Below are 54,555 nucleotides of genomic sequence, written 5' to 3'. Positions count from 1 at the left end.
CCGCACCCGACCGGGGGGACGATGCGACGCCGTCGACGCCGGACGTTCCGGAACGCGACGCCGGCCCCGAGACCGACTGGCATCCCGACACGCGACCGATCACGGCCGAGGAGCCTGCCGATCCCGAGAGCGAGTCGATGACGGACGACGGGTCGGACAGAATCACGCTCGATTTGCGCCCCGAGGCGGACGACGAATCGGACGCCGCCGAAGACGATCCCCACGCCCCCGAACCGAGTTCGACGCCGATCGAAGCCGGCAATCCGGATCTCGAGCACGTGCTGTTCGTCGTCCTCGGCGCGATCGCGATGGTACTCGTGCTGGTACAGCTCGTCACGATCCCGCTCTAACTGTCCAGCAGAACTCGCAATTCGATCGACCGTACTCGGCGGTCGCCGGCGTTATTTGATCTTCTCGCCGAGCGCGGCGTCGCCGTGGGTCGTCAACAGATCGGCCTCCTCGCCCGCGGCGAGGATCATCCCGTTCGATTCGACGCCGAACAGCTCGGCCGGCTCCATGTTGGCGAGTAGCACGCACTTCGTTCCCGGAAGTTGCTCGAGATCGTGTAGTTGCTTGATGCCGGCGACGACCTGTCGCGTCTCGAGGCCGATATCGACCTCGAGGCGAGCGAGGTCGTCTGCCCCTTCGATACCTTCGGCCGTCTCGATGCGGCCGACACGGATGTCCAGTTCCTGAAAGTCCTCGAATCCGATGCGGTCCTCGGCCAGCGCCTCGAGGTCGGTCGTGGCGGCCTCGCTCGTGTCCGTCGCGTCGGCGGATTCGTCCCCGTCGGTGTCGTCGTGTTCGGTGTCGGACTCCTCCGCGTCGGCCCCGGCGGCTGCGACGCGCTCCTCGAGTTTCGCGTTGAGTTCGTCGACGCGGTCGTCCTCGATCTTTGCGAAGAGTTCGCCGGGTTCGTCGAAGTTTCGGGGTGGGGCTTCGAGGGCATCCTCGATGTGGGCGTCGGCAACCGTGCCCTCCTCACCGATCTGTGCCCACAGCTGCTGGGACTTCTCGGGCGTGATCGGCTCGAGGAGGACGCCGACGGCTTTCGCGATCTGGACACAGTCGCGGATGACCTGGGCTGCCTGCTCGGGGCCTCGCGGCTCGTCGCCGCTCGGCTCTTCCGAGGCGCTTCGCGCCTCGCTGTCGTCGTCGGTGAGCTTCCATGGTTCGTTGCGCTGGATGTACTCGTTGCCGAACTGGGCGAGCTCGACGGCCGCCTGGCCGACGCCACGCAGCGAGTAGTCGTTGACGTTCTCGCGCACGTCGCCGATGGCGCCCTCGATGCGGTCTGCGACGTCCGGCGAGACGTCGACTTCCGGGGTCCCTTCGTAGTTGCGGTACGCAAAGAGCAGCGAGCGGTACCAGAAGTTGCCGACCGTCCCCACGAGTTCGCCGTTGACCGTCTCCTGGAAGGCGTCCCACGAGAAGTCGACATCCTGCTGGAGGCCGCCGGTCGTCGTCAAATAGTACCGCAGCAGGTCCGGGTGGAACCCCTCCTCGAGGTACTCCTTCGCCCAGATGGCCCGATTCCGGCTGGTCGAGAGCCCCTTGCCGTTGATCGTGATGAAGCCGGTCGCGGCGACCGCACGCGGGGCGTTGTAGCCGGCGCCCTCGAGCATCGCCGGCCAGAAGATGGTGTGGTGCTGGATGATGTCCCGGCCGATGACGTGGACGATGTCGCCGTCTTCTTTCCAGACGCGTTCCCAGTCGTACTCGTCCGTGCCGACGCGTTCGCTGTATTGCTTCGTCGAGGCGACGTACTCGATGGGAGCGTCGACCCAGACGTAGAGGACGAGATCGTCCTCGTCGTCGCCGTCGGCCGTCCCGTTGGGGTAGTCGATCCCCCAGTCCATGTCCCGCGTGATACACCAGTCCTGCAGGCCGTCTTCGATCCACTGGCGCGGCTGGTTGCGCGCGTTCGAGGTGCCCTCGAGGTTGTCGAGAAAGTCGGTCAGGTAGTCGGCAAACGCCGAGACCTCGAAAAACTTGTGAGAGCGTTCGCGGTACTCGGCCGGGTTACCGGTGATCGTACTCGTGGGATCCTCGACCTCCCCGGGCTCTAAGTGGCGCTGACAGCCCTCGTCGCACTCGTCCCCGCGAGCCTTCTTGCCGCAGTAGGGACAGGTCCCCTCGACGTAGCGGTCGGGAAGGTACTGGTCGGCGTCGGGGTCGTAGGCGACCTGAATCTCCTTCTCGTAGACGTAGCCTTCCTCGTCTAACGTGCGGACGATCTCCTGGGTCAGCTGCGTATTGGTCTCGTCGTGAGTGTGGCCGTAGTTGTCGAACTCGACGTTGAACTTCGGGAACGTCTCCTCGTACTGGTCGTGCCACTCGAGGGCGAAATCCGCCGGATCGACGCCGTCTTGTTCGGCGTTGACGGCGACCGGCGTCCCGTGCATGTCCGAGCCCGACACGTAGGCCGTCTCCTGGCCCAGCGTCTCGAGCGTGCGGTTGAACGCGTCTGCGCCGATATAGCCACGGAGGTGACCGATGTGGAGGTCGCCGTTGGCGTAGGGCAACCCGCAGGTCACGACCGCCGGGCGATCCGTCGGAAACTCGTCGGTGCTCATACTCGATACCTTTCGCTGGCAAGCGTAAAACCCGCCGGTTTTCGCTCGCGGGAGTCTGACTCGAGGCCAGCGGCGACGGTCCTCGAGCGGAGTCGACGTGGTGTCCGTAGCTACCCTTTGGCGACCATAGCGTCGGCCTACCGGGGACAAATGCGGATTACTCGACGGGACGGTCACTGGCTGTTTTGTCGGCGTGGCGTGCGTTCACCGATATGGGCATCGCTGATGCACCACGCGAGCAGTGGGCGACGCGTGTGGGGTTCATCTTCGCCGCCGTCGGGAGCGCGGTGGGGCTCGGCAACATCTGGCGGTTTCCGTTCCAGGTCGGCCAGGAGGGTGGTGCCGCGTTCCTGCTGATCTATCTGCTGTTCATCGCGATCATCGGCTTTCCGGCGATGCTCGTTGAGTTTGTCGTCGGCCGGTACACCGAGCGCAACCCCGTCGGCGCACTCGAAGAGATCGCCAGCGGCGTCTGGTCGTACGTCGGCTGGATCTTCATCGCGACCGGCTTCATCATCCTCTCCTACTACAGCGTCGTCGCCGGCTGGACGATCCGGTACACGCTGCTGGGCTTGCAAGACGGCTACCTCGCCGACGCCGGGGAAGCCGAAAGCCAGTTCGTCTCGCTCGCGAGCGGGCTCGACGCGATCCTCCTGCATGCCCTGTTCATGGCCGTCGTCATCGGCATCGTCGCCTACGGTATCCAACGAGGGATCGAACTCGCCGTGAAGGTGATGGTCCCCGCGATCATCGTCATCACCGTCGGGATGGCCGCCTACGCCTTCACCCTCGAGGGAGCCAGCGAGGCCTACGCCTACTACCTCTCGCCGGATTGGGGCGTGATCGCCGCTGAGTGGCAAAGCATCCTGCCCGCCGCGGCCGGCCAAGCCTTCTTTACGCTCTCGCTCGGGATGGGTGTGATGATCACCTACGCCTCCTATCTCGCCCAGGACCGAAACCTCGCCGAAGACGGCGCGATCATCATCGGCTTCGACACTGCGATCGCGTTCGTGACCGGGCTCATCGTCTTCCCGATCCTCTTTACGGCCGGCATCGACCCCGCCGATCCCGGCGCCGGGGCGATTTTCGTCTCGCTGGCCGCTGCCTTCGGCGATCTCACGCTCGGCTGGCTCCTCGGCACCATCTTCTTCGGCACCGTCGCCATCGCCGCTCTCTCGAGTGCGATCAGTCTGATGGAGGTCGTCGTCTCCTACGTCATCGACGAACGCGGCGTCGACCGCAAGGTTGCGGCCGTCGCCATCGGCGGCGCGATCTTCCTACTCGGGATTCCGTCGGCGACCGACCTCGTCTTGCTCGACCTGTTCGACCTGTTCGCCGATCAGATCCTGCTCGTCCTCGGCGGTCTCCTGCTTTCGATTCTCGTCGGGTGGTCGCTCTCGGACCTCGCGATTGCCGAACTGGGTCGTGGGACCGGCGATCTCGGTGCGTACGGCACCGCCTGGATCTGGGCCGTCAGAATTCCCGTCATCCTCGTGTTGATCGTCGCGCTGATCCTCGGTATCCTCGAGTACTGGGAGTTCCTGACTGGTCCGTTCGCCGAGTGGCTCGGCGACCTGTAGCACGCTCCTCGAGTGGGGTGCTTGGCTCTCTCTGGCGCCACACTCCTCGGTTCCGTACCGACCGAGGGACTTATTCGAGGCGAGACCCTAGTGAAAGTGGGAGAGAGAGCCCGGCTGCCGCGATGGCCGGACCGGCAACGGCCGGCCACCGTACGTGATCCATCCCGTCAGGGTGCATCACGCCCGCGAGGAAAGTCCCCCCACCCGTTTGGGCAGGTGACCGGACGCAAGTCCGGAGCGCGAGACCGCTGGCTCTGGAACAGAAACGACACGTCTCGGCCCGACCGATGACGCGTGCGACCCCGACCGCAAGGAAGGGTAGCTAACCCGCAGAGGGACGCGGTCTCCTGACCGCGAACCGCGAGCGGCCTCAACCGCGCGCATTCCCGCAGTCGAACACCGCGGTTCGAAACCGCAGACCGTGTTCGGTTCTCGATGTGAGAACACAGACCGCGTGGCGGGACACCCGCCGAACGCGTGGCACGGTCGGCTGCGGAGAGACGGCCGAGGATCGATGGAACGGCGAATCCTCACCGGTGCAAGTCCGTCCCGTGGTAGCCCGAACGACCCGCGGTTCGCCGCGGACGGGGCGGACGCTCAGCCGAATGCCGGGTCGAACAGAAGGGGGCTTACTCCTCTCACCCGATTTCTCCCTCGAGAGTGACGACGATGGCGAACGAGGCGATTTATACGTCTCGTCGTCGACCTGGCAACTGTGACCGACATCCACCCGAACCAGCGCGTCGCGGTGCAGGTCGACGCGCAGAACCTTTATCACACGGCACAGAGTCTTCACAGCCGTAATATCGACTATTCGTCCCTGCTCGAGAAAGCGGTGCAGGACCGGCAACTTACGCGAGCGATCGCCTACGTCATCCGCGCGGACGCACCCGAAGAAGAGAGCTTTTTCGATGCCCTGGTCGATATCGGTTTCGAGACCAAGATCAAAGACATCAAGACGTTCTCCGACGGAACGAAAAAGGCCGACTGGGACGTCGGTATGAGCCTCGACGCGGTGACGCTCGCAAACCACGTCGATACGATCGTCCTCTGTACGGGCGACGGCGACTTCTCGCGGCTCTGTTCACACCTGCGCCACGAGGGCGTCCGCGTGGAAGTAATGGCCTTCCAATCGTCGACCGCCGACGAACTCATCGGAGCGGCCGATACGTTTCTCGACCTCGGCGATCGCCACGAGACGTTCCTCCTCTAGACTGGCGTCGGAACGCTTCGAAACGGACGCCCTCATACGGTTTACTGTAAGTCATTTCCGGCGCACCCGCGACCCGGGCGGCGGGTGCGCCGGTAAATCGTTACAGTAATCCGTATCAAGCACTACTCGCGACCGATACCTACGAACCACGAGCGTCGCGTGCGAGCGTCGAAAACAGCAGTCCGATTCCGGCGACGAGCCCGATACCGGTCAGCAACGAGAGGACGGCGGTATCGAGCGACGACGGCGAAACGAACGAGAGGGAACCGATCGCGAGGAGACCGAGTCCGAACGCGATCTGGGTAAAATCCATACTCGTCCTCGAGTTCCCACCGACCGTATATAACCACCGCGGTCTGGTCCGCGATCGATACTGCTGAGCGACACGAATTCGAGAAACTACCGGACAGTAGCATCCCCCTCTCCACGGTATCTCCTCGAGCGGGAGAGATTCGATACGTAGCACTCAAGAGCCGTACATCCCAAATTTGGATAGTGAGTCAGGAAGTCGTCGTCGCACTCCGAGAGCTGTTCGTCGTCTTGCTGGGCGATCCCTTTGCCGTCATGAATACGATCGGGTTGGTCGCGTTCGCACTCGTCGGCTCGTCGAAAGCGATCCGCGAGGAATTCGATCTGTTCGGCATCGCGATCGTCGGGCTCGCGATGGCGTTTGCAGGCGGTGTGACACGCGACCTCTTCGTGACTCGCGTCCCGTTAGTACTGCAGACCCCAACCGAAATCGTACTAGCACTCGGTGGCGTTCTCCTGGCGATCGTGTTGCGGATCGGGTTACGATCGCCCGACGAGCATCCGTTCACGCTCGTGGCGGACGCGATCGGGCTCGCGGCCTTCGCGACGACTGGTGCGATCGTCGCGACCGAAGCGAACGTCTCGGCATTCGGGATCGTAGCCATCGCGACGATCAATGCCGTCGGCGGCGGTGCACTCGCCGACATCCTCCTCGATCGGTCGCCGTTTATTCTGTTCGACGATTTCTACGCGAGCTGTGCCGTCCTCGGTGGACTCTCCTTTCTGGTCGCGGACGCCCTCGGCGCGGGCGCAAGTACCGCTGCCGCGACCTGTGCCGTCGTCACTGTCGGGACACGCCTGGTCGCAGTGACGCAAAACTGGGAGATTCCGACAGTACAGGGATTGGGACTGACTGAGCGATGACTGCGATCGGCGGGCCGAACACTGCGTCTGCGGAGTCGATCTCGAGGGCGTCAGGTTACGACGAGGCTACCACGCGGATACCGAGCGACGCGACCGTCGGTCGAAGGGCTTTCGACCCACCCCGCCCAACACCGACCGATGAGTAACGCTGACGGCGATGCGGATCTGTCGACGCTGCGGACGATCGCTGACTACCAGTTCGGTGCCGGGGCGGGCGCCGCGCTGTTCCCCCTCGAGGAGTCGCCGACGATCAAGCGCACGTCCTCGGGTCGTCCCCAGCAGGTCCACGCCGACGATGGCCGTCTCGTCTCCTTCGGGACCGACGGCCGATTCACGCTGGGGATCGAGGGCGGTCGCCGGCTCGCAGCCGGCCTCGAGTCCCCTGCTTACCGCGTCGTTGTCGACGACGAGAGCGAGCCTTTCGTCCGCGACGAAAAGAACGTGTTCGCGAAGTTCGTCCGCGAGGCGGGCGACGAGATTCGACCGGGCGACGAGGTCCTGGTCGTCCACGAGCGTGGCGAGTTGCTGGCCGTCGGGACTGCCCAGCTCGATGCGGCGGCGATCACGGCGTTCGACACCGGAATGGCGGTGGCCGTCCGCGAGGGTGTGCCCGCGGCGTAACCGGTCGTCGAACGCGCCGAACCGAGCCAGCAGCAGTTCGTTCGTTTCTCGCAACCGATTGGTGAAGACCGCAGAGTAAAAGGTCGCCCGCGTCGTCGGTCCAGCTATGTTTGGAGGAGGCGGCGGCGGATTGAATCCGCGCAAGATGGAACAGATGATGAAACAGATGGGGATCGACGTCGAGGATATCGAGGCCGAGGAGGTCATCATCCGGACCGACGAGTACGACCTCGTCTTCGACGATGCGGAAGTTACCAAGATGGACGCCCGCGGCCAGGAGACCTACCAGGTCATCGGCTCGCCCGAACAGGTCGACGCCGGTTCGGCCGGCGGAACTGCCAGCGAGTCCGACGACGGCGACGCCGGTATCCCCGACGAGGACGTCGAACTCGTCGCCCAGCGAGCCGACGTCAGCGAGGACGACGCCCGCGACGCCCTCGAGGCGAACGACGGCGATCTGGCCGCCGCGATCGGCGAACTCGAGTGAGGGCCGCGTGAGTGGACCCGATGCCGACGCCGACGGCCGTGACTCGAGTGCCGACAGCGACGCCGGCGGGAGCAACTCGAACGATGCCGCCGACGACCGAGCCCAATCCCACGCTGGGGACGACCGAGTGCCGGTCTTGCTCGTCCGCGGCGACCGCGAGTTTCTCGTCCAGCCAGGCGAGGAGATGGGTACCGATCTCGGCGTCCTCGAGGTGCCAGCAGACGTCGAACCGGGCGAGACTATCGAGACGCATCTCGAGGAGGCGTTCGACGTTCGCCGGCTGCGCGGCCCGGATCTCTTTCATCACTTCGAGCGAACCGGCGCGCCGATGGTGCCCCGCGACATCGGGCTGGTCATCGGCGAAACGGGGATCTCACGAGGCGACCGCGTCCTCGACGCCGGCACCGGAACCGGCGTTCTCTCGGCACTGATGGCCCGCGCCGGCGCGTCGGTGGTGACCTACGAACGCAACGACGAGTTCGCCGACGTCGCTCGGGAGAACATGAAACTCGGTGGCGTCGCCGACGCCGTCGACGTTCGGACGGGCGATCTCACCGCGGAGATCGAGCGCCTCGAGGCCTCGAGTTTCGACGTGCTCACTCTCGATACCGGCGATGCGGCGGCCGTGGTCGAGCACGCACCCGACGTGCTGGTCGACGGGGGCTTTCTGGCGGTCTACAGCCCCTTCATCGAGTCGACCCGCGAGGTCGTCGAGGCGGCTCGCGAGGCCGCCCTCTCGAACGTTCGCACTCGGGAGACGATCCAGCGCGAGATGCAGTTCGACGACCGCGGTTCGCGACCCTCGACGGCGCCCGTCGGCCACACGGGGTATCTGACGATCGCGCGAAACGTCTGATACGGATTCCTGTCCCGATCGTTCGATTCCGATCACGAGTACCCGCCGCGGGAGCAACTGCTATTGGCGCGGCCGGACGCGAACGCACACGTCGTCGCCGACCGCCAGCGCGTGGTCCGGACAGATGAGCTTCGCACCGAAGTCCCCGTCTCGAGCGCAAAACGTCGAGAGGCCGGTGATCGGCTCGTCGTTTGCCGTCACGACGACGTCGTCCCAGCCGATCGTTCGGCCGTCCGGACCGACGACCCCGAGTCGGTCGTCGTTCAGTACGACGACGCTTTCGGCTACCCGTTCGGACCGCCCGCCAGTGTGAATGCCGCCACCGTCGTAGTGTGATAGCCCGCCGTCGAGGACGCCGACGCCGCCAGTACCGGTCCGATCACCGACGCGACCGTCGGCGTCGCCGCGGTCGCTCGAGCGCCACTCCGCCCGAAGGCCGACGAACTGCTCGCCCGGCCTCGGGTGGGGCGGGGAATCGAGGACGGCGTAGGTTTCGCCGGTCGCGACGACCGTTCCGGTCCCGTCCCAGGCCAGTGGCTGGACGTCGACACCCAACTCGAGGGCCAGCGAGCCCGACGCCCGATGGAGGTGCTGGTCCGGACGCCGGAAGCCGACGTGGAGGTGGTTGTCGACCCACGGTGCGAAAAACCCTGCTCGAACGAGTCGCCCCAACGAGTCGCCGCGTTCGACCCGGTCGCCGGCTTCGACGGCCGGCTCGACGTGGAGCACGCGGGCGACCAGTCCTGCGAGTGGCGCCGGAGCGACACACTCGAGTAAAATCAGGTGGTCGTGGTCCGTGGCGTACGGTTTCGGCGGCGCGCGGACGGTCTCGGTCTCGAGGACGGTCCCCGTAACCGGGCTCGGTGCGACGTGTGTGCGCCCGTTCTCGAGGGTCCCGGGATAGAGGTCGACGGCACAGCCGCCGTCGTGGGCCGGGTACGGTGAGTTGTACAGCGAGAAGCGCGCGTACTGCTCGAGCAGGGTCGCCGGCAGCGCCGCGTCGATGCGGTCGTCCTCGCGGTCGGTCGTCGAGCCCTGGTCGTCGGTCATTATTGTCGTCGCGTTCGACTCCGTGCCGGGAGCCTTTAGCCCCACCGACCCGAACGCCGAGCTATGCGCGTCGTTCGTGGCCGCGAGCCGTCGATCGCCGCCGACCGCGCCGTCAGTGACCAACTCCTCGGGATCGCTGCCGACGGCGAGTCGGCGGTTCGAGTCTGGACGCCCCACCGACAGGTCGCGTTCGGCCGTCGCGACGCTCGCCTCGAGGGTTACGACCGAGCCCGGGAAATCGCTCGGGACGGCGGATTCACGCCGGTCGAACGCGACGTCGGCGGCCGGGCCGTCGCCTACGACGGGGAGACGACGCTGGCGTTCGCTCGCGCCGACCCCGTCGCCGACATTCGACGTGGCACCGACGAGCGCTACGAGCGCCTGACTGCGGCCGTCGAACGCGCACTCCTCGATTGCGGACTCGAGATCGAGCGCGGCGAGCCCGCAGACTCGTTCTGTCCCGGAACGCACTCGCTGTCGGTGGCCGAGTCCGCAGCCGGCACGGCTCCGGGGAGTCGACAGAAGGTCGTCGGTATCGCCCAGCGCGTTCGTCAGGACGCCGCACTCACCGCGGGTATCGTTCTCGTCGACGGACGCGACGCACTTGCGGACATCCTCGAGGGCATCTACGGCAGTCTCGGGGTGGCGTTCGACCCCGCCTCGGTCGGTACCGTCGGCGCTGCCGGCGGCCCGGCGGATCCGGCCGTCGTTCGGCGGGTGCTCGAAGCGGCGATCGTTGCCGACGCCGAACCGACCGTCGAAAGGATCGGCGATAGTGAGGCTGCGCAGCGGAGAGCGTCGGATACCTCGAGCGAGCCACCGTCCGACTGAGCGATTGGGAGTCCGACCCGAAGACTACACGATCATCGCGATCATGTAGAGGTTGATGCCGACGGCGATCGTCCAGGGAATCGCGAGCCCGGCGGGGATGATCGGTCGGTATGCCTCCGGGAGCAGTGGCCGGCAAGCCAACGCGACGGCGACGGCCCCGCCTTTCAACGCGAGCATCCCGACCACCCCGTGGCCGTCGATCACGCTCCGTGCGACGGGGTTCGACTCCGCGAGTCCCATGTTGAGACCGACGAACGTCGTTACGATATCGCCGACGAGCGACAGGGCGACGAGTACCCAGAGGCCCCGCTCGAGGGCGGCGGGTGTGAGATCGATCGGGAGGCGATGAGACACCGACGCGCCGTCGTAGCTCATAGGCTCCCCACCGGAGTCGAACCGGCGACCTGTCGTGCCAACGGGAGTCCGGGAAGTGCACGCTCGGCTACAGGCAACGTGGGTATTGTTATGACAGTCATAGATTCCAGTATCGGTCGGTTAGACGGTCGAAACGGCGTGGTATACACTGCTTTCTCCTGGCGGTCCTCGAGGGAATGGGTCGATACCGGGGATAGAAAACGCGGCGCTATCTTGATTCAGCAAGAGAGTCCCGCCCTTCCCGCGAGTGACTGGTGTTCAGAGGATCGTGCCGTGTTTCTTCTCGGGGACGGACTTCTCGAGGTCGGCGTAGAAATCGAATCGCGCGGCCAGTTCGTCGCGGAGGGCACTGGGTGGGACGAGTTCGTCGATGACGACCTCGCTCGCCATCCGGTGGACGTCGATATCCTCGCGATACTCCTCGCGGAGTTGTTGCTCCGTTCGTTCCCGCTCGTCGGGATCGTCGATCTCGGCGAGCTTGCGGGCGTAGACGGCGTTGATCGCGGCTTCTGGACCCATGATGGCGATCTCGCCGGAGGGAAGTCCGAGCACGCTCTCGGGATCGTAGGCCGGGCCGCCCATCGCGTAGATGCCCGCGCCGTAGGCCTTGCGCACGACGACGGTCTGTTGGGGCACCGTCGCCGCCGAGGTCGCGTAGATCATCCGCTTGCCCTGCTCTAAGATTCCCTCCTTTTCGACCTGCGAGCCGGCCATGAAGCCCGGCGTGTCACAGAGATAGAGCAGTGGAATATTGAACGCGTCCGCCTTCCAGATGAACTCCGCGGCCTTCTGGGCGGCATCGGGGAAGATCGCTCCCGCACGGTGTGCGGGCTGGTTCGCCACGATGCCGACCGGTCGGCCGTCGATACGAGCGAACGCCGTGACGATCTCCGGGCCGTAGTCGGGTCGCAACTCGAGGACCGAGCCGTCGTCGGCGACGCGGTCGATGACGGCGAACATATCGTAGCCCTTGTTCGGTTCCTGTGGGACGACTGAATCGATGCCGGCTGGCGGTTTCGCCGGATTCGTACCCGCTCGCTGGGGTGGCTTCTCCTCGGCGTTGTCCGGCAGGTAGCTCATCAGCGTGGCGACCAGTTCGCGGGCGTGTTCTTCGTCTTCCGCGACGAGGTCCGCGGAACCCGACTCGCTGGCGTGGACTTGTGGCCCCCCGAGATCCTCGAGGCTGATCTCCTCGCCGGTGACCATCTGGACCATCCGCGGGCTCGCGATCGCCATCGCGGACATGCCCTCGACCATGACGGTGAAATCGGCGAAGATCGGCGTATAGGCCGCGCCGGCGATACAGGGACCGTAGAGGACACAGATCTGGGGGACACGGCCCGAGAGCATCGAGTGATTGTAGTAGTACTTCCCGATCCCCTCCCGGTTGGCGAAGAAGCCGGTCTGCTGGTCGATTCGACCGCCAGAGGAGTCCATCAGGTACAACACCGGCTGGCCGGTCTTCAGCGCTCGTTGTTGCATCCGGAGGAACTTCTCGACGCCCTTGGCGGCCATACTGCCGCGCTTGACGGTGTAGTCGTTGGCCATGAAGTGGACGTCCCGGCCCTCGAACGTCGCCCCGCCCGTGATGAGGCCGTCAGCCGGCAGTCGATCGTCGGTTTCCTCGCCGACACCCTCGGGATGCCAGTCGTCGAAGGCCGCGAACGTCCCGTCTTCGAAGAGAAACGCATCGTCCTCGCCGTCGAACCACAGCTCGAGGCGGTCCCGAACGAACAGTTTCCCCTCCTCGCCGAGTTGCTGTTTGTACTTCTGGGGCCCGCCCTCGAGAATGTCGTCGATTTCTTCGCGCAGACGTCGTTCGCGGTCGGTCGGGCCGTCGGCTGTGGCCTCGTCATTGGCGGTCGTTGTGGCTGGGCGTTCGTCCGCAGCGTCGGTTGGTCGCTGTTCGTCACCGCCGGCTGCGGTTGCCGTGGGATCGTCTCCCTCGCCGACGTACACCTCGATTGCCGTCCCAAGATGTTCGGCCAGCGCGTTCGCGATCGCCGAGGCTTCCGCCTCGGTCGCTTGTTGTGCGATACGAACCTTCATACCGGATGGTGTATCGGCGGCGACAAAAAGCCATATCCCGTTTTCGACGGGCCGAACGACACCCGTTTCGGACGACTGCCCGTTACCGTGACCACAGCGAGAGAGTGAACGGGTCGTGTCCGTGCGACTACGTGTCACTGCGATACCGAGCGCCGACCACCGTCACTCGAGGCTGACCACGAACGAGAGGGGGAGTCATACGGATTGCTGTAACGATTTACCGGCGAAACCGCAGACGGGTCGCGGTTTCGCCGGTAACGACTTACAGTAAACCGTATCAGACGGATTGCTGACCGACTGCCTATTCGACCGCAATACCGCGACCGAACGGCATCGCCAGCCAGCGATCCGCATTCGGGGTCGGTGGCACGACCCATTCGAGAGGGGAGTCGTTGCCTCCGTGGTCACCAACACGGAGACAGTGACGACTCACTGCCGGTTGAAAACAAACGCTCGCGTTCAGTTGTGTGTCTATTAAACGGTTGCCGTCCTCGTATCGATCGCATAGTCGATACTGTGAGACGGTTTCCTGTCGTCAGTGCCGGCGCAACCGCGACCGGACGGCCATTTGGCCGGTAATCGTTACAGCAATCCGATAAGTAATCGGCCCGTTCCTGGCGGCTGTAGCATCCTCATTCTGCTGTCGTCCCGCCATTGGTGTCGGCACTCGCAGGCAGTATCTCTTTTTGGAGTTTTGTACTACCTACCGGTAACTCTCGACCGCCCGGTGTAGGTGAATATTAGCTTTGACCGAACGGGGTGGACCGACAGACGGCATTCAGCCGACGGCATGTCAGGAGACTATTCGGCACGACTCGTCCAACGACTCACCAACCTTCGAGACGGACTCGAGCCGGGGATGGACCGCCGCGAATTCCTTCGGACCGTGGTCAGCGGCGGCTACGTCCTGGGGGTAGCGAGCTATTTAGGTGTCGAGGACTTCCTCTCGGCCGACGAGGGCGAGGTTCCGATCGTCACCGCCTTGGTTCGGTCCGACCCGGACGATCCGTTCTCGCTCGAGGAACGAACTCGGGATGTCCCCGCCGAGTGGTACGCGGCCGTCACGAAAGCCCTCGAGATAAACGAATACCTGGCGACCGTCGGCATGACCGGCTATCTCGGCAGTGCCGTGGTGCCCGGCTCCTACAGCAGCCAGACGGCGTCCGTCTCGGTCGGTATCTCGAGCGAAGGTCGATCGACCCGCGAGATGATCGAGGAGATCGCCGACGGTATCTCGATCAATGCCGAAACGATCGTCGAAGTCGAAGAGATGGAAGACGGCCCACCGTCCACACAGCCGCGAGTGGCCACCAACGTCGACTCCGGCGTCGCCCCCAGCGGGGTCGTCTGTGAGACGCCCTCGAGTATGGCAACGCTCGCGCCAGCGCTGTACGATCCGAACACCGAGCAATCGTACTTTGTGACGGCCGAACACGCATTCGAAGGGGTTTCCGATCCGGTTGGCGAACCGCTCGTACTCCCGATCGACAGTGCGGAACCGGCCCAACTCGGGGCCGTCGAATACGCCTACCCCGTCGAAGACGTGGCGGTCGTGACGCCGAACGGCGACCTCGAACCGTCGAGCACGATCGATACGCCGTCGTCAGCACGGGTACGCGGACAGTACACGAGACTCGGTCTCGCCGATCTCGTCGCACGCGACGAATATCTCGAGAAAGTCGGTGCGTTAACCGGGCACACGACCGGGCGTATCCAGGGGATCGATGCCGTGACCTGTTTTACCGACACGTTCTGCCGCCGCGGCCAGATTCGTTGGGGCGGCGAGATGGACCTCACCGATGGCGATAGCGGCTCCGTAAGCTTCCACGAGGATCCGCAAGGAGCCGCGGATGATGTCCTCGTTGCGGGATTCAACAACGCCAGAACGTGGTGGCCCGGCCAGAGCTACGTCTGGGGCATCGGCGCGTACAAATTGACTGAAACCCATGGTTATCACTTCTGAATGTCCACACTGGCGAACTGGTATCGCCCCGAGCGTCGAATCGACCCACACCGCCGGATTCACCTCCGTCGTCGACGCTTGCGAGGGTACCCACACCGATACCGATGACTGAGTCATCGACAGACGACCGCGGGGCTGCTCGTGGCGGGCCGCTCCGAACGCTCTGGGACGCTGTCGTCCGTTTCGTCGGCGACGCCCTCGTGCTCACGCTCTGGGTTGTCTTCCTCACGCTGGTCTTTCTCGAGACGGCCTGGCCGCGATGGGCCTTTTACGGACTGTTACTCGGCGGCGTGGCGGTCTACGTCTCGATAACTGTACCGTGGATTCGCGGGCGGTCCACGAGCGGCCGGTAGCCACTGCACGCCGAAGCCGTCCGCAGAATACGTCGACCCCGACGCGATGCCTCGAGTGACGGTGGTCGGCGCTCGGTATTGCGCAGTCGACGACGTTAGGTCGGTCGATCTTCGAGGCGGTCGATCAATTCGGCGTTGCCGACGTGGACCGGCGTTCGCTCGTGGAGGTCGTCGGGATCGATCGTGAGTAACGATCGGTGGCCGTTCGAGGACCGACCACCGGCCCGCTCGACGACGTAGCCGATCGGGTTCCCCTCGAACTGGAGCCGCAGTTTGCCCGCTGGACGGGACTCGAGACCGGGGTAGCCGAAGATGCCGCCGTAGGTGAGCACCTGGTTGACGTCGGCGATCATCGCACCGCCGTAGCGGAGCTTGAGTTCGGTTTCGATCTCGCGGGCGAACGCTTCAAACTCGTCGGGCCAGTTGGATACGCCGCCGCCGAAACCGTAGACGACTGGCTCCTCGGGCAGCGTTACGTCGGACTGGACGAGGCGACGTTCACCGCCGCTCATCTCGTAGACCGAGACGCTCTCCTCGGTCGCGAGCACCATCGTCGTGATCGGGCCATAGAGGACGTAGCCCGCGGCAACGAGGGTGTCTCCGCGCGCTGGCAAGGCGGCGTCGTAGACGCCGAAGATCGTCCCCATCGCGTTGTTGGATTTGAGATTCGAAGAGCCGTCCAACGGATCGCACGCGATCGCGTAGGCGTCGCCGTCCGGATCGGCGCCACAGTCGACTACCGTCGCTCGCTCCTCGCTTGCGTACTCGCCGATCCCGTCGATCTCGGTCAGTCGACCCTCGAGCAACTCGTCGGCCCAGATGTCGGCTTCGGCCTGGGTTTCCCCGCTTGGGTTCTCCTCGTCGACGGTGCCGCGTCGTCCGACCAGCCCCTGTCTGATCTCGGTTGCCGTCCGGCTGATCGTCGAGACGACATCTTCGACGACTGGATCGGAGACCGTCATTCTTACTGGGTCGCCTCGAGTGCGGCGTCCGCAGTTGCCTCGTCGTAGATGACCTTCTCGAGCGCATCGAGGATCTGGGTCGGGTTCTCGCGCTGCCAGACGTTGCGACCGACGGCCAGCCCCTTCGCGCCGGCCCTGACGGCTGCCTCGACGGTCGAGAGGAACTCGTAGTCGGAGGTCTTCGAGCCGCCGCTCATGACGACCTTCATGTCGCCGGCGGCCTTGCAAGCGTGTGCCATCGCTTCGGAACTGCCTGGGTACTTGACCTTCGCGATGTCGGCGCCCAGCTCGAGGCCGAGGCGGGTCGCGTAGGAGATGGTGCTCGGCTTGGTGTCGTTTTTGAGCCCCTGACCGCGCGGATAGGACCACATGACGACCGGTAGATCGTGTTCGCGGGCGGCTTCCTGGACGTCGCGGAACTCTTCTGCCATCTCGACCTCGTGGTTCGAGCCGCCATAGAGGGTAAAGCCGATCGCGTCGGCACCGATCTCGGCCGCGTAGTCGACCGAGCAGTTGACCGCGGAGTCGTACTCGCCCATCCAGAGGTTCGAGGTCCCGTTGACCTTCAACAGGAGGTTTACGTCGTCTTCGTAGCTCGGATAGTATCCCTCCGCGATCCCTTTCTGGACCGCCATCGCGCTGACGGCGTCGTGGGTCGCCGTCTCGAACACCGTCGCGGGATCGAGCTTCTCGGGGACCGCCTCGAAGTCGACCGGTCCGTGCTCTAAGCCGTGGTCCATCGCGAGAATCAGTGACTTGTCGTCGCGAACGATCGGAGAGTCGTCGATCGGGATCATCTGTTAGAGGGTCCAACAGGCCGCTATAAATCTCTGATGGTCCGGATTGATTGAGTTTCGTACAGCTGTAGTAAATCGTCTACGGGGCAGGCAACGTCGCCGCACAGCTCATCGAATGCCGACAGTACCAGCCCCGTCTCGATAGCAACAGCCGTGTCTCGAGCAGTCACAGCCAGATTTCGGGCGACTGGGGGCCGTCACTCGAGCAGAGTGCGAGCACTGTGTCGCCACATCCGAACGTGGCGGACATCGAGTTCGAGAACGTCGGCGACTTCGCTCGCATTGATCGTCGCCAAGCGTTCGGCCGAGGTGATCCCACCCTCGGCCAAGGTTTCGGCGTCGTCGGGGCCGACGCCAGCGACCGCCGTTACTGGGGTCGGTCGCGGCCAGGGCCGTTCGGCTGGCTTCTCCCTCCCGATCGTGATCTGAATCGAGGGACCGTCGAACGCCTGCCACTCTTCGTCTTCGCTCGCGGCGATCCAGGCTCGCTCGGCTTCGTCCAGTCCGCGGACTTCGTCCGATCGGCGACCCAAATCCCCGTCGGTCTCGAACGACCACGGCAACGAAAACCGCCGTCGGAGTCGTTCGGCGACCGACTCGTCGACGCCCGCATCGAGCAGCGCTCGGTACGAACACTCCTTGTCCAGAACGGTGTTGGGATCGATCCCGGCGTCCTCGAGGTGGGTCCGCGTCTCGGTCTCGAGCGCTCGAGCTGTCTCCGCGTCCGCAACGATCTTCTCTTCGCTCACGCGGGTCACCAGTCATCGATATCCTCTCACCCGCCAGCCTTGAAGCTTGTCCCCGAGGCGTTTTCGGTCTCGGCTCGAGAGCGCGAGGTGTCTCCGACCCAACACGTCTCTTTTGGGTCCGTCCGGCAGTATTACCTCACCCGCCCTATAACTCGAGCCATGGTTCGCGATCAGATCGACCGCATCGGCGTCGTCGGCGCCGGAACAATGGGCGGCGGCATTGCACAGGTTGGGGCTACCTACGGCTACGATATCGTCATGCGAGATGTCGAGCAGTCTTTCGTCGAGGGTGGTTTCGAACGCATCGCGGATAGCCTCGAGCGCCTCGCCGGACGCGACGCACTTCCAGCAGCCCCCGACACGATTCGCGAGCGAATCACGGGAACGACCGACACCGCGGCTCTCAGTGATTGTGACGTCGTCGTCGAAGCGGCCCCGGAGGAACTCAAGATCAAGCGAGACGTTTTCGCTGACCTCGAGGACGCCTGCGACGATGACATCTTGCTCGCGACGAACACCAGCACGATCTCGATCACGTCGATCGCTGCCGGCCTCGAGCATCCCGAACGCGTCGTCGGCCTCCACTTTATGAACCCCGTCCCGATCATGGAGGGCGTCGAGGTAATCGTCGGGGAGAAGACGACCGACGAGGCCGTCTCGCTGGCCCACGAGGTCGCACAGTCACTCGAGAAAACGACCTGGGAAGCCGACGACAAGCCCGGGTTCGTGACGAATCGCATTCTGATGCCCTGGATCAACGAGGGGATTCGCGCCTACGACGAGGGCGTCGCCTCGAAGGAAGACATCGACACGGGAATGGAACTGGGAACGAACGTCCCGATGGGTCCCCTGACGTTGGCCGACCATATCGGACTCGACATCTGTTTGCACGCCTCGGAAACGCTCGCCGAGGAACTCGGCGACCGATACACCCCTGCCTACCTGTTACGACGCAAAGTCGAAGCGGGCGATCTCGGTAAAAAGACCGGCGAGGGATTCTACGAGTACGACTAGTCGATCGCGGGCATCCGTATTAGTCGTCACCCGAGGAGTCGTCCGCCGATGCCGCCTGGGGGTCGTCGGCGTCGTCTTCCACGTCGCCGCCGAGCTCGATCGTACCGTCGTCACCGCTCTCGCTCTCGGTCGTCGCCTCGTCTGGGCCGTCGGCTGTATCGTCTTCGTCCTCGCCATCGGCTTCCGCGTCGGCGAGTTCCCCGTTCGAGACCGTCACCTGTGCGGTCTGGATGACCTTCTCGCCCATCTCGTAGCCGGGCGTGTAGACGTCGGCGATCGTCCCTTCTGGTTGGTCGCTGTCGATTCGCATCATTACTTCGTGGCGCTGGGGATCGGTTTCGGTTCCGGGCTCGGGATCGATCTCGGCGACGTTCTCGTCCTCGAGGACGCGATCGAACTCCCGCAAGGTCATCTCGACGCCGTCGCGTAGTCCCTCGGCGTCGCCGCTGTCCTCCTCGAGGGCACGTTTCAGGTTGTCTCGAACGTCGAGCAGTCGTTCGACGAGGTCCTCGGTCGCACGATCTTTGATCTGCTGTTGGCGCTTTTTGGCCCGTTTCTTGTAGTTCTGGAAATCGGCCTGTTTGCGCTTGAGCCGACTCTCGAGGTCTTCGGCCTCGGCGTTGGCCGCCTCGAGCTCGTCCTGTAGCTCGCCGATCGTCTCGGCCTGGGCCTGGGCGCGTTCGCTCATGTCCTCGAGTTCCGCACGCTGGTGATCGACGGTGTCGGCGAGGTCTCGAGCCTGCTCGACGATGGAGTCGACGGTCGCGGCCAGCTCGTCGTCGTACTCGGCGGCCTGCTCGACGACATCCTCGAGGCTGACGGCCGCCTCGGGAACGTCGATCTCGGCCGCGTCGTCCACATCGATAGGTGCCGCGACCGTCGGGTCATCGTCGGTGTCCAGTTCGGCCGCTGACTCGGCGTCCCCGTCGTCACCACCGGTGGGAGGCTGCGCCCCATCGGAGACGCTCGAGGAGTCCTCGGTAGGGGCAGTCGATGGATCCGCAACGTCGGCAGCCGAGGGACCGGCATCGTCACTCGAACTCGATTCCGCCTCGTTCGTCCCGTCAGCATCGGCCGCGTCGCCGTCCGCGGGATCGATGTCGGACGGGACACCCTGGGCCTGTCCGTTCGTGCCCTCGTCTTCGCTCATGTTCGGGTCAAGGTCCAGCGGTAATAAAAGGGTTGAGGTCGGCGCTCGATGGGCGATCGAACGTGCGTACGTATATGTCGATCGAGGACCGACATCCGGGCGTGACGCGGCCGTCGATCTCCGATCCGCCAGCCGTGACCCTCGAGTACGAGAGCGGCACGATCCGCCTCGAGCACGTCGCCGAGTCGACCGTCCAGACACTGCAGACGGCGATACCCTCTCTCGAGTTCGACCCGCGAACCGACCACTACCGGGTTCCAGCCCACGAATACGCGTCGCTGCGGCGCGAGCTGTCCGACACCGATTCGTACACCGGTCTCGACGACCGCGTCTGTCGCTTCGAGTCGCTCCCAACTCTCGAGTCAGCGTACGAACTCCGCGAGTACCAGCAGGCAGCGCTATCTCACTGGCTCGAGACCGATCGGTGGGCTGAGATCGGGACGGCGGATGATCGTGGCGAAGCGGGACGAGCCCCCGCGGGCGTCTTCGAGTTACCGACCGGCAGCGGGAAGACCGTGATCGCGCTGAAGGCGATCGAACGCCTCGGGGTCCCGACACTCGTCGTCGTCCCGACGATCGACTTACTCGAGCAGTGGGAACGCGAACTCGAGAGCGAGTTCGACGTTCCGATCGGGCGCTTCGGCGGCGGCCAACAGCGTCTCGAGCCGATCACCGTCTCGACGTACGATTCGGCGTATCTGAAAGCCGATTCCGTCGGCGATCGGTTCGGCCTCGTCGTCTTCGACGAGGTTCACCACCTCGGCGGCGAGGGCTATCGCGAGATCGCTCGCGTCCTCGCCGCGCCGGCTCGGCTGGGGCTGACGGCGACGTTCGAACGACCGGACGACGCCCACGAGATCGTCTCCGACCTCGTCGGTCCCGTCGTTCACCGACTCGATCCCGACGACCTCGCGGGCGAACACCTCGCTCCCTACGACCTCAAGCGCCTCGCAGTCTCGCTCACCCCCGAGGAACGCGAGGCGTACGAGGAAAACCAGGACACCTTCACGTCGTATCTCGCCCAGTCGAACATCCGCATGCAAAGCGGCTCGGACTACCAGGAACTCGTCAAGCGTTCGGGATCGGATCCCAAAGCGCGCGAAGCGCTTCTCGCACGCCAGTGCGCACGCGAAATAATCTACGGTAGCGACGCCAAACTCGAAGCCCTCGCGGACATCCTCGAGGATCACCGCGGCGAGCGCACGATCGTCTTTACGGCCCACAACGACCTGGCCTACGACGTGAGCGAACGGTTTCTGATCCCGACGATCACCCACCAGACCGGGGCCGCGGAACGTCGGGAGATCCTCGAGCGGTTTCGTGATGGAACGTACACGCGGATCGCGACGTCGAACGTGTTGGACGAGGGCGTCGACGTTCCGGACGCCTCGGTCGCAGTCGTCCTCTCGGGCAGTGCCAGCGAACGCGAGTTCGTCCAGCGACTCGGACGGATCCTCCGCCCGACCGCAGACGCCACCCGGGCGATCCTCTACGAAGTCATCGCCGAAAACACGAGCGAGGAACGCGTCGCCAAGCGTCGGCGAAACGGAAACAGATAGTTGCGAGCGACATCGACGTGGTCGATTGCCGGACGACCCCTCACGTGGCCGTAATTCGAACGGTAGAAACGTCTCGACTGATTCGGCGGCTGTATGGAGGTCCTCGGACGGTTGCTGGCGTTGCTCGTGATCCTTCTCGTCGGAACGGGGCTCCGACTGTCGGGCGTCTTCGGTCCGCAGCGAACCGATCGACTGAACGCCGTCGCGTACTACGTCGCGCTGCCGGCGCTGATCTTCGTCTCGACGTACGACCAGGCGATCGACGAGTTACTGACCGTCACGCTGGTCGCGGGATTGCTCCTCGTGTTGTTTACGACGGCGGGACTGGCCTGGGGCGTGCACCGATTGCAAGGCTCGAGCAACGAGCGCCAGAGCGTGGCGATCGTCCAGTCCTATCACTCGAATCTGGGCTATCTCGGGCTGCCGCTCGTGGCCGCGACGTTCGACGATCAGATTACGGCGATCGCGAGCGTCGTCCTCGGCGTCTGCTCGCTGGTACAGGTCCCCCTGACGATCATCGTGCTCTCGACGTTCAACAGCACGGACGCGCCGCTGGCCGAAGAGCTGCGTGGCCTGGTACGAAACCCCGTCCTGCTCGCGCTGGTCGTCGGGCTCGCGGTCGGCTCGAGCGAGATTGGGGTGCCAGAGACCGTCGCAACGAGCCTCGATATCGTCGGCTCGCTAGCGCTCCCGCTAGCACTGCTGTGTGTGGGCGCATCGTTGCAGGTCGATCTGCCGTCGGTCGATTTCGGCGCGACCGGCTCCGTCGTCGCGCTGAAGATCGTCGCCATGCCGGTGCTCGCGTGGGCTATCTTCTCCGCGCTGGCCGTCGATACCGCGACGTTCGTCGCCTCGGTCGTCATGCTGGGAACCCCGACCGCCGTCTCGACGTACGTCTTCGCCGCCGAACTCGACGGTGACGAGGAGTTCGCCTCCTTGAACGTCTTCGCGACGACGCTCGTTTCGGTCCTGACGCTGTTCGTCCTGATCTCGGTGGTGACGTAGCTGACAACGAGCTGCCAATACGGCGTCCCTCGAGTTTTATTCGGCTGATCACTATAGCTAGTAACGTTTAAAACAAAGTGCGCACAAGGGTCCGCTAATGACGAGTAACAAGATTCTCGGTATCGACCTCGGCACCACGAACAGTGCGTTCGCGGTGATGGAAGGTGGCGATCCGGAGATTATCGTCAACGCCGAAGGCGATCGGACGACGCCGTCGGTCGTGGCCTTTACCGACGACGAGGAGCGCCTGGTCGGCAAACCGGCGAAGAACCAGGCGATCCAGAACCCCGAGAAGACGATCGCGTCGATCAAGCGCCACATTGGCGACGACGACTACACGGTCGACGTCGAGGACGAGGAGTACACGCCCCAGGAAATCTCGGCGATGATCCTCCAGAAAATCAAACGCGATGCCGAAGAGTATCTCGGCGACGAGATCGAACGCGCGGTCATCACGGTCCCGGCGTACTTCTCGGACCGCCAGCGTCAGGCGACCAAAGACGCCGGCGAGATCGCCGGCTTCGAGGTCGAACGCATCATCAACGAGCCGACGGCCGCCTCGATGGCCTACGGTCTCGACGAGGATCAGGACCAGACCGTCCTCGTCTACGACCTCGGTGGCGGAACCTTCGACGTCTCCCTGCTCGACCTCGGCGGCGGCGTCTACGAGGTCGTCGCGACCAACGGTGACAACGACCTCGGTGGGGACGACTGGGACCACGCCATCATCGATTACCTCGCCGACGAGTTCGAGGCCGAACACGGGACCGACCTCCGGGAGGACCGCCAGGCGCTCCAGCGGCTCAAAGACGCCGCCGAGGAGGCCAAGATCGAACTCTCCTCGCGCAAGGAGACCGAGATCAACCTCCCCTTCATCACGGCAACCGACGACGGTCCGATCCACTTGGAGGAGTCACTTACCCGCGCGAAATTCGAGTCACTCACCAGCGATCTCATCGAGCGCACCGTCGAGCCGACCGAACAGGCGCTCGAGGACGCCGGTTACACGAAAGACGACATCGACGAGGTGCTGCTGGTCGGCGGCTCGACCCGGATGCCACAGGTCGCCGAGAAGGTCGAGGGGTTGACCGGCCAGGACCCACAGAAGAACGTCAACCCCGACGAAGCCGTCGCGCTGGGCGCGGCGATCCAGGGCGGCGTCCTCTCGGGCGATGTCGACGACATCGTCCTGCTGGACGTGACGCCACTCAGCCTCGGTATCGAGGTCAAGGGCGGCCTTTTCGAGCGACTCATCGAGAAGAACACGACCATTCCGACCGAGGAGTCGAAGGTCTTCACCACCGCCGCGGACAACCAAACCTCGGTCCAGGTGCGGGTCTTCCAGGGTGAACGCGAGATCGCCGAGGAGAACGAACTGCTGGGCGAGTTCCACCTCACGGGCATCCCACCGGCACCCGCCGGAACGCCACAGATCGAAGTCACGTTCTCCATCGACGAGAACGGCATCGTCAACGTCTCCGCCGAGGACAAAGGCACGGGAGAGAGCGAAGAGATCACGATCGAAGGCGGCGCCGGCCTCTCCGACGAGGAGATCGACCGACTGCAGGAGGAAGCCGAGCAACACGCCGAAGAAGACGAGAAGAAGCGCCAGCGTATCGAAGCGCGTAACACGGCCGAGGCGACGATCCAGCGCGCGGAAACACTCCTCGAGGAAAACGACGAGGAGGTCGACGACGACCTGCGCGAGACGATCGACGCGGCAATCGAAGACCTCGAGGAGACGATCGACGACGAGGATGCCGACGCCGACGCCATCGAGGACGCGACCGAGAAACTGAGCACGGAACTGCAGGAGATCGGCAAGCAGATGTACCAGCAAGCCGGTGCCGAGGGTGAAGCGGGCGCTGGTGGCGGTGCCGGTCCGGGTGGCGCTGCCGGCGCGGGCGCCGGACCCGGCGGCATGGGCGGGATGGGCGGTGGCCCCAACCCCGGTCCAGGCGGCGCTGCCGGTGGCGAGGACGAAGAGTTCGTCGACGCCGACTTCGAAGATATCGACGACGAGGACGAGGAGAACTGACACGGACTGCTGTAACCGGTTATCGGCGCAACCGCGACCCGACCGGCCACACCGACAACGAGTTTCAGCAGTTCGTCTGACGCAATCGAGGCGCTTTTGATCGACCCGCTCGAATTGGCGGCTGTGCTGTCGGTCGAACTCCACGTTCACTCCGCGTTGTCCTACGACGGTCGCGACCCCGTCGAGCTCATTCTGGAGCAAGCCGAAGCCGTCGGACTCGACGCCATCGCGGTGACCGATCACGACGAACTCGAGGCGAGTCTCGAGGCGGCCAGACGAGCCCCGGAGTACGGCCTCGTCGGCATTCCCGGCATGGAAATCTCGAGCAAAGCCGGCCATATCCTGGGATTCGGGCTCGAGGAGCCGGTCCCGCCGGGACTGTCCTACGAGTCGACGATCGAGGCGATTCATGCCCAAAACGGGCTGGCGGTGATCCCCCATCCGTTCCAGGAGTCGCGACACGGGGTCTTGGCACGGGTGTCCCAGGAGGATCTGCGAAAGGGCGACGCGATCGAAGTCTACAACTCTCGTCTCCTCACGGGCCGTGCGAACCGCCAGGCGCGGCGATTCGCCGAGGAGCGTGGAATGGCGATGACTGCCGGAAGTGATGCCCACATCAGCGAAATGGTCGGGCAGGCCGTCACGCGCGTTGACGCCGACGACCGCTCGGCCGAGGCGATCCTCGAGGCCGTCCGCGACGGACGAACGTCGGTCGAAGGCAAACGAACGCCCTGGCACATCAGCTTTCGGCAGGCAGCCGGCGGCGTCACGCGCCGGGTGCGAAACGGACTCGTGGGGATCTTCGGATGACGATTCGAGGCGCCGATCCCGCGATCGTTCGTGAGGCGCTCGAGACCGGCGACCCGTTACCGGGCACGACCGGCTTCGCGGGCGAACTCGAGGGGACCCTGGTGCGTGACGTACTCGGTCGAGTGCCACTATCCGTCGAGAGAGCCACTGCATCGCCGGACGCGGAGCAACCAGCGTGGGCGTTTTCCCCTGCCGACCTCGAGGACCCGGTTCCCGTTCCGGCGGGTACCGTTACCGACCTCGAGGCGATTCGACCGACCGATGAGCGTTCCTTCGAGCGGCGATTCTCGCTTCCCGATCCCGAGCCGACTACCGACCGCGACGCCGCGCTTGCGACCCTCGAGCGTGCGATCGAGTCCGCTAGCGAGGGTGTTCAGGCGGTCGACCGAAATATTGCGGTCGCGTTTTCGGGCGGCGTCGACTCCGCGCTCGTCGCTGCGCTGCTCGATGCGCCCCTGTACGTCGTCGGCTTTCCGGACAGCCACGACGTCGAGGCCGCGCGATCGGCCGCCGAGGCGATGGATCGCGAGCTCACGGTCGTCGACCTCGAGCCGGCGGACCTCGAGCGCGTGGTCCCGGAGATCGTCCGCGCTACCGGACGGACGAACGCGATGGATGTCCAGATCGCACTGCCACTGTACCTGGTCGGAGAGCGCGTCGCGGCCGACGGCTACGACGCGCTGGCGGTCGGGCAAGGCGCCGACGAACTGTTCGGCGGCTACGAGAAGGTCGTCCGACTCGATCACCGTGTCGAGGCCGAGACGACCCGTGGCGCCGTCCGCGAGCAGATTCGAAGCCTTCCCGAGCAGTTGCCCCGCGACGTGCTCACGATCGAGGCGACCGGTCTCGAGCCGGTCGCACCACTCCTTCACGACGAGGTGGTCGAGGCGGCGCTCCGGCTCCCCGACGCGTTGCTCGCCGACGGAGAAACCAGAAAACGCGGCTTTCGGACGGTTGCCAGCAACTACCTGCCCGACGAAATCGCCCAGCGGGACAAAAAGGCGGTCCAGTACGGCAGTCTCGTCGCCCGCGAACTCGACCGACTGGCCAGACAGGCCGGCTACAAGCGGCGGATGGACGACCACGTCGGTCAGTACGTCCGGTCGTTGCTCGAGGACGAGGCGTAACAGTAGAGTCGGAGAGTCGCGGAGAAGGTGTGTGAACCGTTCTGTGATACGGATTGCTGTACCGATGTACCGGCGTAACCACCGTCCGGATCGCGGTTGCGCCGGCAATGACTTACAGTAAACCGTATGACGGGTAACGGTTGTAGCCAAAGTGGCTTCCTGCTTCAGAAACGTTTGGTGACCGACTGATCCATTATATTGGCGCTGACAGATCGGCTAGAATGCTGCGACAGTTCGGCTGAATGGCGGCGACAGTTCGGTTGGATTGTACCGACAGCGTCAGTCGGCCGCCGTCGCAGCCGAATCGCTCTCGAGGAGTGCCGAACGCCAGTACCCCTGCAGGTAGGCGCCGACGAACATCCCGGCGATACCGTAGAGGATGATCACGTTGCCGATGCCGAGGCTGGCGTAGGCCGCACCGGGACAGATGCCGGAGAGTCCCCAGCCGACCCCGAAGATACCGCCGCCCACGACGACGTTTCTGTCGAGAGTTTTCAGCCGCCGGCTGTACGGCGTCCCCGTCAGTGGCGCGTCGCTGCGGACCAGTTTCACGCCGAAAAACGTGATGCCGGTGACCACTGCGGCACCGAACATGACGAACAGCAGACCGAAATCCGCGAACTGCAGGAAGGTGAGTACGATCTCTGGCTGAGCCATGTGACTGAATGCGAGCCCGAAGCCAAAGATTAGCCCGCCGACGAACACCAGCGGCATGAACAGCGGATGCTGTTCGTGGTCGGCGCTCATCGCTGACACCTCCCGAGTAGTCGTGTGGTGTTCCCGAGTGATCGTGTGCTGTCCGTAGGTGCTTGCCTCCCGACCGATCGATCGGCGGTCATGGGCTCACCCCCACCGCCTGGACCAGTTGTGCGACGCCGATGGCGACCAGCAGGAAGGTCGCGACGCCGACGAAGGAGGCACTCGAGGCCGAGCCGACGCCACAGACGCCGTGGCCCGAGGTACAGCCCTTCCCAAGGCGAGTGCCGATCCCGATCAGGATACCGCCGAGGAACAGCCGCCAGGGCTGGACGTCCGTCAGCCAGACCGTGAATCCGCCGATGTCTACCAGCTGGCCGGTCGTCGCGGGTTGGTGAAGCGAACTCGAGACGAGACCGGACTGGAAGGTCAGCGCGTAGACGGCCGCGCCGGCAACGATACCGAGCGTGAAGACGACGCGCCAGTCACGCGAGGGGTGATACTGCTGGAATCGCGAGAGGCTCGAGCCGTACGATAGCGTCGACTCGAGAAACGTACTCGCACCGGCCGGGATGCCGGTCCCGAGGTAGATAACGGCGGTCCCGAGACCGACGAGCAGCCCGCCGATCGCGTAGTGGCCGATCCCGTTGGGAAACAGCTCCGCGAGGATCGCCACGGCGAGTGGAAGTGTCGTACTCATCGTTCGAGCGAAGGGAATCCGCGCGTATCAATGCTGGCACTCGCGGCAATGCGTGGGTTCTCCGACGAGAGCAATGATAGCAACCCGTATCAGTCGGCCGCCGGTGGTGCCGACAGCACCTCGAGTTTCCTCGCGGCGTAGCCGAAGACGTTCCGGTAGCCATTCGAGGACATGAGGACGGGATAGAACGGTTGGTCCGCGACCTGTTCGTCGCCGTCGGCAGCGGCGAAGGTTTCGCCGGCATCGACTTCGGTGAAGTTATCGACGAACACTTCGTAGGTGTCCGCTCGCTCTTTGTTGATGACGTCCGTCAGTTCGAAGACGGGGAGCTCCCGTCGCATCGCATCACCGGGGAGTGCGTCGACGGCGGTGAGGAAAGCCCGCGTCAGCCGATCAGCGTTTTGCGCTGCGGTTTCTGACCCCTGGAGCCCACACTCGACTTCGATCGTCTTGATCTTCGAGAACAGGCGACCCTGGGCGAAGTTACTCGTCTCGACCATCGCCGCCACGGGGAGTTGTGGGACGATGTTGCGTGCCGTCTCACTGACGCCGTTGACGATGGCGAAGGGATCGGCATGCGACTGCGTCGAGTGCATCGAGAAGGTAAGACAGTCCTCGAGTTCCGCGACGAGTTCGGCTGCGAGTTGCCCTTCGTGTGTTTGTGCGTTCGGATCGCCCGGGAACGCACGATTCAGATCTTCGTCGACGAACCGCACCCGTCGTTCGAGCGCCGCCTCGTTGGCGACGACGAGCTTGACGGGTCGTTCGACCGTCGGGCGCTCGTCGAGCAGTCGTTCGACGGCGCGAACCCCACAGGGTTCGTCCCCATGAACGCCGGCGACGACTGCGATTTCTGGCGTTCCCGACCCGAGCTGTGCAACTCTCATTGTGTCCTAGTTGGGCTGTACGTTCAAAGGCGATTCGGTTCTCTCATACGTCTGGACAATCGCCGCGTTTCGACGGGCCCGTGTGCCGTCGCCCCGTCTCGGTGGCCAAATCCCGGCGACACCGACACACCTGTCGAACGGTGGATAGAAACTGTCAGGCCGTCGTCCGGCGCGTCTGGAACCGTGAGGGCTTTGATGGCGCGCTTGCAACACCCACCCGTGACCTCGAGCGACGACGGCGGTTACGTACACGATCCGTCCGCGTTCGACGAGGACGGTGACCGCCAGGAGACGGCCGGCGACTCGGGCGACGACGAGTGGGTCGACGACCCGACCCACCCGACAGCAGCCCAACGGGAGTTCGACTGGCGAGGATGGGTGCTGGTCGGTGTCATCGTCTTCGCTTTTGTTCTCTCACCACTCGCAATCTTGTTGTGGCCGCCAGGTCTCAACTACTTCGTCGCACTGTTGATCTTACCGCTTCTGCCGGCGCTAATACTGGCCGTCACTGCAGTCTGGGCGACGACGCGGCCGTAAAAAGCGAGCGGTCTGACGTTGAACCGTCCGTCGTCAGGCCCGAGCGTCCAGCGTCTCCTCGAGTCGTTCCTGTACGTTCGTTCCGTGGACGATGTCCCGATACGGCGCCTCCTCGGTCTCGAGGTACGTATCGAGCAGTTCGACGAGTCGGCGCGTCTGTCGGCGGGTGAAGGTCTCCGTCTCGTCGGCGTCCTCGATCGCGTCGAATACCTCGAGCGTCCACTCGGGTGGTGTTTCGCCGTCGTCGAGGGCGTCGTCGATGTGGGTACCAAGCGCGTAGTGGACGACCCACTGTTCTTCGGTCGAGAGCGAGACTTCGTGCGTCTCGGTTTCCGGTGATGGGGAGCTCATATCGTCACACGGACCGGTTCTGTCGGCCCACGAGGGACAGTACGAAGCAGGGGGTAATAAACATTGGTGCATGATATCACGTGACAAGAGCGGCGACTGCGACACCCACCATCGCCGGTCGTTCCCGTAGACGCCACGGTCCGCCTACCGGGTATCCCGCCGCATCGCGATCTCGAACCACGGACAGAGACGCAGTTGGCGGTACCACTCGGGGTTTTCTTGCAGTCGCTCGTAGGGAACCCACATGAGGCCGGCGACTTCCGCTTCGTTCGGCTCGAGGCGCCGATCCGAGAGCGTCAGCTTCAGGACGGCACAGACCTCGTGTTCGACGCCCGCGTTCTCGAAGTAGCGCTTGTACTCGAAGCGGTCGGTCAAGCGAAGGTCGTCGTACTGATCGGGGCTGATGCCGAGTTCCTCTTCGAGGCGCGCTTTCGTGGCGTCTTCCTGGCTCTGCCCATCGACCGGATGCGAAGCGACAGTGCCGTCCCAGTAGGTGCCCCAGAGGCGCTTATCCGGCGCTCGTTGTGCGAGAAGGATATTGTCGTCCTCGTCGAAGACCAACGAGGTGAACGCTCGATGACGGATGCCGTCGCCCATATGCGCCTCGAGTCGGTTGACCGTCTCGAGTGCGGTATCGTGTTCGTCGACGGCAACGACATCTTGGCTCGCGTTCTCGTGGCGGTCGTCGTTCTGTGGCGTGGTCATACAGCCACAATCGAAACGGCCCGTAAAACCAGTATCGCCTCTCGACGGGCGCCGAATGTGCGATCGATGCGTTGGCCGCCTCCGTCCCTCGCCCGCGTTGTTGATCCCGTCGGGATCGGGCCGATATCCGTCCCCGACGACAGAGAGCGTACCAGGCATCGACGACGAAGCCGTAGTTTGAATATGTAACACTCCCACGGAGTGATATGGCAATCGTTGCGGCGATCGACGACTCCGAGCGAGCGGTCGCAGTCCTCGAACAGGCAAACGAACTGGCCGACAGGTACGATGTCTCCCTTCACATCGTCCACGTCGCGGATCCGGCCGTCGACTTTCGGGAGGAGTTTACCGACGTCTCGGAAAACGCGCTGCGAGCGAGTCGAGTCGCAGACGAGATCATGGAACGAGCCCAGGACACGGCAGCCGATATCGCGTCCGAATCCGCCGAGTACGTCGACGGCCTCGAGGAGTACGAAGCGGTCGGTCTCGTCGGTGACGCGGCAGAGGTGATTCGAAACTACGCGTCGGAGCAAGACGCCGAGTACATCGTCGTCAGCGGTCGCAAGCGACGGCCGCTCGGCCAGGCGTTGTTCGGCAGCGTCACGCAGGCGCTGTTGTTGAACGCGGACTGTCCCGTCGTCGCCGTACCACAGGACGACCTCTGATACGGTTTACTGTACGTCAGTTCCGGTGCACCCGCGACCCGGGCGGCGGGTGCGCCGGTACATCGGTACAGTAATCCGTATGATTGCCACGTCGCTGTACACTCGAAATCGGCTCAGCCGAGTTCCTCGTCGAGGATCAGTCTGGTTTTCGTGCTCACGACTTCGTCCTGATCGCGCGCCTGCGTGATGAGATCGTTGACCCGGCGAGTATCGGCCGCGTCGACGACGAGGACGATATCCTGTTCGCCCGAGACGATCCAGACGAAGTCGACTTCCTCCCACTCGGCCATCCGCTCGGCGACGGCGTTCGTGTCGACATCGACGGCGACGCCGACCTCGATCATGGCCTTGACGTTGCCCGTCCGCGTCGAAATCGTAAACCGTTCGATGACGTCGTCGTCCATCATACGCTCGACGCGGTTGCGGACGGTCCCCTCGCTCGTTCCGATCTCGTCGGCGATCTCCGTGTAGGGCGTCCGGGAATCCCGTCGGAGGATATCGAGGATCTGTCGGTCCAACTCGTCCATGGAGATCCGTCAGTTCGATTGGCGGCTACTTACCGATTACGAATTTCGTAACTCAGCTTCGAAGACAACACTTATGATCGTGTATCCAATACGTAGATCGTAATGACAGCGGCCTACGTTGCACTGGAAGGCGGCCACGTACTCGAGGGACGTGGTCGTGCTCCGGGAACAGCTCGTGGCGAACTGGTTTTCACGACGGCCTACACCGGGTACGAGGAGAGCTTGACCGATCCCTCTTACGAGGAACAGGTTCTGACGTTCTCGTATCCACTGATCGGTAACTACGGCGTCCGAGAAGAACGCTTCGAGGACGACCGCGTCCACCCACGAGCGGTACTCGCGAAGGAACTGACCGACGACGTCGCCGAGTGGCTCGCAAGCGAAGGCGTGCCGGCAGTCGATCACCTCGATACCCGAGATGTCGTCACCGATATCCGCGACGGCGGCGCGATGAAGTGTGGGATCGCCGTCGGCAAGGACGTTACCGAGGACGACGCGCTGGAACAACTCGAGGCCTGCAAAACGATGAGCGAGCATACCGATATCGGTTCCCAGGTCAGCGTCGAGGAAGCGGTCGTCCACGGCGCCGACAACGATGGTCCCGACGTTGCGCTGGTCGACTGCGGTGCGAAGGGCTCGATCGTCGACTCGCTGCTCGCTCGCGACGCGACGGTCCACGTCCTACCCTACGACGCGACGGCCGCCGACGTCGAAGATGTCGACCCAGACGTGTTGTTCGTCTCGAACGGTCCTGGCGACCCCGCCAACTACGAGCAGGCAATCGACCTCGTCCAGGCGTTCGTCGAGGACACGCCCGTCGCCGGCATCTGTCTTGGCCAACAAATCGTCGCCGAGGCGCTTGGCGGCACCACCGAGAAGATGACGTTCGGTCACCGCGGCGTCAACCAGCCCGTCCTCGATCTCGAGTCGGACCAGGTCGTCATGACTACCCAGAACCACGGCTATACGGTTGCAGAGCCGGGCAACCACCTCGAGGTAACGCAGATCAACGTCAACGACGAGACGCCGGAAGGACTCGACGGCGACGAGTACGACATCATCACTCGTCAGTATCACCCCGAAGCGAATCCCGGGCCCGAGGACACGCTCGACTTCTTCGACGACGTGCTCGGGATGGTCGACGGTCAGCACCAGCCAGCGGTGCCCGCCGACGATTGAGCACAGTTCCTGTTGGGCCTCCCGACGAGTAACAGCCCGGACGGTCGAACATATTCGCCGCAGATAGTGTTTCTCGAGTGATCGTTGGCCACATCACATATGGTCGTTGCTACCCGTCTCGGTTATGGATGGAACGTACAATTCTCTGTGTCGATTCGCCGGAGCGGATCGCCACAGTCTCCTCGGCTATCGAGGACCACGAGGATTTGACCGCGATCGAAGCGACGTCAGTCGACGAGGCAACGCAGTTGCTCGAGGACGAACCGGTCGTTTGTGTCGTGACGGCCTACGACTTTCCCGACGGAACCGGACTCGAGATCGTCGAGACGATCAGATCCGAGACGCCACAGACGCCGTGTGTCTTGTTTACCGATGTCTCGCCAGGAGACATCGAGACGAGTTCGTTCGAAGAACTCATCGTCGAGTATCTCAATCGGGACCTCCCCGACGCGACCGATCGCCTCGAGTTCGTCGTCAACGACGTGATCGATCACAGCGCGCAAGTCGGCTTCCTGGCACCCGAAGACGAGGACGAGCGGCTCGAGACGCTGGCCGAATACGATATCGACGAGCTACCGATCGACGAGAGCTTCGACCGTCTCACCGACCTCATCGCCGATCACTTCGACGTCGCCGTCTCGTTCGTCGGCCTGATCGAGAAAGACGAGGAGAACTTCCTCGCGTGTTCCGGCGCAGACTGGGATTCGTTGACCCGCGAAGATACGATGTGTACGCACAGCATGCTTCAGGAAGATGTCATGGTCGTCGAAGACATCGCCGACGACAAGCGATTCAACAAGAACGAACAGCTCGAGAACCTCGGTATCGTCTCCTACGCCGGCGCTAATATGACCGCACCGAACGGACAGGTCATCGGGCAGGTTTGCGTGCTCGATCACGAGTCACGAAGCTACTCGCCCGCCGAACGCGAGACCCTCCAGCAGTACGCCGAAACCGCGATGGAGATTCTCGAGTTGCGACAGTCGGTACTCGAGGCGCGACCGCCGGAGGTGGCCCAATGAGCGTCTCCGGATCGACGGCTTTCGATGTCGAAACACTACCGATCGACCGCGTCGACGACGGCACTTCGATCCTGTTGACCGGCGACGACACCGAGGCGTTGAAGACCGTCTTTTCGCGAATCGTCGCCGCGGACGAAGACGAGCGAAGCATCGTTCTCGCGACGAACGCCGGGGGCCGGGCCGTCCGGCGAACGCTGAGAAACGCGAAATCGGGCGCCGGAGACAGGGCGTCGGTTCTGACCTGCGAAGGGCCCGATCACGACGACGCGGTCACGACCGTCGACGACATCGGCGATCTCACTCGTCTCGGTATGGAGTTCTCGAGTCTCGTCGCTGCGTCACAGCAATCGACGGCACGCTTTCGGGCCGGAATCTTCCTTTGTTCGACGATCTGTAGCGAAGTCGAGGACACCCGATCGGTATTCCGGTTTCTCAACACCAATTTCCTGACGGAACTACGACGCGGCGAAGGGATCGGCGTCTGTGCAATCGATACCAGCGCCGACCTCGAGACCGACATCAACAGTATGATCAGCGGGATGGAAACGTCGTTTTCCGCCCGTATCGACATCAAGGTGACCGGTCGGACCGATGCGACGTTGACCGTTTCCGGGCTCTCGGGGGTCGACGAGACCGTCGACGTCACCCTGTAGCGGACGGATTCGTGTGAGACGCCTCGAGTCGGCCGGTGACCGCGACGCTACGTGCCCCTGTCTTCGAAACCGTAGACGACATCGACGGCGGCGCTTACGCTAACGGGACCGGAATCGATGTCGGTCGCAGGAGCGGCGGCGTCGTCGGCGACATCGGCCTCGGCTGCCACGTCGTATGCCTCCGCTCGAGCGGGGACGACGTCGACGCTTCTCGTCGAGACCGATTTCGTACCCGTGATCGAGACGCCGCGATTGTCGGCGATGTGTCTCGCTTCCTCGTCGGCGTTCTCGAAAGCGTGGTCGAGTGCCTCCTCCCGAAGCTCGACCCGCCGAGCGTCGCTCAGGCCGAAATTGATTCGTCCGATATCGTCGGCACCGGCTCGCGCGAGGGCATCGATGACGTCTCCAACCCGGTCGACATCCTCGATAACGAGTCGAAAACTGTGTGACCCCCGATAGCCGTTTCCGTCGCGCTCGGGGCGGATATTGTACCGACCAGACTCGACGTTCTCGTCTCGAATGCCGAGTTCGTCGAACGTCGCCCGGAGTTCCTCGGCGCGCTCGGCGAGTTCACGTTCGACATCTTCGGCGCTGTCGCCGGTCGCCTCGAGGCCGACGCGTGCGCTCGCTTCGTCCGGTTCGGCTTCGACTTCGCCGTTGGCGCTCACTTCGATGGTCCGATCGGTTCGTCCGTCCGGTACTGCCCCGTCGATACCGCGTGCTGGGTCCCGATCCTGACTTGCGGTGCTCGTACAGCCGGCGATCGCGGTTGCGGCGAGGGCCGATGTTGCGAGGAACTGTCGTCGCTCCATGTCGGATCGTTCGAACGAGAGCATAATGGTCGTTCGCCAAGCTGAAACACGGCTTTCACCGTCGGTGATCTCGAGCCGTCGCTATCGACGATCGTACACTCTGACGGCTCGGTCGTGTCTCACCGAGACGCCGTTGGGATTTCGCTGGGCCGACCGATCGGTGTAACGCGCCAGCACACCGTCTCTGAATCCGCCGGCTGCGTTTGCGACGACCGCGAGCCCGTTGGCGACCCACTCCGTCGGCGCGACATCACCGGATCCGATCCGTCTGGCACCGGTAAGTCCGTCCCGGATCGCACTGCCGAGGATTCGAGCGACGACGGTCGGCCGAGGACCGTAGTTCTTCGAAAGCCGGTACGACAACGAGCGATAGACGGTCCCCCAGTCGTCGCTCCGTCCACCGTCGGCACCGACATCGCTTCGGACGGCCATCTCGCCCGTCCACTCGACCTCGAACCCCAGTCCGGCGACCCGATGGGCGCAATCCCGAGCCCCGTCGACCTCGAGATACTCGTCGAACCCCTCGAGTGCATCGAGGACGGTCCGGTCGAACGCAACGTTGGCGCCGTCGAACAGCCGTACTCGTCGGCCGGCGATCGTCCGTGGCGTCCGAGGGTCGACGTCGAGGCGTTGGTCACCCGTGACGGGGCCGGTTGCGACCGATGCGTCGCCCGCAATGGTCTCGGTGAGGGCGTCGTACCAGCCGGGTTCGACCTCGTAGGTACCGTCGAGGAAAGCTACGATATCGCCGGTTGCGGTCTCGAGACCGGCGTTTCTCGAGACGTTCGGGTTTCTCTCGGAGATTTCGACCAGAACGTCGACGTCGGTTCGGTCGCGGACGACGCCGGTCGTCCCGTCCGAGGAGGGGCCGTTGACGACGATTACTTCCGTCGAGTCGGGCGTTCGGGCTGCCAGCCCGTCGAGACAGGAGAGTAACTGCTCTCGGTCGTTCAGCGTCGAGACGACTACCGAGAGCTTCATAGGGTACTGTAGAGCGGTCCGAGCGTAAAAAAGGGGTGGAATGACCGTCCGTCGGCGGTCGGTTCGGAGAACGAGCGTCTACGGCCGCGTGGGTCACCGAAGTCTCGTGTTCCAGTAAGAAACCGAGGCGAAGTGATCGGTGACCGGGCTACCACCAACCGTCGTATCTAACGCCCGAATCGGCGAGGCGAGCGCGTTCGGAATCGACCGGTAGAGTCCGTAGGGAGCGAGGAAGTCGTCCTCGACCTCGACGAGCGTTAGATCCGTCTTCGCGAGCAACTCGCTGACTTCACTCTTCGAGTAGAGTCGCGAACCCATCGGCAGCGCCCAGTTGTACATACTTCGAGCGCTGAAGCGATTGAACGTATCGAAGACGATCTGATCACGGGAGACGCGTCGCATCTCCCGGAGGAACGCTTCGGGATCGTCCGCTAGATGGAAAAATCGCATCGCGATGACGGTATCGAAGTGATCGTCCGGAAACGGCAGCCGGCCAGCGTCGCCACGCAGGAACTCGAGTGTCCCCGCGAGCTCACGACCCTGGGCCTTTCGCCGACCCTGCTGTAACATCGCTGTCGAAATGTCCAGCCCGACGACGTCGGCACCCTGTGCGGCGAGCATCACCGTAAATCGCCCCGTTCCGCAGGCGATCTCGAGGATCGATCGATCCTCGACGGGCATGATGGCCTCGAGAACCGCTGCTTTTTCCCGGCGATCGATGAGCTGGCCGCCCTTCGAGAACCGTTTGTCGTCGTACTCCTCGGCGACCTCGTCGGCCTGGTACCACTCCTGTCCTTTCACACTGGGCGAACCTACTGTCCCCGTGGGATAAAACGATACTGGAGTCTGCTCACACTGGCGCTGGTTTCTGTGTTAATACGTTATGCATATACCTTATACAAACTGGATTATTCGTATCCACATATAGGGAAGCTTTACCATCACCGATTCCACTGGAACTGGTATGAGCACGAGTACCGCAGAGGACCGCACCACCACCACCGAGGAAACGCTCTCGGAGGACGAATACCGCGACCGCCTTCGCGACCTCCCACCAAGCGCCAAACTCGTCGCGAAAGTTCTCGAGTCCGATTCCCCGCTCTCGCAGGGTCAACTCGCCGAGGAGTCGCTGCTTCCGGACCGAACCGTTCGCTACGCGTTGAATCGTCTCGAGGACGTTGGTCTCGTCGGCTCACGATACAGTTTCCGCGACGCACGCAAACAGGTCTACTTCCTCAAGCACTAGCTCGCCGATAGGCACTTTTCGATACGGCCACACGTCGTCGTATGGATGTCAGTCGCTTCACGCTCCCGGCGGGCTCGTACGCCCCCGGTGGCACTACGAACGCGTATCTTCTCGGAACCGACGCAGCGGTTCTCGTCGACCCGGCCGCACGCACCGACGAACTCGACCGGGCGGTCGCTGACCGGTCCGTCGAGCACATACTCGTGACCCACACCCACCCTGACCACGTCGGCGCCGTTAGGGCCTACGCGACCCAGACGGATGCGACAGTCTGGGCTCGATACGGACACACGAGCCGATTTCGGGAGGCGACGGGCCACGACCCCGATCGGACACTCTCGCCGGGAACGACCATCGAGACGGCAGACGGCTCCGTGCGGATTCTCGGGACGGCCGGACACGCACCCGACCACATTGCGCTCGAAGTCGGTCCCCACGGCCCGATCTGCTGTGGTGACGTGGCCGTCCGCGAGGGTAGTGTCGTCGTCGGCGCCCCGGAGGGAGATATGCGCGCGTATCTCACTTCACTTCGTCGCCTCTATGCGATCGACCCACCCGTGCTCTACCCTGGCCACGGCCCGGCGATCGAGACCCCTCGAGAGACGCTCGAACGACTCATCGACCACCGATACCGGCGAGAGCGACGAGTTCTCGAGGCGGTCGATACCGGCGCCCGAACCCGGACGGAGATCCTCGATGACGCCTACGACAAAGACCTCACCGGCGTCCGCGAACTGGCCGCGGCGACGGTGGTTGCTCACCTCGAGAAACTCGCCGTCGAGGGACGACTCGAGTGGGACGGCAAGCGGGCAAACCCGGTCTAACCGCGATCGACGACAGCGTACCCGCGGCCGAGACGCGTCTACAGGGCCGAATATTTTCGATACGGAACTGTAATCCGATTTCGGTCCGGAAGACGAAGAACCATACCTATTTGTCCCACGATAACGAAGTCGCGCGTATGGGAGACGGGACCGGTGCTAGTTATCGCCTCGACGAAATCGACCGACGCATCGTCTACGCGCTGATGAGCGACGCTAGAAACACCTCAGCCCCGGCAATCGCAGCGGAGGTCAGCGTCTCGGGAGCGACGATTCGCAATCGAATCGCACAACTCGAGGATCACGGCATCATCGAGGGCTATCACGCGACCGTTGACTTCGAACACGCCGACGGATCGTTGATGAACCTCTTTTGCTGTCATGCACCCTTCGGCGATGTCGAGGGGGCTGCGCGTCAGATCGGTGCGATCCCCGGCGTGATCAACGTCCGGGAGCTGATGGGCGGGCGGATGAACCTCCACGTTCTCGCGGTCGGCACCGACACGAGCGACCTCCGACGGATCGGGCGCGAACTGGAAAACGCGGACGTCGAGATCGAAGACGAGTTTCTCCTCCAGAACGAGCACGACTTTCCGTACGCGCCGTACGGCCCGGCCGACCGCCGCCGTCTCGAGCCCTTGGCAGACTACATCAGCCTGACCGGCGGTGCCGAAGTCGTCGAGGTCACCGTCCACGAGGACGCCCCGATCGCGGACTGCACGCTCGAGGAGGCGGCGACGGAGGGGATCCTCGAGGACAGCACGCTCGTGGTCGCGATCGAACGCGACGACGCCGTGCTCACGCCACACGGCGACACCGAGATCCGCCCGAACGACGTCGTGACGGTGTTTTCGCCCGACGGTGCCGGCGGCCCCGCGCTCAAAGGGTTTCAGGGACCAGACGGAGCCATGACGGAGACCGTTCGGGAGTAACATGCCGGTCGACCGACTCCTCCCCGAGTTCCTCCAGCGTGAGCCCGAGTCCGACACCGACGACGCGGTGTTACACGAGTGTCGCCACTGTGGTTCCAAGTTCGAGGAGCCGGTCGATCAGTGCCCGGTCTGTGACGCCACCGAAATTGCGACCTACAAATTTCCCGCAGCCGACGAAGCCGAGACCGACGACGAGTCGACCACCGACAGTACCACTGACACCGCCACAGACCCCGACACCGACTGACTTTTCCCCCGCCACCACCCACCATCGACCGTGACATCACTCGAGCACGACCTCGAGCGAGCCCGCAGACTCGAGGTCGAGACGCTCGCGGACGCCATCGAATCCATCGGTTTCGAGTGTACTCGCTGTGGCGCCTGCTGTACCGGCCACGGGAGCGAGGATCACACGGCGACGGTCTTTCCCGATGAGGTCAGAACGCTGACCGACGCCGACACGGCTGACGGAGACGTCACTGACGACCGGACGGACGAGGGAGCCGGCACCGACGACGACACGGCCGACGTCCCGCCCGAGGCAGAACACGAGTGGCGCGACGTCGCCCGCCCGATGCCCTACGGCCTCGCGGAGCGAGACGGCGAGCTCGAGGGCGAAACCTTCGAGTGGGCACTCCAGACCGACGGCTGTGGTGACTGCGTGTTCTACGAGGACGCAGACGGCGTTGGCGCCTGTACCGCCCACGACGATCGCCCGCTGATCTGTCAGACCTATCCCTTCAGCGTCGCCCTGGACGGCACCACCCAGCCCATGGGCGAGGCCGTCGACGAAGCCGGTGTCGTCCGCGCCCACGAATGTGAGGGCCTCGGCCGGGACATTTCTCGCGAGGACGCCCTCGAACTCGCTGCGACCCTGAAAACGCGCGCCGTTCGCGAACTCGAGGAAGCCATCGGCGTTCGGGACAGCTACGAACCCGCCCCCGACGCCGATGCAGCCGTCGTCGTCCACGACTCGGAAGGCGCGAAACGGATCGACGGGACGCCACTCGAGGACGAGCCAGCAGGTGAGGAGTAACGCTATTGGGTGGGTCTCGAGCGTCCTAACGGGATCTAAACGCCGTCAGAGAGTCCTGCTCGCTTCGCTCGCGAATTTGTGTCGACAGCAACGTCCTGACGGAGTCTTACGCGAACGTAGTGAGCGTAAGGCACGTCAGGACCGAACGACGCAGCGAGTGCTGAACAACGTGAAGCACTCGCAAGGAGTGAGCGTCCTGACGGAGTCTCACACGAACAGCGTGAGTGTGAGGCACGTAACGTCGAAGACGTTACGGAGATTTGAACACGCCCAGAGGTTCCTGCTCGCCTCGCTTCGCTCGGCTGTGCGGGCTGCCACTGGTCTGCTCAAATCTCCGCGTTGGAGTTTTCCCGAACACGGACGACTCGCTACGCTCGTCGTTGTTGTGTTCGGGAAAACGTCCTGACGGAGATTTGAACTCCGGTCCCTGGCTCCGCAAGCCAAGAGGATAGTCCACTACCCTATCAGGACTCAACTCAACGTAGCCGAGTAGTAGTTAAAGCCCTTTCGAAACCGCCGGCCCACGTGGCTGTCTCGCATTGTCGTAACTCGAGGCCGAGTAGTCGACCGATTCCCCATAGCCGCGAGTTTATATGCGATGGGGCGGCCAACGGTGGTATGACCGGCGGCGAACTGGCGACTCGATCGCACGCTCTTGCGCCCTCCGACGAAGGATCGAACGTCGAGGTCCACGGCGCTCGAGCACACCGAATGGACAACGCTTATGCGCGGGCTATACATGCACGAGTATAGCATGAGCGACATCGAGGCTGTCTACGAAGACCTCGAGGCTGACGTCTCTCTCGAGGAGTTTCGCGAGGCGGTAGAAGCGAAAGTCGAGCAGATGGGGGGACTCGCGGACGAGGAGACGGCGGCGATGCTCGTCGCTCACGAGATCGGTGAGAGCGAGGTCGGCGGGATCGCCGACATCGAACCGGGGATGGAGGAAGCGAAGTTCGTCGCCAAGGTTCTCTCTATCGGCGAGATGCGAACGTTCGACCGCGACGGCGATGACGACGACGGCCGCGTCGTCAACGTTGAAGTCGCCGACGAGACCGGCTCCGTCCGGGCGGCCTTCTGGGACGAACACGCCGAAGCCGCCATCGAGGAACTCGAGGACGGACAGGTCCTGCGGATCAAGGGTCGTCCGAAGGAGGGCTTTTCCGGCGTCGAAGTCAGCGTCGACGAGGTCGAACCGGATCCCGACACCGAGATCGAGGTGACGGTGTCGGACACCCACACCGTCGAGGACCTCTCGCTTGGCCTCTCGAACGTCAACCTCGTCGGGCTCGTTCTGGATACCGATACCGTGCGAACGTTCGATCGCGACGACGGCTCCGAGGGCCGTGTCTCGAACGTGACGCTTGGCGACTCGACCGGTCGCATCCGCGTCACGCTGTGGGACGAGCAAGCCGATCTGGCCGACGACCTCGCAGCCGGGACGACCGTCGAAGTCGTCGACGGCTACGTCAAGGACCGCGACGGCAACCTCGAGCTCCACGTCGGCAACCGCGGCACCATCGAGGAGGTCGACGAAGCGGTCGAATACGTCCCGGAGAGTACACCGATCGAGGAGACCGAAATCGGTCAGACCGTCGACCTCGCCGGTGTCGTTCGCTCGGCCGATCCTAAACGTACGTTCGACCGCGACGACGGCTCCGAGGGACAGGTTCGAAACGTTCGCGTCCAGGACGCGACCGACGACATCCGCGTCGCGCTCTGGGGTGAAAAGGCGGACCTCGAGATCGGCCCCGGCGACGAGGTCGCGCTGGGCGATGTCGAGATTCAGGACGGCTGGCAGGACGACCGCGAGGCCTCCGCGGGCTGGCAGTCGACGATCACCGTCCTCGATTCAGACGCCGGCAGTAGCCAAACCAGTGATGGGGACGCCACCGCCGAGGCGTCGACCGGTCTCTCGGCATTTGCCGACGATAGCGAGGACGAGGCGGATGGTGAGACCACGACTGACGATTCGTCGACCACGCCAGCGGCCGACAGCGAGCGTGAGGCTGATACCGACGAGCCGACCGACGGCGAGCAAGTCGAGTTTACGGGTGTCGTCGTCCAAGCCGGTGACCCGGTCGTCTTAGACGATGGCGAGACGACGATGAGCGTCGCCACCGACGTCGACGTGGGGCTGGGCGAGGAGGTAACCGCCCGAGGGATCGTCCGCGATGGCCGTCTCGAGGCAAACGACGTGTTCTGAGCGGACGAGACCCCCTCGAGCGCTTAGGAAAAGCGTTAAGGGTGTTAGCTTCGCCTAGCATGGTATGAACGTCGAACTCCCGTTCGCGCCGGTGGATACGATCATCCGGCGGAACGCGGGTGATCTTCGGGTGAGTGCTGATGCGTCGAAGGAACTCGCGACGCGAATCCAGGAACACGGGAGCGAAATCGCAATCGGCGCTGCCGAGCGGGCCACCGAAGACGGGCGAAAGACGTTGATGGCCCAGGATTTCGAGGTCGAGACCGTCGTCGCCAAGAACGATCTCGAGCTCCCGGTCGCGCCGGTCGACCGCATCGCCAGGTTAGAGATCGACAACTCGTATCGCGTCTCGATGGACGCTCGCATCGCCCTCGCCGATATCCTCGAGGATTATGCGGATAACGTCGCGAGGGCGGCGGCGATACTCGCCCGGCACGCCGACCGCCGGACGATCACCGACGACGACATCGAGACGTACTTCTCGCTGTTCGAGTGAGATGCAATTTGGTTACAGCGAGATCTGTCTCGCACACGATCCCGGTCCGCGCCACCCGGAGTCGCCGGACCGGCTGCGAGCGATTCGGGAGCGACTCGCGACCAAACACGGCGTCGAGTACGTCGATGCCGATCCGGTTGGCGTAGCCGAAATCGCGACCGTCCACGACAGGGCCTACGTCGACTCCGTCGAGGAGTTCTGTGTCGACGGTGGCGGTAATTGGGACCCGGATACGATCGCGGTCGAGGAAACGTGGGATGCAGTCTGCCAGAGCGCCGGGCTCGCCTGTTGGGCCGTCGAAGCAGCTCTCGAGGGGGCAACGGGACGGAAGACGCCGTTTTCGATCGGCCGACCACCCGGTCATCACGCCGTTCCCGAGGACGCGATGGGGTTTTGTTTCGCAAACAACGTCGCCGTCGCAGCCCAGCAGGCACTCGACGACGACGCCTACGATGTCGATCGCGTGGCGATCGTCGACTGGGATGTCCACCACGGCAACGGAACGCAGGATATCTTCTACGATCGCGACGACGTTTTTTTCGTCTCGATTCACGAACAGGGACTGTATCCCGGCACCGGCAGCGTCGACGAGACCGGCGAAGGTGAGGGTGGCGGAACGACGCTGAATATTCCGATGCCTGCCGGTTCGGACGACGCGGCCTATCTCGCTGCGATCGAGGGACCGATATCGACCGCGCTCGAGGCGTACGATTTTGATCTGTTGATAATCAGCGCCGGCTTCGATGCCCACCGACACGATCCAATTTCTCGGATTCGATTGTCGACGGAGGCCTACGCGTTGATGACCGACCGGCTTCGGACGCTCGCCGACGACGTCGACGCTGCGCTGGCGTTCGTCCTCGAGGGCGGGTACGGACTCGACGTGTTGGCCGACAGCGTCGCGCTGGTGCACGAAACGTTCGACGGTCGCGAGCCGATCGAGCCCGACGGTGATCTCGAGAGTCGAGCCGAGTCCGCACTCGAAGACGTGTGCGAGGAACACGAACTGGACATCGACTTCGCGTAGTCCGGGCCACCGGTCCGATCACGGTCGTGGCTCGAAGTAGCGCCTGAGTTCGGTTCCGAACTCCTCGAGCAATCCGATACTCTCCTCACCGACGAGCACGTCGTAGTCGTCCTCGAGGGCAGTTTCGACGTGGGCACCGAGCCCGACTTCGAACAGCCGATCGCTTTCGAGAAATGCCCGGGCCGTCGTAAACGTCCGTTCGCGTTCGGCGACGTACCGATTCCCCTCGAGGAAGGGACCGTAGGTGTCCTCGTCGTCGGCGTAGGCATCGTAGAAGCCCTTTGCATGACCCTGCACGTGGACCGGCGGACCCTGATGTCGTTCGACCGCGGGACGCTCGGCGACGGCCAGTTCGACGAAGATCACGGCCGTCTCGTCGGTGAACGTCGTCCCACGGAAAACGTCGAAGCCACGGTCGTCGAGCCCCTGTGAAATGCCCGACAGCGACTTGTAGAGTTGAGGATAGAGTTGGTCCGCGACGAGATCCGGCGCGTCGAATCGGAGTGCCACGGGCGTCGTGGCCCGGCGCTCGAGGTGGGCACGCAGTTGCGACTTCGAGAGCCGGTCGGGATAACACGGCTCGAAGTACTCGACCGTCGGTTCGGCGAGGAACTCGCGAGCGTAGTGCTGGAGGCGAGCGACGTTTTCGGCCGAACAGACGGCCGCGACGTTTCGGTCGGGGTCAGTCGGGTCGATAACGACGAGCGGATCGTCGAATGGGAGGCCGGCGTCGCCTGCCTTCTCGCTTCGGGACGGCGACGCCGTCTCCCGTGGCTTGCCGTGGCTCTCGGGATCGAGTTCGATCGGCGGCTGCCAGTCGACGGCTGCCTCGAGCAGTGCTCGAAAACCGCCGTATTCACAGACGAGCAGTTCGGTGAGATAGCCGCTGAACCCGCGGGTCCGCAGATCGCTGCCGTAGACGCCGATCCCTTTCATGAAGCCTTTCGTGAGCCGAACGTCGGCGGCGAGCTCGTCGTCGAGTCGGGCCTGGAGATACTGATCGTGAAAGGGGGTGCGATCGACCGCAGACTGGATGTCAATCGCCGAGTCGAGACGGTAGCAGGGGACGATGTCGACGTCGAATCCCTCGACCTCGCCCTTGACGTAGGGGTGTTCGGCGTACTCTTCGTGGCCATCGGGGACCGCCGCGTGACCGACCTCGAGGCCGTATCGCTCGAGGGTTTCTCGCTCGAGGTCAGGCGGAAAACGAACGAAGATGTCGATATCGCGGTCGCCGCTGATCCAGGTACCGCGAGCAGACGAGCCGACCTGCATCGCGTCGGCGTCCGCACAGCGGTCGGTCGCGGCAGCCGCCGCTCGCTCCAGCAGTTGGTTCGCGACGCGCTCGAGTCGGGCCCGTTCATCGTCGTCGGGGTCGACGCGGTCTCGTACTCGAGAGACGACGGTCGCGAAGGCGTCGGTGTCGTTCCCGTCCTCGGTCGACCCGTTCGATCCGTCGTCGCACTCGTCGTGGTCGGTGTCCGCGTCGCTCATCGGTGTCCCTTTCACGTGCGGTGCGTGAAAGGGTATCGAACACGGAGCGGGCAAAACGAAAGCCCTATCAAATACACCCGATTACCAGAAAGTGAGCCGAAGTAGCTCAGATGGTAGAGCACCTCGCTGTTAACGAGGTTGTCCCAGGTTCGAGTCCTGGCTTCGGCGCTTCGTTTTCGAACAATTACTCGCGACGAGCGATAGCGCCGAGTGAACACCGTTCACGTACTGGATGCAAGACGTATTTCAGCCTTTGCCCCCTCGAGTACCGTCTCGATCCAGGTCGTGACATCACGGTCTGGGCTGACGTCGAGGTCGGAAGCGAGGGGCGTCGTCTCGACGTCGAACCGATCGATGGGTGGTAGTTCGTCCGCTGGGGGGTCACGGAGCTCGAGCGCTGGTGCCCAGCCACTCGTGTCGTGACACTGGGCGAGGATGAACCCCGCCAGCTCGAGCACGCTGTAGGCCTCGCCGCGTCCGAGGACGTACGAGCGGGCCGTCCTCTCTAGCTCGCCGAGTCGGTCGATGGCCGTCGCGACGCCATCGGCGACGTCGCTGACGTGGATGAGATCGAGTTGCTGGGTTCCCGGTCGGTGAACCGGGAGGATGTCGGCTGTGATGGCCTGCTCGAGGAAGAAGTCGACGACGGAACTGCTGCCGGCGTTGCGAGCGTCTCGAGCGCTGGACGACTCGTGTGCGCCGTAGACGTTGGTCGGGCAGAACGTGATCGATGGCACCTCGCCGTCGGTGATCGTCTGGACCGCACGCTCGCCGAGGAGCTTGGTCTCGCCGTAGATCGTGTCCGGCTCGCGAGGGGTGTCGGCCGTAATCGGCTGGCGCTTGGGGGTACCGATCGTCGCGACGCTCGAGAGGTGGACCAGCGCCACGTTCTGGCGGCGACAAGCCCACGCGACGGTCGCCGCGCCGGTGGCGTTGATCTCGAAGGCCAACCCTGACCGGTCGGCACACGCATCGATACCGACGACGCCAGTTGCGTTGACGACGTAGTCGACATCCTCGAGGAACGTAGAGACGGCCATCCGGTTCCTGACATCGACGGTCGGATACGTCTCGTGTGTCGACCCGGCTGCCGGAGACACGTCGTACCCGTTCGCACGCAGGACTGTCGTGATCGCACTGCCGACGTAGCCGGTTGCACCGAGGACGCCGACGCGATCACTCATCGGCGTCCCGTCCACGCCCGTCTGCACGCGTATCCGTACTGGGTGGGTTGTCGGTCGATCCGTCCCCGTTCGACGCCGGCGCTGGATCCTCGAGCACAGATTCGACGAGGTCGATTATGTCGGGTTGTGACAAGTAGCGGGCGTGTTTCGATGTGTACTCGGCCTCGAGATCGTTTGTGATCTCGAGATCGTCGTACTGGGGATAGAGGACGAAGCGATCGTCCCGTTCGTCAGCATACCGACGTTCGTCCTCGGCAACCAGTTTTTCGTGGTAGCGTTCGCCGGGTTTCGCACCGAGCAGTTCGATGTCGATCTCGGCGGGATCGAATCCGAATGTGGGGGCATAGTGTGCAGACATCGCCTCGGCGAGGTCGCCGATGCGGAGTGCGGGCATCTTCTTGACGAACACCTCGCCGCCGTCCATCTCGAGGCAGGAGTCGACCGCGAAGCGGGCGGCGTCGTCGGGGCCCATAACGAATCGCGTCATCTCGGGGTCGGTAACGGTAAGCGGACCGCCGCGTTTGAGCTGTTCGTAGAACAGCGGGACGACCGAGCCGTCGGTGCCGACGACGTTGCCAAAGCGGACGGAGCCAAGCGTGAGCGCGTCGGGGGGCCGATTGGCGTCGAACGAAGAGATGATTCGCTCGCCGATCAGCTTCGTTGCACCCATCGTCGAGGTAGGATTGGCCGCCTTATCGGTGCTGACGCCGAGCAGCCGATCGACGCCGGCCTCCGCAGCCGCCTCGACGACGTTTCGCGTGCCGGCGACGTTGGTCTGGACGGCGCCGTAGGGGTTGTCCTCGACCATCGGCACGTGTTTCATCGCCGCGACGTGAAAGACGACGTCGACGTCGCTCATCGCGACGGCGAGTTGATCCTTGTCCCGAACGTTTGCCAGGACGGAATCGATCTCCGGCCGACGGTCGCTGTAGGTGCCGACGAACGCCGCCAGCCGTTGCTCGCTGTTGTCGACGATCCGGACCATGGCGGGGTCACGATCGAGGATGTCGGCGACGAGTGTCGAACCGATCGAGCCACACCCGCCCGTCACGAGTACGTTCGCTCCCTCGAGTGAGGTCATGTCGCCGTGGCTACCCGCTGTCCGGCCTTTGTAATTCGAACGCTACACGAAGGCAGTCGTCGTTTGGCGACCGTACCCCATTGGCGACCCGGATCGTGTTTGCAAGCGTTGGCCTGTGTGTCGGCATTAACAATATAGCCGACGACCGATCGCTCACGCAATCGATGGACATCCTCGTGCTCACGACGTACGACGAGTCGCCGTTTCTGCTCCAGCAACTCGAGTCCCTCGCCGATCGCGGCGTCTCTCCTACTCTGCGAACGGTTCCCGGCCACGTCGAGGCGGGCGAGTCCCGGAGCGTTCGCGACTACCTCGAGTTCTTTCCGGCGGTGATGCGGGAGGCCCGGAAGGACTACGACCTGATCCACGCCCACTACGGATTGACCGTGCCGATGGCACTCCCACAGCGTCGTCTTCCCGTCGTGTGCTCGCTGTGGGGGACCGACCTCGAGGGACCGGGTCGTCCGATTTCGCGAGCCTGTGCGCCGTTTTGCGACGAGGTAATCGTGATGACGCCGGGGATGAAGCGACGCCTCGGCACCGACTGTACCGTGTTGCCGTTCGGGATCGACCTCGAGCGCTTCCAACCAGCGCCGCAGTCGCAGGCCCAGGCACGGGTCGACTGGGATTCTGACGAGCACCACGTTCTCTTTCCGTACCCGCCCGAACGCACCGTCAAGGACTATCCGCGAGCCAGACGCCTCGTTAGGACCGTCGACAACTTGCTCGAGCGTCCCGTAAACCTCCAGGTGGTTCACGGCGTCGATCACGATCGGGTGTCGACGTACATGAACGCCGCCGACGCGCTCTTTCTGACCTCCTGGCGGGAAGGGTCGCCAACGTCGGTCAAGGAGGCGATGGCGTGTAATCTGCCGGTCGTCGCAACCGACGTCGGCGATGTCCGGACCAGACTCGAGGCAGTCGATCCCTCGAGCGTCGCGAAGTCGGACGACGAACTCGTTAGGGGCCTCGTCGAGGTCCTCGAGCGAGGCGAGCGCTCGAACGGTCGCGAGGCCGTCAGAGCGGTGAGTCAGGACGCCGTCGTCGACAGGTTACTCGAGATTTACCGCCGAGCGATCGGCAACCCCATCGACACCGAACGCGTCTCGGCGACGTCGCGGTAGCGACTCCGGTAACGGTGTCCACGCGACGGACGTTCGTCGAGCCGTTCGAGTCTGGTGCCCACCGACCGCCGTTGGAACGGGTACGTATACGTCGTCGGCGACGAAACGTCCTGGTAATGGCACGACTCGAGCGACTCACAGCCTATCCCGTCAAGGGGCTCGACGGCATCGAGCTGACAGCCGCATCGATCCTCGAGGGTGGTACGCTCGCACACGACCGGGAGTTTGCGCTGTTCGACACCGACGGCGAGGTTATAAACGGCAAACGAACGGCCCTCGTCCACGACATCGAGACCGATTTCGATCCCGAGACGACCGAGCTTGTCGTGACGACCCCCGACGGCGACGGGGTCGAATTCGACCTCGAGACCGACCGCGAGCGGGCCGAAGCCTGGTTCGGCGACTACTTCGACGAATCGGTCACCCTCGAGCGCGACCGAACGCGTGGCTACGTCGATCGTCGCGAGATGGGGCCGTCGGTGATCGCCACAGCGACACTCGAAACCGTCGCCTCGTGGTTCGACGACGTGACCGTCGATGGGGTGCGCCGACGCATGCGGGCGAACCTCGAGGTGTCGGGCGTGCCGGCGTTCTGGGAGGATCGATTCGTCGGCGAGGAGGCGCCTTCGTTCGCGATCGGCGGCGTGACCCTCGAGGGCGTCACACCCTGTGGCCGGTGTGTCGTCCCCGAACGCGATCCCGAGACGGGCGAACCGACGCCCGACTTTCGCGAGCGATTCGTCCGCAAGCGCGAGGAAACCTTCCCCGCGTGGGCCGACGCGGATGCCTTCGATCACTACTACACGCTCATGCTGATCGCCCGAATTCCGGACGCCGACCGCGAACAGACGCTTCAGATTGGCGATACCGTCGAGATCGTCGACGACTGATACGGATTGGGAGCAGTCGTTGCCGATGCAACCGCGACGACTGGCTCACGAGAACGAGTCACTCGAGGGTCTCGTCTCGAACGCGAGCCTGTACCTCGCACTTACCGAGGAGTATTCGATGTTTACGCCGGGCTCGAGCCCGGCGACCGATTCCCGCGCAGGAGTGTGACGAGCCCCTGTGCGGCCAGCCCGATGACCGTCCACTTCCAGGCGACGACGGCGAGACCGAGAAACAGGAGTGCACGCGTCCGGTTGCCGTGGCTGAACGCTCGTTTGGCTTCTCGCAGTACTGAGACGACGGTAAGCGACCGCGTCGCTTTCGAACCGAGCAATTTTGTGAGTGCCATATCCGTCCGACGCGAGCCGACGGGATAACGGCGGCGCCGGACCTCGCAAGGAGAGACAGCCGTCCGACGGCGGTTGACGCTCGAGGATCGAGTGGGTCGTCCGTTCGTGGTACTCGAGTGGCTCAGACATCCATGTTCACTGTTATCACGCGACAGCTGACAAAGCCGGGCGGGAACTTTTTCTCACTTCGGTTTGATACTCTCTCGAGAAGCAATGGAGATCGAGGAGATTCCGGGCGTCGGTGCGAAGACGGCAGAGGCGCTGTCGGCGCTCGAAGCGCCCGAGCGCGCGCTGCGTTCGGGCGACGTGGCGACGATCGCGAGCGCCCCCGGAATCAGCCAGGGTCGTGCCGCCCGGATCGCCCGCGGAGCGATCAGACTGAAACACGACGATCCCGGCGGGTTTCTCGCGACCGACCGGGCACGCGAGATCTACCGCGAGGTGCTCGCGCTGCTCACCGAACGCACCGTGACTGACTACGCTGCACAGCGCCTCGAGACGCTGTACCCGAGCCCGCGCCGGTCGCGCATCGAAGAAGTTCGGGCGTTCGCCCGCGAGGCTATCGAGCGCGATCCAGACCCTGCGGTTCTCGAGGCCCTCGACGGCGTCGAACCGCTCGAGACGCCCGGTGACATCCGGGTTCGCGAGCGATGTCTCGCGACGACCGACGCCGAACGCTACAACGAGGCTCGCGAGGCGATTCCGGAACTCTCCGTCGAAGTCGTCGAGGACGCCAAGGGACTGGCAGAACTCGCCAGAGGCTACGCGACGGTGATCGCCCTCGACGAGTCCTTCGCCGGCGTCACGGTCGAGGGCGACGTTCAGGTCAGGCCCGACGCGCTCGAGCAACCCGCCGAAATCGTTCCCGAACGGCCGCTCGCTTTCTTCGCGCGCAATCGCGACCGGATCCGCGCCGCGATCGAGGTGCACCGCGTCAGCAGCCTCGAGCCCGACGGTGACTGCGATCTCGCGGCCCTGGAGGACGGGCTCGCGCGCCTCGAGGCCGACGGAACCGTCGCGGGCGACGACGAACTCGACCGGCTGACGACGGCAGTCGACGACCTCGACGCGGCGGTCAGTACGGCCGAAAGCGTCGCCAACGACAAACTTCGAGCGGCGATTCGTGAGGAGGACGTCACCATCGAGGGATCGGATCTGCTCTCGCTGGTCGAACGCGGCGCCGGTGTCGACTCGCTGCTCTCGCGGGAGCTAGCCGACGAGTACGCCGGCGCCGTCGAGACTGCCCGAAACCACCTGATCGAAGCGCTGGCACTGGACGCCGGCGAGGCCGAAATCGGCCGCCGAATCTTCGGCGAGGAGCCGACGTTCCCGGTCGACCGTGACGACGACGCTGTTTCGCGGCTACGCGAAGAGTTGACGGCGGCGAAAGACCGACGGGCTGGCCGGCTCAAGCGAGAACTTGCCGCCGACCTCGCGGATCAACGCGAGGCGGCGAAAACGTTGGTTCGAGACGCCCTCGAGCTCGATGTCGAACTCGCGATCGCCCGGTTCAGCACGGCGTATGCGTGTACGATGCCGACGTTCGTCTGGACCGAGGAGGATGCTGCGCCGACCGAGACTGGCTTCTCGATCGAGGGCGGGCGTTCACCCGTCCTCGAGGAGCCACTCGAGCAAATCGATCCCGTCGATTACGACGTCGAGGGCGTTGCCCTCCTTTCGGGGGTCAACAGCGGGGGAAAGACCTCGACGCTAGATCTGGTCGCGAGCGTCGTCGTATTGGCACACATGGGACTACCCGTTCCCGCCGAAGACGTCTATTTGCGGCGGTTCGACGACCTACACTATCACGCCAAGAGTCAGGGAACCCTCGACGCGGGGGCCTTCGAATCGACGGTCCGGGAGTTCGCCGATCTCGCCCAGGGTGGTTCGGGCTCGCTCGTCCTGGTCGACGAACTCGAGAGCATAACCGAACCTGGTGCCAGCGCGAAGATCATCGCTGGCATCCTCGAGGCGCTTGCCGAGAACGGCGCGACGGCGGTCTTCGTCTCGCACCTGGCCGACGAGATACGCGAGATGGCCGACTACGAGGTCACCGTCGACGGCATCGAGGCGGTGGGGCTGATCGAGGGTGAACTCGAGGTGAATCGGTCGCCAGTCAAAAATCATCTCGCACGGTCGACCCCGGAGTTGATCGTCGAGAAACTGGCGACCGACGCTGGGGCAGTCGAATCGACGGCGACGAACGGTGGTCGGGAAACAACCACAGAATCACCACCTCACTTCTACGAGCGACTCCTCGAGAAATTCGACTGATCGTGACCAGTGGCTGTGAGCGGGCGCCGAGAACAGACCGTCGAAATTGGGTGATAGTGGTGTCGGAACCGGACGTTGCAAGTACAACACCTACCGCCGTCCCCGCCCCATGTGATGGTATGCCCTATCAGTTCTCGTGTTCGCGAGGGAATTGTCAGTTTCTGGTCCGCTCGAGCAGCGACGAGGAGGTCGAACGACTCGTTCGTGCCCACGTCCGAATGACTCATAATACCCGGATCGATCCCGTCGACGTGGACCGCGGGATCGAACGCGTCGAACTGGCCTAAGGGGCAACGAATGTCTCACCCGCCGTGCCAGTCGAGAATCTGTTGGTGTCCCCACGGCCGACCGTCGTCATCATCTAGCGCCGCCACCGACTCGGCGTCGTGCTGTTCGAGTTCCGTAGCAACCCCCTCGACGTACCGTTCGATCGCCTCGAGCGTCGAGTCCGACTGTAAGGCGAGGGATTCGACGGTTGTATCCGGAATGTCTTCGGCAGCACCGCGGTTATCCGTCCGGACGTACTCACCGATTGCCCGCAGCGTCTCCGGAGAGTAGTCAGTGAACCGTTCGACCAAAAACTCGGGTATCTCGGCTGGTGACTCCGGCGGCATCGTAGTTAAATATCATCATTATCAACAATGAAGGTAGCGGAAACGACGGTTTCGGCGAATTCTGGGCGACCGAAGCATTAAGACGCTGCGGAAGCAGGGTGAAAGTGATGGGAGACGACCCCGAAGAGGGGATGCTGTCGTGGGACGAATCCGTGTTCAGGGACGAACACGTCTTCGAGATCGATTATCTTCCCGAGACGTTCAAACACCGCAAGGGGCAGATGGAGAGTCTCACGTACGCACTGCGTCCCGCGGTTCGGGGCTCACGGCCGTTGAACGTCATGGTTCGAGGACCACCCGGAACCGGCAAGACGACGGCCATTCAGAAACTCTTCGACGAAGTCGGTGCCCAGACGGCCGACGTGCGGACGCTGCGGGTCAACTGCCAGGTCAACGCGACTCGCTACTCGGTCTTCTCCCGGCTGTTCGAAGGGACCTTCGACTACGAACCGCCCTCTTCGGGTATCTCGTTTAAGAAGTTGTTCGGCCAGATTGCCGACAAACTCGTCGAAGACGACCGCGTCCTCGTCGTCGCCCTAGACGATGTCAACTACCTCTTCTACGAGAACGAGGCCTCGGATACGCTGTACTCACTCTTGCGTGCTCACGAGGAGTACCCCGGCGCGAAAATCGGCGTCATCGTCGTTTCGTCGGACCCCGCACTCGATGTCATCGAAGAACTCGATTCCCGGGTCCAAAGCGTCTTCCGCCCGGAAGACGTTTACTTCCCCGTCTACGACAGCCCCGAAATCGTCGACATTCTCGAGGAACGGGTCAAACGTGGCTTCCACGAGGGTGTCATCGGTCGAGAAATCCTCGACTACGTCGCGACCCTGACCGCCGAAACCGGCGACTTGCGCGTCGGCATCGACCTGTTACACCGGGCCGGACTCAACGCCGAGATGCGGGCGAGTCGAACCGTCGAGCGCCAGGATGTCACCGAGGCCTACGACAAATCGAAATACATCAGCCTCTCGCAAAGCCTCTCGGGTCTGAACGACACCGAACGGCGCCTGCTCGAGGTGATCGCCCACCACGACGGTGAGCAAGCCGGTGACGTCTACGATGCCTTCCACGACGAAACGAATCTGGGATACACTCGGTACTCCGAAATCGTCAACAAGCTCGACCAGCTCGGTCTGATCAACGCTGACTACACGAGCGTCGACGGCCGCGGTCGCTCGCGGTCGCTCTCGTTATCCTACGAGAAAGACGCAGTTCTGAATCGTCTCGATTGATACGGACCGTTGTAGTTCTTTACCGGTGATCACCGGTAAAACGCTACAACAATCCGTATGAGGCCCGAAACCGCGATCGCGACCGCGACCGAACCCGAGTGGGCCGGGCGCGGACGTCAGTGTTCGGACTGTGGCTCTTCGGCGTCGGTCGGCTCCGGTCCGCCGTCAGTCTGGAAGTCTTGATCCATCTCCTCGATAACTTCGTCGGGATCGGAGATGGTTCCGGCGTCTTTGCCCTCCTTGATCGCCTGGGCCTCCTGTTCCATCTTTTCGAGATCCATTTCGGCTTCTTCGTCGATCTCGCCGATGATCTCCGCGATGTCGTCGAGGCCAATCAGTTCGCGGGTCTCCTCGTCGAAGTCCAGGCTCTCGAGGGCGTCGCCGTCGTCTTTGACGTCGCTACCTGAGAGGTGTTTGCCGTACCGACCGACCATCGAGGTCAGTTCCTGGGGCATGACGAACGTCGTCGAGTCGCTCTGGCCGATCTGCTC

Annotated in this window: 57 protein-coding genes, 2 tRNA genes, 1 other RNA gene and 1 pseudogene (1 of these 61 only partly in view); 36 read left to right on the top strand and 25 right to left on the bottom strand. The window is 63.8% G+C overall.

Features of this window, described 5'->3' with window-relative positions; all coding sequences use genetic code 11:
* A protein-coding gene (locus D8Y22_RS02510) for a DUF7312 domain-containing protein (protein WP_141463156.1) crosses the window boundary here: on the top strand, positions 1-350 show its 3' portion. It extends 16 nt beyond the left edge of the window; only the last 350 of its 366 coding nucleotides appear in the window; its start codon lies beyond the left edge, outside the window; the stop codon is at positions 348-350.
* Positions 351-401: 51 nt separating this feature from the next.
* Here the strand turns inward: D8Y22_RS02510 and metG are convergent, their stop codons facing one another.
* Entirely contained in the window at positions 402-2,576 is a 2,175-nt protein-coding gene (gene metG / locus D8Y22_RS02505; RefSeq protein ID WP_141463155.1) for a methionine--tRNA ligase, read from the bottom strand.
* Between the two features lie 212 nt (positions 2,577-2,788).
* On the opposite strand from metG, the gene D8Y22_RS02500 reads away from it, so the two are divergent.
* The 3 genes from D8Y22_RS02500 to D8Y22_RS02490 all read left to right on the top strand — a co-directional run bounded on the left by D8Y22_RS02500 (position 2,789) and on the right by D8Y22_RS02490 (position 5,369).
* A complete protein-coding gene (locus tag D8Y22_RS02500) occupies positions 2,789-4,156 on the top strand; it encodes a sodium-dependent transporter (RefSeq protein WP_141463154.1) in 1,368 nt (455 codons plus the stop codon).
* 98 nt (positions 4,157-4,254) lie between these two features.
* Positions 4,255-4,800: RNase P RNA component (gene rnpB / locus D8Y22_RS02495), an RNA gene on the top strand.
* 71 nt (positions 4,801-4,871) lie between these two features.
* Positions 4,872-5,369: a LabA-like NYN domain-containing protein gene (locus D8Y22_RS02490; protein ID WP_141463153.1), complete on the top strand. Its 498-nt coding sequence runs from the start codon at positions 4,872-4,874 to the stop codon at positions 5,367-5,369.
* A 139-nt stretch (positions 5,370-5,508) separates the two neighbouring features.
* Here D8Y22_RS02490 and D8Y22_RS22170 read toward each other — a convergent pair whose 3' ends face one another.
* Positions 5,509-5,682 (bottom strand): hypothetical protein, encoded by a 174-nt coding sequence (locus D8Y22_RS22170; RefSeq protein ID WP_174811729.1) that lies wholly within the window; start codon positions 5,680-5,682, stop codon positions 5,509-5,511.
* Between the two features lie 251 nt (positions 5,683-5,933).
* Between D8Y22_RS22170 and D8Y22_RS02485 the strand changes: the two genes are divergently transcribed.
* The 4 genes from D8Y22_RS02485 to D8Y22_RS02470 all read left to right on the top strand — a co-directional run bounded on the left by D8Y22_RS02485 (position 5,934) and on the right by D8Y22_RS02470 (position 8,506).
* On the top strand, positions 5,934-6,542 hold the full coding sequence (locus D8Y22_RS02485; protein WP_141463170.1) for a trimeric intracellular cation channel family protein: 609 nt from the start codon (positions 5,934-5,936) through the stop codon (positions 6,540-6,542).
* A 138-nt stretch (positions 6,543-6,680) separates the two neighbouring features.
* On the top strand, positions 6,681-7,163 hold the full coding sequence (locus D8Y22_RS02480) for a PUA domain-containing protein (RefSeq protein ID WP_141463151.1): 483 nt from the start codon (positions 6,681-6,683) through the stop codon (positions 7,161-7,163).
* 106 nt (positions 7,164-7,269) lie between these two features.
* Entirely contained in the window at positions 7,270-7,650 is a 381-nt protein-coding gene (locus tag D8Y22_RS02475) for a nascent polypeptide-associated complex protein (protein ID WP_141463150.1), read from the top strand.
* Positions 7,651-7,777: 127 nt separating this feature from the next.
* Positions 7,778-8,506: a methyltransferase domain-containing protein gene (locus D8Y22_RS02470; RefSeq protein WP_394348182.1), complete on the top strand. Its 729-nt coding sequence runs from the start codon at positions 7,778-7,780 to the stop codon at positions 8,504-8,506.
* Between the two features lie 60 nt (positions 8,507-8,566).
* Here D8Y22_RS02470 and D8Y22_RS02465 read toward each other — a convergent pair whose 3' ends face one another.
* A complete protein-coding gene (locus D8Y22_RS02465) occupies positions 8,567-9,511 on the bottom strand; it encodes a hypothetical protein (protein WP_141463169.1) in 945 nt (314 codons plus the stop codon).
* A 108-nt stretch (positions 9,512-9,619) separates the two neighbouring features.
* Between D8Y22_RS02465 and D8Y22_RS02460 the strand changes: the two genes are divergently transcribed.
* Complete coding sequence (locus D8Y22_RS02460; RefSeq protein WP_141463146.1) at positions 9,620-10,387, top strand: lipoyl protein ligase domain-containing protein; 768 nt, start codon at positions 9,620-9,622, stop codon at positions 10,385-10,387.
* Positions 10,388-10,411: 24 nt separating this feature from the next.
* Here the strand turns inward: D8Y22_RS02460 and D8Y22_RS02455 are convergent, their stop codons facing one another.
* The gene (locus tag D8Y22_RS02455) at positions 10,412-10,762 is read right to left on the bottom strand and encodes a DUF5658 family protein (RefSeq protein ID WP_141463144.1); all 351 of its coding nucleotides are present in this window, start codon (positions 10,760-10,762) and stop codon (positions 10,412-10,414) included.
* Between the two features lie 258 nt (positions 10,763-11,020).
* Positions 11,021-12,811 carry an acyl-CoA carboxylase subunit beta gene (locus D8Y22_RS02450; RefSeq protein ID WP_141463142.1) on the bottom strand — a complete coding sequence of 597 codons (1,791 nt, stop codon included), beginning with the start codon at positions 12,809-12,811 and terminating at the stop codon, positions 11,021-11,023.
* 790 nt (positions 12,812-13,601) lie between these two features.
* On the opposite strand from D8Y22_RS02450, the gene D8Y22_RS02445 reads away from it, so the two are divergent.
* Positions 13,602-14,774 (top strand): hypothetical protein, encoded by a 1,173-nt coding sequence (locus D8Y22_RS02445; protein WP_141463139.1) that lies wholly within the window; start codon positions 13,602-13,604, stop codon positions 14,772-14,774.
* A gap of 104 nt (positions 14,775-14,878) precedes the next feature.
* Positions 14,879-15,127, top strand: coding sequence for a hypothetical protein (locus tag D8Y22_RS02440; RefSeq protein ID WP_141463137.1), 249 nt, complete (start codon positions 14,879-14,881; stop codon positions 15,125-15,127).
* A gap of 95 nt (positions 15,128-15,222) precedes the next feature.
* Here D8Y22_RS02440 and D8Y22_RS02435 read toward each other — a convergent pair whose 3' ends face one another.
* The 3 genes from D8Y22_RS02435 to D8Y22_RS02425 form a co-directional block, all read right to left on the bottom strand.
* Positions 15,223-16,089: a class 1 fructose-bisphosphatase gene (locus tag D8Y22_RS02435; protein WP_141463135.1), complete on the bottom strand. Its 867-nt coding sequence runs from the start codon at positions 16,087-16,089 to the stop codon at positions 15,223-15,225.
* A gap of 2 nt (positions 16,090-16,091) precedes the next feature.
* Positions 16,092-16,886, bottom strand: a complete 795-nt coding sequence (locus D8Y22_RS02430) for a class I fructose-bisphosphate aldolase (protein ID WP_141463133.1) — start codon at positions 16,884-16,886, stop codon at positions 16,092-16,094.
* 197 nt (positions 16,887-17,083) lie between these two features.
* Positions 17,084-17,635 carry a DUF7409 domain-containing protein gene (locus D8Y22_RS02425; protein WP_394348181.1) on the bottom strand — a complete coding sequence of 184 codons (552 nt, stop codon included), beginning with the start codon at positions 17,633-17,635 and terminating at the stop codon, positions 17,084-17,086.
* Between the two features lie 159 nt (positions 17,636-17,794).
* On the opposite strand from D8Y22_RS02425, the gene D8Y22_RS02420 reads away from it, so the two are divergent.
* Entirely contained in the window at positions 17,795-18,649 is an 855-nt protein-coding gene (locus D8Y22_RS02420) for a 3-hydroxyacyl-CoA dehydrogenase family protein (RefSeq protein WP_141463128.1), read from the top strand.
* Positions 18,650-18,668: 19 nt separating this feature from the next.
* On the opposite strand, the gene D8Y22_RS02415 is transcribed toward D8Y22_RS02420, so the two are convergent.
* Entirely contained in the window at positions 18,669-19,799 is a 1,131-nt protein-coding gene (locus tag D8Y22_RS02415) for a nucleotide exchange factor GrpE (RefSeq protein ID WP_141463126.1), read from the bottom strand.
* Between the two features lie 74 nt (positions 19,800-19,873).
* Between D8Y22_RS02415 and D8Y22_RS02410 the strand changes: the two genes are divergently transcribed.
* From D8Y22_RS02410 to D8Y22_RS02390, 5 genes are all read left to right on the top strand, one after another.
* Positions 19,874-21,358, top strand: coding sequence for a DEAD/DEAH box helicase family protein (locus D8Y22_RS02410; protein WP_141463123.1), 1,485 nt, complete (start codon positions 19,874-19,876; stop codon positions 21,356-21,358).
* Positions 21,359-21,451: 93 nt separating this feature from the next.
* Complete coding sequence (locus D8Y22_RS02405) at positions 21,452-22,363, top strand: AEC family transporter (protein ID WP_141463122.1); 912 nt, start codon at positions 21,452-21,454, stop codon at positions 22,361-22,363.
* 97 nt (positions 22,364-22,460) lie between these two features.
* Positions 22,461-24,401 (top strand): molecular chaperone DnaK, encoded by a 1,941-nt coding sequence (gene dnaK / locus D8Y22_RS02400; protein WP_141463121.1) that lies wholly within the window; start codon positions 22,461-22,463, stop codon positions 24,399-24,401.
* A gap of 123 nt (positions 24,402-24,524) precedes the next feature.
* On the top strand, positions 24,525-25,211 hold the full coding sequence (locus D8Y22_RS02395; RefSeq protein WP_141463120.1) for a PHP domain-containing protein: 687 nt from the start codon (positions 24,525-24,527) through the stop codon (positions 25,209-25,211).
* A complete protein-coding gene (locus tag D8Y22_RS02390; RefSeq protein ID WP_141463119.1) occupies positions 25,208-26,338 on the top strand; it encodes an asparagine synthase C-terminal domain-containing protein in 1,131 nt (376 codons plus the stop codon). The genes D8Y22_RS02395 and D8Y22_RS02390 overlap by 4 nt, the downstream gene beginning before the upstream one ends.
* 279 nt (positions 26,339-26,617) lie before the next feature.
* Here the strand turns inward: D8Y22_RS02390 and D8Y22_RS02385 are convergent, their stop codons facing one another.
* From D8Y22_RS02385 to D8Y22_RS02375, 3 genes are all read right to left on the bottom strand, one after another.
* Complete coding sequence (locus D8Y22_RS02385; RefSeq protein WP_141463118.1) at positions 26,618-27,085, bottom strand: DUF6691 family protein; 468 nt, start codon at positions 27,083-27,085, stop codon at positions 26,618-26,620.
* 88 nt (positions 27,086-27,173) lie between these two features.
* The gene (locus D8Y22_RS02380; RefSeq protein WP_141463117.1) at positions 27,174-27,734 is read right to left on the bottom strand and encodes a YeeE/YedE family protein; all 561 of its coding nucleotides are present in this window, start codon (positions 27,732-27,734) and stop codon (positions 27,174-27,176) included.
* Positions 27,735-27,823: 89 nt separating this feature from the next.
* Complete coding sequence (locus D8Y22_RS02375; RefSeq protein ID WP_141463116.1) at positions 27,824-28,621, bottom strand: M14 family metallopeptidase; 798 nt, start codon at positions 28,619-28,621, stop codon at positions 27,824-27,826.
* Positions 28,622-28,840: 219 nt separating this feature from the next.
* On the opposite strand from D8Y22_RS02375, the gene D8Y22_RS02370 reads away from it, so the two are divergent.
* Positions 28,841-29,158 (top strand): hypothetical protein, encoded by a 318-nt coding sequence (locus D8Y22_RS02370; RefSeq protein ID WP_141463168.1) that lies wholly within the window; start codon positions 28,841-28,843, stop codon positions 29,156-29,158.
* 33 nt (positions 29,159-29,191) lie between these two features.
* Here the strand turns inward: D8Y22_RS02370 and D8Y22_RS02365 are convergent, their stop codons facing one another.
* Together D8Y22_RS02365 and D8Y22_RS02360 are read right to left on the bottom strand one after the other, a co-directional pair.
* Positions 29,192-29,509: a DUF7853 family protein gene (locus D8Y22_RS02365; RefSeq protein WP_141463115.1), complete on the bottom strand. Its 318-nt coding sequence runs from the start codon at positions 29,507-29,509 to the stop codon at positions 29,192-29,194.
* Between the two features lie 144 nt (positions 29,510-29,653).
* A complete protein-coding gene (locus D8Y22_RS02360; protein ID WP_141463114.1) occupies positions 29,654-30,214 on the bottom strand; it encodes an NUDIX hydrolase in 561 nt (186 codons plus the stop codon).
* 206 nt (positions 30,215-30,420) lie between these two features.
* On the opposite strand from D8Y22_RS02360, the gene D8Y22_RS02355 reads away from it, so the two are divergent.
* Positions 30,421-30,879 (top strand): universal stress protein, encoded by a 459-nt coding sequence (locus tag D8Y22_RS02355; protein ID WP_141463113.1) that lies wholly within the window; start codon positions 30,421-30,423, stop codon positions 30,877-30,879.
* A 113-nt stretch (positions 30,880-30,992) separates the two neighbouring features.
* Here the strand turns inward: D8Y22_RS02355 and D8Y22_RS02350 are convergent, their stop codons facing one another.
* The gene (locus tag D8Y22_RS02350; RefSeq protein ID WP_141463110.1) at positions 30,993-31,406 is read right to left on the bottom strand and encodes an Lrp/AsnC family transcriptional regulator; all 414 of its coding nucleotides are present in this window, start codon (positions 31,404-31,406) and stop codon (positions 30,993-30,995) included.
* Between the two features lie 102 nt (positions 31,407-31,508).
* Between D8Y22_RS02350 and carA the strand changes: the two genes are divergently transcribed.
* The 3 genes from carA (at position 31,509) to D8Y22_RS02335 (ending at position 34,260) form a co-directional block, all read left to right on the top strand.
* Positions 31,509-32,585 carry a glutamine-hydrolyzing carbamoyl-phosphate synthase small subunit gene (gene carA / locus D8Y22_RS02345; protein ID WP_141463108.1) on the top strand — a complete coding sequence of 359 codons (1,077 nt, stop codon included), beginning with the start codon at positions 31,509-31,511 and terminating at the stop codon, positions 32,583-32,585.
* Between the two features lie 128 nt (positions 32,586-32,713).
* Entirely contained in the window at positions 32,714-33,607 is an 894-nt protein-coding gene (locus tag D8Y22_RS02340; RefSeq protein ID WP_141463106.1) for a GAF domain-containing protein, read from the top strand.
* Positions 33,604-34,260, top strand: a complete 657-nt coding sequence (locus tag D8Y22_RS02335; protein ID WP_141463104.1) for a DUF7504 family protein — start codon at positions 33,604-33,606, stop codon at positions 34,258-34,260. The genes D8Y22_RS02340 and D8Y22_RS02335 overlap by 4 nt, the downstream gene beginning before the upstream one ends.
* Positions 34,261-34,307: 47 nt before the next feature.
* On the opposite strand, the gene D8Y22_RS02330 is transcribed toward D8Y22_RS02335, so the two are convergent.
* The 3 genes from D8Y22_RS02330 to D8Y22_RS02320 form a co-directional block, all read right to left on the bottom strand.
* Positions 34,308-35,072 carry an SIMPL domain-containing protein gene (locus D8Y22_RS02330; protein WP_141463102.1) on the bottom strand — a complete coding sequence of 255 codons (765 nt, stop codon included), beginning with the start codon at positions 35,070-35,072 and terminating at the stop codon, positions 34,308-34,310.
* Between the two features lie 81 nt (positions 35,073-35,153).
* Positions 35,154-36,053 carry a glycosyltransferase family 2 protein gene (locus tag D8Y22_RS02325; RefSeq protein ID WP_141463100.1) on the bottom strand — a complete coding sequence of 300 codons (900 nt, stop codon included), beginning with the start codon at positions 36,051-36,053 and terminating at the stop codon, positions 35,154-35,156.
* 93 nt (positions 36,054-36,146) lie between these two features.
* On the bottom strand, positions 36,147-36,854 hold the full coding sequence (locus tag D8Y22_RS02320) for a class I SAM-dependent methyltransferase (protein ID WP_141463098.1): 708 nt from the start codon (positions 36,852-36,854) through the stop codon (positions 36,147-36,149).
* A 163-nt stretch (positions 36,855-37,017) separates the two neighbouring features.
* On the opposite strand from D8Y22_RS02320, the gene D8Y22_RS02315 reads away from it, so the two are divergent.
* From D8Y22_RS02315 to D8Y22_RS02295, 5 genes are all read left to right on the top strand, one after another.
* Positions 37,018-37,299 carry a MarR family transcriptional regulator gene (locus D8Y22_RS02315; RefSeq protein WP_141463096.1) on the top strand — a complete coding sequence of 94 codons (282 nt, stop codon included), beginning with the start codon at positions 37,018-37,020 and terminating at the stop codon, positions 37,297-37,299.
* Positions 37,300-37,340: 41 nt separating this feature from the next.
* Positions 37,341-38,123: an MBL fold metallo-hydrolase gene (locus D8Y22_RS02310; RefSeq protein ID WP_141463095.1), complete on the top strand. Its 783-nt coding sequence runs from the start codon at positions 37,341-37,343 to the stop codon at positions 38,121-38,123.
* Between the two features lie 137 nt (positions 38,124-38,260).
* Complete coding sequence (locus D8Y22_RS02305) at positions 38,261-39,052, top strand: Lrp/AsnC family transcriptional regulator (protein ID WP_141463093.1); 792 nt, start codon at positions 38,261-38,263, stop codon at positions 39,050-39,052.
* 1 nt (position 39,053) lies between these two features.
* Positions 39,054-39,299 carry a hypothetical protein gene (locus D8Y22_RS02300; protein ID WP_141463091.1) on the top strand — a complete coding sequence of 82 codons (246 nt, stop codon included), beginning with the start codon at positions 39,054-39,056 and terminating at the stop codon, positions 39,297-39,299.
* Between the two features lie 30 nt (positions 39,300-39,329).
* On the top strand, positions 39,330-40,088 hold the full coding sequence (locus D8Y22_RS02295; RefSeq protein WP_141463088.1) for a YkgJ family cysteine cluster protein: 759 nt from the start codon (positions 39,330-39,332) through the stop codon (positions 40,086-40,088).
* 398 nt (positions 40,089-40,486) lie between these two features.
* Here D8Y22_RS02295 and D8Y22_RS02290 read toward each other — a convergent pair.
* Positions 40,487-40,559 (bottom strand) — tRNA-Arg (locus D8Y22_RS02290).
* A 283-nt stretch (positions 40,560-40,842) separates the two neighbouring features.
* Here D8Y22_RS02290 and D8Y22_RS02285 point away from each other — a divergent pair.
* The 3 genes from D8Y22_RS02285 (at position 40,843) to D8Y22_RS02275 (ending at position 43,817) form a co-directional block, all read left to right on the top strand.
* A complete protein-coding gene (locus tag D8Y22_RS02285; protein ID WP_141463086.1) occupies positions 40,843-42,294 on the top strand; it encodes a single-stranded DNA binding protein in 1,452 nt (483 codons plus the stop codon).
* Positions 42,295-42,358: 64 nt separating this feature from the next.
* Positions 42,359-42,790, top strand: coding sequence for a histone (locus tag D8Y22_RS02280; protein WP_141463084.1), 432 nt, complete (start codon positions 42,359-42,361; stop codon positions 42,788-42,790).
* A gap of 1 nt (position 42,791) precedes the next feature.
* A complete protein-coding gene (locus D8Y22_RS02275) occupies positions 42,792-43,817 on the top strand; it encodes a histone deacetylase family protein (RefSeq protein ID WP_141463082.1) in 1,026 nt (341 codons plus the stop codon).
* A gap of 18 nt (positions 43,818-43,835) precedes the next feature.
* Here D8Y22_RS02275 and cca read toward each other — a convergent pair whose 3' ends face one another.
* Complete coding sequence (gene cca, locus D8Y22_RS02270) at positions 43,836-45,311, bottom strand: CCA tRNA nucleotidyltransferase (protein WP_141463080.1); 1,476 nt, start codon at positions 45,309-45,311, stop codon at positions 43,836-43,838.
* A 95-nt stretch (positions 45,312-45,406) separates the two neighbouring features.
* On the opposite strand from cca, the gene D8Y22_RS02265 reads away from it, so the two are divergent.
* Positions 45,407-45,479 (top strand) — tRNA-Asn (locus D8Y22_RS02265).
* A gap of 53 nt (positions 45,480-45,532) precedes the next feature.
* Here the strand turns inward: D8Y22_RS02265 and D8Y22_RS02260 are convergent.
* Both D8Y22_RS02260 and D8Y22_RS02255 read right to left on the bottom strand, forming a co-directional pair.
* The gene (locus D8Y22_RS02260) at positions 45,533-46,495 is read right to left on the bottom strand and encodes an NAD-dependent epimerase/dehydratase family protein (RefSeq protein WP_141463077.1); all 963 of its coding nucleotides are present in this window, start codon (positions 46,493-46,495) and stop codon (positions 45,533-45,535) included.
* Entirely contained in the window at positions 46,488-47,576 is a 1,089-nt protein-coding gene (locus D8Y22_RS02255; protein ID WP_141463075.1) for a polysaccharide biosynthesis protein, read from the bottom strand. Before D8Y22_RS02255 ends, D8Y22_RS02260 begins: the two co-directional genes overlap by 8 nt.
* Positions 47,577-47,740: 164 nt before the next feature.
* Here D8Y22_RS02255 and D8Y22_RS02250 point away from each other — a divergent pair, with 164 nt between their 5' ends.
* Together D8Y22_RS02250 and D8Y22_RS02245 are read left to right on the top strand one after the other, a co-directional pair.
* On the top strand, positions 47,741-48,700 hold the full coding sequence (locus tag D8Y22_RS02250; protein ID WP_141463073.1) for a glycosyltransferase: 960 nt from the start codon (positions 47,741-47,743) through the stop codon (positions 48,698-48,700).
* A 116-nt stretch (positions 48,701-48,816) separates the two neighbouring features.
* On the top strand, positions 48,817-49,590 hold the full coding sequence (locus D8Y22_RS02245) for an MOSC domain-containing protein (RefSeq protein ID WP_141463071.1): 774 nt from the start codon (positions 48,817-48,819) through the stop codon (positions 49,588-49,590).
* Positions 49,591-49,712: 122 nt separating this feature from the next.
* Here D8Y22_RS02245 and D8Y22_RS02240 read toward each other — a convergent pair whose 3' ends face one another.
* Positions 49,713-49,937 (bottom strand): hypothetical protein, encoded by a 225-nt coding sequence (locus D8Y22_RS02240; protein ID WP_141463069.1) that lies wholly within the window; start codon positions 49,935-49,937, stop codon positions 49,713-49,715.
* A gap of 214 nt (positions 49,938-50,151) precedes the next feature.
* Here D8Y22_RS02240 and D8Y22_RS02235 point away from each other — a divergent pair, with 214 nt between their 5' ends.
* Both D8Y22_RS02235 and D8Y22_RS02230 read left to right on the top strand, forming a co-directional pair.
* Positions 50,152-52,212 carry a MutS-related protein gene (locus tag D8Y22_RS02235; RefSeq protein WP_141463067.1) on the top strand — a complete coding sequence of 687 codons (2,061 nt, stop codon included), beginning with the start codon at positions 50,152-50,154 and terminating at the stop codon, positions 52,210-52,212.
* 119 nt (positions 52,213-52,331) lie between these two features.
* Positions 52,332-52,499: a DUF1059 domain-containing protein gene (locus D8Y22_RS02230; protein WP_141463065.1), complete on the top strand. Its 168-nt coding sequence runs from the start codon at positions 52,332-52,334 to the stop codon at positions 52,497-52,499.
* A 15-nt stretch (positions 52,500-52,514) separates the two neighbouring features.
* Here D8Y22_RS02230 and D8Y22_RS02225 read toward each other — a convergent pair whose 3' ends face one another.
* Positions 52,515-52,826 carry a hypothetical protein gene (locus D8Y22_RS02225; protein WP_141463063.1) on the bottom strand — a complete coding sequence of 104 codons (312 nt, stop codon included), beginning with the start codon at positions 52,824-52,826 and terminating at the stop codon, positions 52,515-52,517.
* Positions 52,827-52,933: 107 nt separating this feature from the next.
* Here D8Y22_RS02225 and D8Y22_RS02220 point away from each other — a divergent pair, with 107 nt between their 5' ends.
* The gene (locus D8Y22_RS02220) at positions 52,934-54,064 is read left to right on the top strand and encodes an ORC1-type DNA replication protein (protein WP_141463061.1); all 1,131 of its coding nucleotides are present in this window, start codon (positions 52,934-52,936) and stop codon (positions 54,062-54,064) included.
* Between the two features lie 116 nt (positions 54,065-54,180).
* Here the strand turns inward: D8Y22_RS02220 and D8Y22_RS02215 are convergent.
* Positions 54,181-54,555: pseudogene (locus tag D8Y22_RS02215) on the bottom strand (SPFH domain-containing protein); the annotation flags it as partial.

The organism is Salinadaptatus halalkaliphilus, from assembly GCF_006543045.1.
Taxonomy (GTDB): Archaea; Halobacteriota; Halobacteria; order Halobacteriales; family Natrialbaceae; genus Salinadaptatus; species Salinadaptatus halalkaliphilus.
Note: the sequence above shows the minus strand (reverse complement) of the source record. Positions and strands in the feature narration are given on the sequence as shown.

What these genes read in the sequence shown, in the direction of transcription:
- metG (WP_141463155.1), bottom strand. Translation starts at nt 2,576, where the DNA reads ATGAGCACCGACGAGTTTCCGACGGATCGCCCGGCGGTCGTGACCTGC.
- D8Y22_RS02500 (WP_141463154.1), top strand. Translation starts at nt 2,789, where the DNA reads ATGGGCATCGCTGATGCACCACGCGAGCAGTGGGCGACGCGTGTGGGG.
- D8Y22_RS22170 (WP_174811729.1), bottom strand. Translation starts at nt 5,682, where the DNA reads ATGGATTTTACCCAGATCGCGTTCGGACTCGGTCTCCTCGCGATCGGT.
- D8Y22_RS02485 (WP_141463170.1), top strand. Translation starts at nt 5,934, where the DNA reads ATGAATACGATCGGGTTGGTCGCGTTCGCACTCGTCGGCTCGTCGAAA.
- D8Y22_RS02480 (WP_141463151.1), top strand. Translation starts at nt 6,681, where the DNA reads ATGAGTAACGCTGACGGCGATGCGGATCTGTCGACGCTGCGGACGATC.
- D8Y22_RS02475 (WP_141463150.1), top strand. Translation starts at nt 7,270, where the DNA reads ATGTTTGGAGGAGGCGGCGGCGGATTGAATCCGCGCAAGATGGAACAG.
- D8Y22_RS02460 (WP_141463146.1), top strand. Translation starts at nt 9,620, where the DNA reads ATGCGCGTCGTTCGTGGCCGCGAGCCGTCGATCGCCGCCGACCGCGCC.
- D8Y22_RS02455 (WP_141463144.1), bottom strand. Translation starts at nt 10,762, where the DNA reads ATGAGCTACGACGGCGCGTCGGTGTCTCATCGCCTCCCGATCGATCTC.
- D8Y22_RS02450 (WP_141463142.1), bottom strand. Translation starts at nt 12,811, where the DNA reads ATGAAGGTTCGTATCGCACAACAAGCGACCGAGGCGGAAGCCTCGGCG.
- D8Y22_RS02445 (WP_141463139.1), top strand. Translation starts at nt 13,602, where the DNA reads ATGTCAGGAGACTATTCGGCACGACTCGTCCAACGACTCACCAACCTT.
- D8Y22_RS02440 (WP_141463137.1), top strand. Translation starts at nt 14,879, where the DNA reads ATGACTGAGTCATCGACAGACGACCGCGGGGCTGCTCGTGGCGGGCCG.
- D8Y22_RS02435 (WP_141463135.1), bottom strand. Translation starts at nt 16,089, where the DNA reads ATGACGGTCTCCGATCCAGTCGTCGAAGATGTCGTCTCGACGATCAGC.
- D8Y22_RS02430 (WP_141463133.1), bottom strand. Translation starts at nt 16,886, where the DNA reads ATGATCCCGATCGACGACTCTCCGATCGTTCGCGACGACAAGTCACTG.
- D8Y22_RS02420 (WP_141463128.1), top strand. Translation starts at nt 17,795, where the DNA reads ATGGTTCGCGATCAGATCGACCGCATCGGCGTCGTCGGCGCCGGAACA.
- D8Y22_RS02415 (WP_141463126.1), bottom strand. Translation starts at nt 19,799, where the DNA reads ATGAGCGAAGACGAGGGCACGAACGGACAGGCCCAGGGTGTCCCGTCC.
- D8Y22_RS02410 (WP_141463123.1), top strand. Translation starts at nt 19,874, where the DNA reads ATGTCGATCGAGGACCGACATCCGGGCGTGACGCGGCCGTCGATCTCC.
- D8Y22_RS02405 (WP_141463122.1), top strand. Translation starts at nt 21,452, where the DNA reads ATGGAGGTCCTCGGACGGTTGCTGGCGTTGCTCGTGATCCTTCTCGTC.
- dnaK (WP_141463121.1), top strand. Translation starts at nt 22,461, where the DNA reads ATGACGAGTAACAAGATTCTCGGTATCGACCTCGGCACCACGAACAGT.
- D8Y22_RS02390 (WP_141463119.1), top strand. Translation starts at nt 25,208, where the DNA reads ATGACGATTCGAGGCGCCGATCCCGCGATCGTTCGTGAGGCGCTCGAG.
- D8Y22_RS02385 (WP_141463118.1), bottom strand. Translation starts at nt 27,085, where the DNA reads ATGAGCGCCGACCACGAACAGCATCCGCTGTTCATGCCGCTGGTGTTC.
- D8Y22_RS02380 (WP_141463117.1), bottom strand. Translation starts at nt 27,734, where the DNA reads ATGAGTACGACACTTCCACTCGCCGTGGCGATCCTCGCGGAGCTGTTT.
- D8Y22_RS02375 (WP_141463116.1), bottom strand. Translation starts at nt 28,621, where the DNA reads ATGAGAGTTGCACAGCTCGGGTCGGGAACGCCAGAAATCGCAGTCGTC.
- D8Y22_RS02365 (WP_141463115.1), bottom strand. Translation starts at nt 29,509, where the DNA reads ATGAGCTCCCCATCACCGGAAACCGAGACGCACGAAGTCTCGCTCTCG.
- D8Y22_RS02360 (WP_141463114.1), bottom strand. Translation starts at nt 30,214, where the DNA reads ATGACCACGCCACAGAACGACGACCGCCACGAGAACGCGAGCCAAGAT.
- D8Y22_RS02355 (WP_141463113.1), top strand. Translation starts at nt 30,421, where the DNA reads ATGGCAATCGTTGCGGCGATCGACGACTCCGAGCGAGCGGTCGCAGTC.
- D8Y22_RS02350 (WP_141463110.1), bottom strand. Translation starts at nt 31,406, where the DNA reads ATGGACGAGTTGGACCGACAGATCCTCGATATCCTCCGACGGGATTCC.
- carA (WP_141463108.1), top strand. Translation starts at nt 31,509, where the DNA reads ATGACAGCGGCCTACGTTGCACTGGAAGGCGGCCACGTACTCGAGGGA.
- D8Y22_RS02340 (WP_141463106.1), top strand. Translation starts at nt 32,714, where the DNA reads ATGGAACGTACAATTCTCTGTGTCGATTCGCCGGAGCGGATCGCCACA.
- D8Y22_RS02335 (WP_141463104.1), top strand. Translation starts at nt 33,604, where the DNA reads ATGAGCGTCTCCGGATCGACGGCTTTCGATGTCGAAACACTACCGATC.
- D8Y22_RS02330 (WP_141463102.1), bottom strand. Translation starts at nt 35,072, where the DNA reads ATGGAGCGACGACAGTTCCTCGCAACATCGGCCCTCGCCGCAACCGCG.
- D8Y22_RS02325 (WP_141463100.1), bottom strand. Translation starts at nt 36,053, where the DNA reads ATGAAGCTCTCGGTAGTCGTCTCGACGCTGAACGACCGAGAGCAGTTA.
- D8Y22_RS02315 (WP_141463096.1), top strand. Translation starts at nt 37,018, where the DNA reads ATGAGCACGAGTACCGCAGAGGACCGCACCACCACCACCGAGGAAACG.
- D8Y22_RS02310 (WP_141463095.1), top strand. Translation starts at nt 37,341, where the DNA reads ATGGATGTCAGTCGCTTCACGCTCCCGGCGGGCTCGTACGCCCCCGGT.
- D8Y22_RS02305 (WP_141463093.1), top strand. Translation starts at nt 38,261, where the DNA reads ATGGGAGACGGGACCGGTGCTAGTTATCGCCTCGACGAAATCGACCGA.
- D8Y22_RS02300 (WP_141463091.1), top strand. Translation starts at nt 39,054, where the DNA reads ATGCCGGTCGACCGACTCCTCCCCGAGTTCCTCCAGCGTGAGCCCGAG.
- D8Y22_RS02285 (WP_141463086.1), top strand. Translation starts at nt 40,843, where the DNA reads ATGAGCGACATCGAGGCTGTCTACGAAGACCTCGAGGCTGACGTCTCT.
- D8Y22_RS02280 (WP_141463084.1), top strand. Translation starts at nt 42,359, where the DNA reads ATGAACGTCGAACTCCCGTTCGCGCCGGTGGATACGATCATCCGGCGG.
- D8Y22_RS02275 (WP_141463082.1), top strand. Translation starts at nt 42,792, where the DNA reads ATGCAATTTGGTTACAGCGAGATCTGTCTCGCACACGATCCCGGTCCG.
- cca (WP_141463080.1), bottom strand. Translation starts at nt 45,311, where the DNA reads ATGAGCGACGCGGACACCGACCACGACGAGTGCGACGACGGATCGAAC.
- D8Y22_RS02260 (WP_141463077.1), bottom strand. Translation starts at nt 46,495, where the DNA reads ATGAGTGATCGCGTCGGCGTCCTCGGTGCAACCGGCTACGTCGGCAGT.
- D8Y22_RS02255 (WP_141463075.1), bottom strand. Translation starts at nt 47,576, where the DNA reads ATGACCTCACTCGAGGGAGCGAACGTACTCGTGACGGGCGGGTGTGGC.
- D8Y22_RS02250 (WP_141463073.1), top strand. Translation starts at nt 47,741, where the DNA reads ATGGACATCCTCGTGCTCACGACGTACGACGAGTCGCCGTTTCTGCTC.
- D8Y22_RS02245 (WP_141463071.1), top strand. Translation starts at nt 48,817, where the DNA reads ATGGCACGACTCGAGCGACTCACAGCCTATCCCGTCAAGGGGCTCGAC.
- D8Y22_RS02240 (WP_141463069.1), bottom strand. Translation starts at nt 49,937, where the DNA reads ATGGCACTCACAAAATTGCTCGGTTCGAAAGCGACGCGGTCGCTTACC.
- D8Y22_RS02235 (WP_141463067.1), top strand. Translation starts at nt 50,152, where the DNA reads ATGGAGATCGAGGAGATTCCGGGCGTCGGTGCGAAGACGGCAGAGGCG.
- D8Y22_RS02230 (WP_141463065.1), top strand. Translation starts at nt 52,332, where the DNA reads ATGCCCTATCAGTTCTCGTGTTCGCGAGGGAATTGTCAGTTTCTGGTC.
- D8Y22_RS02225 (WP_141463063.1), bottom strand. Translation starts at nt 52,826, where the DNA reads ATGCCGCCGGAGTCACCAGCCGAGATACCCGAGTTTTTGGTCGAACGG.
- D8Y22_RS02220 (WP_141463061.1), top strand. Translation starts at nt 52,934, where the DNA reads ATGGGAGACGACCCCGAAGAGGGGATGCTGTCGTGGGACGAATCCGTG.